The organism is Paenibacillus sp. USDA918EY (assembly GCF_009870825.1).
GTDB lineage: Bacteria > Bacillota > Bacilli > Paenibacillales > Paenibacillaceae > Paenibacillus_AQ > Paenibacillus_AQ albilobatus.
Window position 1 is genome coordinate 5430 of sequence record NZ_WTWY01000013.1, and the last position, 57671, is coordinate 63100.

A 57671-nucleotide genomic window follows, 5' to 3' on the forward strand; every position below is an offset into this window, starting at 1 on the left:
GGCTTCGCCAAAGCTAAGTAAATGCTTTCGAAGTAACTTTGGCTTCGCCAAAGTTAAGCCAATGCTTACGAAGTTAGCTTTGGCTTCGCCAAAGCTAAGTAAATGCTTTCGAAGTAACTTTGGCTTCGCCAAAGTTTAGCCTATGCTTACGAAGTTAGCTTTGGCTTCGCCAAAGCTTGAAGGTGGTGAAAACATGGCAAGAGGATTGCGTGAAATTAAACGCCAGATCAAAAGTATTCAAGGTACGAAGCAAATCACGAAAGCGATGGAAATGGTCGCCGCCTCCAAGCTGAGAAGAGCGCAGGAGATGGCGCAGCATGCCCGTCCTTACTCGGAGAAGCTGAAAGAAGTGGTATCCAGCATCGCTACCGGCACCAAAGGCATCAAGCATCCGATGTTTGAAAAGCGCCCGGTGAAAAAGACCGGATACCTGGTCATCACCTCGGATCGCGGTCTTTGCGGAGGATACAACTCCAATATCCTAAAAGCAGTGATGTCCACGATAAAAGAGAAGCATAAGTCCAAGGACGAATACGTCATTTTCGTCATCGGACGCAAAGGCCGTGACTATTTCCGCCGCCGCGAAATGCCGGTCGTGCAGGAGGTTACGGATCTGTCCGATACGCCTTCTTTTTCGGATATCAAGTCTATCGCTTATGCAGCGGTACGTCAGTTTGAAGAATCCCAAATCGACGAACTGTTTATCTGTTACAACCGTTTCGTGAACGCACTTACTCAAATCCCTGAAGTGAATCAGCTTCTGCCTATGGAAAACATGGGGACGCAGACAACCGGCGTAACGGCTAGCTACGAATACGAGCCGTCTCCGGAGGCTGTTCTGGAAGCTCTTCTGCCAAGATACGCGGAAACCCTGATCTTCAGCGCATTGCTTGACGGCAAGGCGAGTGAGCTGGGTTCGAAAATGACGGCGATGGGCGCTGCAACGAAAAACGCGACCAAGCTGATCAACGAATTGACGCTTACGTACAACCGTGCACGTCAGGCTGCCATTACGCAGGAGATTACCGAGATCGTGGCCGGAGCGAACGCTCAGGCGTAAAATGACGTTTTTATACCAAAATGACAAACCATGAACGGATTTTGGCGTAAAGCTACTTGCAGCTTACGATGAAGGTTTGCATATAAGCAGACTTGTAGGAGGGAACAAAAAAGATGAACAAAGGACGCGTAGTCAGCATTATGGGTGCGGTTGTCGACATCGAGTTCGAAAGAGGTCAACTTCCGGAAATCTACAATGCGATCAAAATTGAGGGCACTGTCGCTGGCGGACGCCAAGTCGAATTGACCCTGGAAGCTTCAAACCATCTTGGCGACAACATGGTACGATGCATCGCCATGTCCTCCACGGATGGTCTCGTTCGCGGCATGGAAGCCGTCGACCTTGGCGCTCCAATCACCGTACCGGTAGGGAGCGCAACGCTCGGCCGCGTATTTAACGTGCTTGGTCAGCCGATCGACGAAGCTGGAGACGTTTCTTCGGAAGTTACCAGCCCGATTCACCGTGAAGCTCCTAAATATGATGAATTGTCCACGCAAGCGGAAATGCTTGAAACGGGGATTAAAGTTATCGACCTTCTTGCTCCTTACCAAAAAGGCGGTAAGATCGGTCTCTTCGGAGGCGCGGGCGTAGGTAAAACCGTTGCCATCCAGGAATTGATTAACAACATCGCACAAGAACATGGCGGTATTTCCGTATTCGCGGGCGTTGGCGAACGTACCCGTGAAGGTAATGACTTGTACCATGAAATGAGCGATTCCGGCGTTATTTCGAAAACGGCAATGGTCTTCGGACAAATGAACGAACCTCCAGGCGCACGTCTGCGCGTTGCGTTGACAGGTCTGACGATGGCGGAATATTTCCGTGACCAAGAAGGCAAAGACGTGTTGCTCTTTATCGACAACATTTTCCGCTTTACTCAAGCCGGTTCCGAAGTATCCGCTTTGCTCGGCCGCATGCCTTCGGCCGTAGGTTACCAGCCTACGCTCGCAACGGAAATGGGCCAACTGCAAGAGCGTATCACTTCCACGAAAAAGGGTTCCGTCACGTCCATCCAGGCGATTTACGTCCCTGCGGATGACTATACCGACCCGGCTCCTGCAACGACATTTGCTCACTTGGACGCCACGACCAACTTGGAACGTAAAATTTCCGAGATGGGTATTTACCCGGCGGTGGATCCGCTCGCTTCGAGCTCCCGGATTCTGACGCCTGAAATCGTAGGCGAAGAGCATTACAACGTAGCTCAAGGCGTTAAGCAGCTTCTTGCCCGCTATAACGAGCTTCAAGATATTATCGCGATCCTCGGTATGGATGAATTGAGCGAAGAAGACAAACTGATCGTTGCCCGTGCGCGTAAAGTACAACGCTTCTTGTCTCAACCGTTCCACGTTGCGGAAGCATTTAACGGCATGCCGGGAACGTACGTGCCTGTAAAAGAAACGATCCGCAGTTTCAAAGAAATCCTCGATGGTAAACACGATGATCTTCCTGAAGCAGCTTTCCTCTTTGTAGGAACGATTGAAGAAGCCGTAGAAAAAGCAAAAACACTGGAATAAGTCCTGTGCGGGGGGCCCAGGCTTCCCATAGGAGCTGTTCAGGAGGGATGAAAGTGAGTACCTTTTTATTGGAAATTGTGACGCCGGATCACTTGGCATATTCCGGAGAGGTAGAACGCCTGACGGTTCGGGGTGTGGAAGGCGATCTCGGCATTTTGCCGGGGCATATTCCGATGGTAACCCCACTTCAGGTCGCTCCGCTTGTCATCAAAACTGGCAATAAGACCAGTAAGATTGCGGTCAACGGCGGCTTTGTGGAAGTTCGCAAAGACAAAGTGGTCGTGCTTGCGGAGAGCGCCGAAGCGGCCGAGGAAATCGACTTGCAGCGCGCACAGGCCGCAAAGGAGCGTGCGGAACGCCGTTTGGCCAACGCCGACAAGCAGGATGAAATTGATTACCGCCGCGCGGAAATGGCTTTGCAAAAGGCTATCAACCGGATCAATGTGTACAGCAGCAACAAATAAATAAGTTGTTCAGCCCGTCTCATCCTTAGTTGAGGCGGGTTTTTTCATAATATCAGAAAAGTACACACTACTAAGCTATTTCTTCCTGATATAGCAAGGAAAATTACCTTTAAACGCGGTCTGCCTCCTTAGGAATACATCGATAGACGGTTTACTTTTTAAAACGATAAATAAATTTCGGTCTATGAACTACTCTAAAAATAGTACCTACCCCCGTTTAAAGTGTATGCGGATTTCATGCTCATCGTGATCGGACTGGAGCGCTCAATATCATGTATCAACCTGTGGCAGATGGTAACGGTCTGTCAGCCTAAGATGCTTGATGCACTGTCTTAGGATGGCTGATGGGACAGCCTTGAACTTGAGGAACGACGGTTAGCTGAAATGAACTCCTGACTGCCGCCCAAGAATCCCATGGATTTAGCCGTAGAGGAGTCTCAATTATAGAAGAAATCAACGATGCGGCTCAAATGATTATATAAACCCGTGAATATCGTGATTTCCGCAATATATGGATAATATATTGGATATTGTTCCAATATTTATAATGATTTGATCGCTATAAATATCGTATAAAGTGTTCTGAAATGAACTTTTTGAATGACTCGCCATGTTCTTTTGTAGAAAAAAGGGGATAATCATCGTTTTTTTATCTATTTCCAAATATATTTCCGAGGAAATGACGAAATATAGAGTAGAAGAAAAAAATAGCTCCAGGATAAAAATAGAGCGGCGGCGTTTGAGCTACGGGAGAGCATCCTTTGTCCATCTTCTTTAATGGGACTCGTCATATAATATTTTACGGATTGAATATTTGAGACTCAGAGATCATTGACTCAAAGAATCTGGCAGTAAACGGAATAGGCTTATGATGACATAGACGTATTGGATCGGATTTTCGCTGAAAAAATCATCGTATTCCTTATTTTGGATTGAAAGTTTTTGAAAAATTACGAATTTGAAGCTGGATTCTTGATCCAAAGCCAAGTATTATATAATAGTTCGATTGAACCTTTGCTTAAGAGCAAATCCTGATGAAGGGTGGAGTGGCCATGTCGGATTCCAATTTTGCAAACAACCTGGTTGGAAGCCTTGGCGTTACGGGATTGATCTCGATGATCGTTTCGCTGGTCTGCATTGGACTGTCTTGGTGGGCTCTGCAACATGTAAAGCTGGATTTGTTTATCCGGTTTCCGAAGAGTCCTCAGGGTAAACTGCTGCATTTGCTGCTGGCCATCGTCTTGGGTCATTTCGTCGCCAAATTCCTGCTGGACTATCTAAACTGGAGCCAAATGATTAAATACATGTTTTAACGTCAAGGTATGTGGTTATAACTCGATTAGGTTATCTTGCCGGCGACAATGTCGAATGGACAATAACCTTGTCGAATAATAACATTTTTTTATGTCAACAATGAATATAACGGAATGTATTGCTTGTTTTACCCCCCTTTCGTATCGGCTGCCCGGGTCTGAAACTGCAGATGTTCGCGCGCATCGATATCCCTCCGAATTCATAAAATGTACCGGCCAAGTTGAAAGTAGGTCTTAAGGCACAAATAAAGCTGTGTTCAGGGCCTCATTCGTCAAAAAACGCTTGTATCCATGAAATGGTCGGTGTTAAGATGGAGGTTAGGGAATTCACATTGTAATTTCTAAAAAGACAGAATTTGCGGAAAAAAATGGACGCGGAGGGAATCATGATGAGCAAATTTATCGTCCGCGGTGGCAATAAACTGACCGGAAGCGTGAAAGTCAGCGGGGCAAAAAATTCAGTTCTTCCGATCATCGCTGCCTCTCTTCTTGGGGAAGAAGGAGTAAGCGTCATTCATGACGCACCTCCTCTTGACGATGTAATTACAATCAGCAAAGTGTTGGAATCCATAGGTGCAGGCATTACATACGACAACAATGTAATGAGGGTCGATGCCCAAGCTATTTCCTCTTGCGAAGCACCTTACGAATGGGTGCGAAAAATGCGTGCGTCTTTCCTGGTTATGGGTCCTTTGCTTGCTAGAATGGGGCATACGCGGATTTCACTGCCGGGCGGCTGCGCCATTGGAACGAGACCGATCGATCAGCACTTGAAGGGCTTTGAAGCTTTGGGCGCCGAAATCAGTCTCGGACAAGGTTACATTGAAGCGAAAATAGATGGCAAACTGCGTGGGGCGAAAATCTATTTGGATGTGGCCAGCGTAGGCGCTACTGAAAATATTATGATGGCTGCCACTTTGGCTGAAGGGGTCACCGTTATCGAAAATGCGGCGAAAGAGCCGGAAATTGTCGATCTGGCGAACTTCCTGAACGGCATGGGGGCGAAAGTTCGCGGTGCGGGCACCGGCGTCATCCGGATCGAAGGCGTGGAGAAGCTGCACGGAACGGAACATACGGTCATTCCCGACCGGATCGAAGCAGGCACGTTTATGGTGGCGGCTGCGATTACCGGCGGCGACGTATACGTGGAAGGGGCCATTGCAGACCATCTGGGCCCGGTGATTGCCAAGTTGGAAGAAATGGGCGTTACGATTGAAACCGACGAGAACGGCGTACGGGTAAAAGCCGACAAACCGCTGAAAGCGGTGGACATCAAAACGCTGCCTTATCCGGGATTTCCTACCGATATGCAGTCGCAAATGATGGCGCTCCTGCTAAAATCGGAAGGAACAAGTGTCGTTACCGAAACAGTGTTCGAAAACCGTTTTATGCATGTGGATGAATTCCAGCTTATGAATGCAGAGATTAAGGTCGAAGGCCGTACGGCCATTGTGACAGGCGGAGCCAAGCTGAAAGGCGCTAAAGTATGCGCAACCGATTTGCGTGCCGGTGCCGCGCTGATCTTGGCGGGCCTCGTTTCCGAAGGCACAACCGAAGTGAGCGGAACGCATCACATTGACCGCGGTTACGTGGATTTGGCCGAGAAGCTGTCTACACTCGGCGCCGACATTTGGCGGATTTCCGTTGACGAGCCTGCGCTCGAGCCGGCGAAGAAAAAAGTGGAGCTGGAAGAAGAGGTTTCTCTGTTCAAAATCCAGCCGACATGGGTATAACCGTTTTTATTTCGCATTTATTGAAGCAAACGAACATTGTACTGGAATGAGCAACAACCTGGACTGGAACAGTGAACAAAAGACCGGACCCGCAAGGGTTCGGTTTTTTTGTGTTGCCGGACGGTTGGTTGAATCCGCTTACAAACCCTTTATCATTTTTACGGCGTATGGAGAGGAGATATGATAGGCTACGGTTTTGCAAGCCTGAAATCCGCGATCTGCCGCATATGAATCTTTCTATTCTCTTAAAAAAGGGTTCTATCACCTGTTATTGGTTCATAACTATAGGTATAGGGAAAAATGAGAGGAACAAAGATTGGAATACGCCTTTGTTTCCTAAATAAAGCCGGAAGCCGACTTCATTCTACCAATAGCGGTTGATCCGAACCAATGGAGGTTGAAAGTATATGAAAGATCCGCGCACGCAGATTAAAGTGGCCGTCGCTCCGATACGCGAAGCGGCGGAAGCCGACATTCCGATAAATCAAACGGATGTAAACGCCGAAAGCGGCCGGGAGCACCGCCCGGCCGCCGGTGCCCGGGCGGGCGCAGAGGCGAAGCCCGCCCCCGGCCGTCAGCACCTGCGGGTGCTGACGGCACCCCCGGCGCAGCCGCCGCAGGCCGCTGCGCCCACGGCGCCGGAGCCGCGCGAAGCGCTCCGGCAAGAGCCGGGCGCGCCCGCAGGCGCCCGGCAGGCCCCCGGGCGGCGGCCATGGGCCCCGCCGCCCGCAGGCGGCCGCGGCAGCGCCTGGCGGCCGCCTGGCCCGGGCAGCGCCCGCAGGCTCCGCCCCGCCGCCATGTGGGCGGGCGGGCTGCTGACGCTGGCGCTGCTCATCCCTGCGCTTGTGGTGACGACGCACCACAAGCCGGAACCCGCGCCGTCGCCGATCCCCGCGCCGGTCGCCCCGGCTGTGCCGCAGCAAACGGCACAGCCCCAGGTGTCCGTCTATCTGTCGAAGACGGGCCAGGTGGAAAAGCTGCCGCTCGAAGAATACGTCGTCGGCGTCGTCGCCGCAGAAATGCCCGCCAAGTTTGACCTGGAGGCATTAAAAGCGCAGGCGGTCGCCGCGCGCACCTTCATCGTCCGCAGGCTGGCGGACGGGGATAAAAGCGGCGTACCAGGTTCCCAAGCCAACGTCACCGATACGGTCAACCATCAGGCCTATATCTCCAAGGCGGAGCTTGAGGCCAAATGGAAGGAGAAACCGGAGGAGTTGGCGAAGCTGAGAAGAGCGGTCGAAGAAAGCCGCAACACGATCATGACCTATAACGGAAAGCCGATCACTGCTTCCTTTTTCTCTACGGGCAACGGATACACCGAAAACTCCGAGGATTATTGGAATCAGAGCATACCGTATCTGCGCAGCGTCTCCAGCCCATGGGACGAGCAGGCCCCGGGTTATAAAGAGACGGTTACGATGAGCATTAAAGATTTTTTGACGAAACTCGGCTTGGTCGGCAAAGCGATCCCCGCTATGGCAACAGAAGAACAGCAGCCTTTTATCCAAATTCTTGCGACGACGGCCGGCCACCGGATCAAGGAGATTTCGATCGGCGGTGAAACGTTCACCGGGCGCGAAGTAAGGGAAAAGCTCGGACTTCGCTCCAGCGAATTCAGCTGGAAAACGTCCGGCAGTGACGTCCTGATTACGACATACGGTTACGGACACGGCGTAGGCATGAGCCAATGGGGAGCGGAAGGCATGGCCAAAGAAGGCTACACCGCTACCCAAATTTTGAAGCACTACTATACCGGCATCCAATTTTCAAAAGCTTCCGACTTCGTGAAGTAGTTTTTGAAGTTAGCTGACAGAAAGGCCGGTCGGTACGATAGGTTCGCAGAAAATTCATCTATAAATAGATGCGCCTAATGGATGAACGCCGAATGCTTGATTTTTATACCAGAAACAATCCTCGAATGAAGCTAAATCTTTGGGTCGGAATTTTCAGGAAAAATCTCGACTGGGGCGAATTCATTTAAAAGTGAATTTCAAAAACAAAAGAACATTTCACCCGGCTGCCTTTATCCGTGCAAAACATGGGTTCTTCATCTTAATATAGATTTAGAATATTTCTTTTATTATAGACGGATGAAAGCGGGAAAAAGTTTTTCATAGACATCAAATGGCGCGTATATAAAACCCGAAACCTGCGCCGCCGCGGTTTTTAAGCAACTTTTATTGCCGTGCCGCTAGAATATTTTTCGAAAAAATAATATAAGAGATACGTATAAAAGGTTTGACCCCGGTAACAATGATTACTGAGGTGATAACCATATGAATGAACAAAACAAAAGTAATCAAAACCATGGAGAAACTCCTAAAAAATCACAGGGAGAGCTGGTAAATCAGCCGTCTTCATGGAAAAAGCTGTTGTCCAAACGGTGGGTATACCCGGCAGCTTACGTGGCCGCAGCAGCAATTATACTAACCTTAGTTTGGGTCTACCAGGATGCCAGCATGAAGAAACTTCCACAAGACCCTGCTAAAGTGTCGGAGACTGCGAAAACGCCAACCGCTAGCGAAGCCGGCAAGGAAACCAAAAACGATAAGGCTGTTGAAGTGACCGCTACCGTGGAAGACATGGCATGGCCGGTGGCCGATGCCAAGGATATCAAAGTCGTGAAGCCGTTTTTTGACGAAAATGGAACGCCTGAAAGCAATCAGGCAGCCATGGTGCAGTACAATGACACGTTTATGCCGAACGTCGGCGTAGATCTGGCCCGCGATGACGACAAAACGTTCGAAGTCAAAGCGGCGCTTGGCGGCAAAGTGACCCGGGTGGAAGTAAATCCGCCGCTGACGGGCACGGTCATCGAAATTACGCATGACAATGACGTCAAAACGGTATACCAAGCTTTGTCCGACGCCAAAGTCAAAGAAGGCGACGTTGTGAAGCAGGGCGATCCGATCGGTACCGCCGGCCGCAGCGAAATCGAAAAAGATCTGGGCAACCATCTGCATTTCGAAGTCCATGAAAAAGGAACGCCGGTTAATCCGGAAGAGCTGCTTCCAAAAAAATAATGAATAGCGGTAAAAGGCGGGGGTTATCCCTGCCTTTTGTCGTTCAAGCCCCCGCAAAGCGATGGAGACAAGCAAACGTAAAAGCCCCGAAGGCCCGTACGGCACCCGAATCGGCTTCGAGACAAGGCCCCGCTTTAGGGGTCTTTTTTGCATCCCGCGAAAAATAAATAGGCCTAATGGAGCTTGTCAGCTCTCTAAAGCGCGAATATATAGGCACGCCCCTCATATAATGTACCAAACTATCCACAGTAGGGAGGCGGGAACGTGCACGATTACATCAAGGAACGGACTATTAAGATTGGACGTTGCATCGTCGAAACGAAGCACACGGTCCGGACTATAGCCAAGGAATTTGGCGTGTCGAAAAGCACTGTGCATAAGGACTTGACCGAGCGTTTGCCGGAAATCAATCCCGATCTGGCTGACCAGGTCAAACACATACTCGAGTACCATAAGTCGATCCGTCATCTGCGGGGAGGGGAAGCGACAAAAATCAAATACAAAAAGACGAAAAAACGCGAAGCCGTGGCATCGGCCAAATCGTAATTTTTGCGGAGCCAGCGGCGCGTTAAACCATTGAATCCGTCCCCTGAAGTATGATATGTTAAAAGATGGTATGAGGTCGAAAAATGTGATCCCTGCTTCCCTATATACATAATTCTTGCTGCATCTTGTCGAAAAGGGACTTCGAAAGGCTCAGGGACTCTTTTACCATAAAATATGACTTTGGGGGCTCTTTTCATGATGTTTAGCAAGGATATTGGAATTGATCTCGGCACGGCTAACGTTCTGATCCATGTAAAAGGGAAGGGGGTTATCCTGGACGAACCTTCCGTCGTGACGATTGAAAGCGACTCGAAAAAGGTGCTTGCCGTCGGCGAAGAAGCGCGGAGAATGGTAGGGCGTACGCCGGGCAACATCGTGGCCATCCGTCCGCTGCGCGACGGGGTCATCGCCGATTTTGCCATCACCGAGGCCATGCTCAAATATTTTATCGGACGTGTGGGTGCGCGCGGCTGGAGCAGCCGCCCCCGCATTCTGATCTGTGCGCCTACGAATATTACGTCGGTTGAACAGAAGGCGATCCGCGAGGCCGCCGAGCGAAGCGGAGCGAAAGACGTATTTTTGGAAGAGGAGCCGAAAGCCGCGGCGATCGGCGCCGGCATGGACATTTTCGAACCTAGCGGAAATATGGTCGTCGACATTGGCGGCGGAACGACGGATGTGGCCGTGCTTTCCATGGGCGACATCGTGACCGCATCTTCTATTAAAATGGCGGGGGACAAGTTTGACGAGTCCATCGTGAAATATATTAAAAACAAATACAAGCTGTTGATCGGGGAACGCACCTCCGAGGACATCAAAATCAAAATCGGCACAGTGCGCCCGGGAGGACGCAAGGATGAGATGGACATTCGCGGACGCGACATGGTTTCGGGGCTTCCGCTTACGGTCACCATCTCGTCGGACGAGGTCCAGGAAGCGCTGTGGGAGCCCGTTTCCTCCATCGTCGCTGCAGCCAAGTCGGTTTTGGAACGGACACCGCCGGAGTTGTCGGCGGACATTATCGACCGCGGCGTCATTTTGACAGGCGGGGGAGCGCTCTTGAACGGACTGGACGAGCTTCTTTCGGAAGAGCTTCGCGTGCCGGTGCTGATTGCCGAAGACCCGATGCATTGCGTCGTCAAAGGAACGGGCATCATGCTGGACAATTTGGACAAGGTGGTTAAGAAATCCTTCTGAGCCGCCGATAAAATAAAGTAGGACAACGGGCTGCTTTCGGCCCGCTAACGGATATGGCACGACCACGAAAAGGGGGTTCCCGCTCAAATGATAAGAGGACTTTACACGGCGGCCGCCGGCATGCTGACCCAGGAAAGCCGGCATGATACGGCGGTGCAAAATTTGGCTAATATCAATACGCCCGGCTACAAACAGGTGAACAGCGTAGCCCGCTCGTTTCCGGAGATGCTTCTGACGATGCTTGGCGGTACGAGCGACGTTCCGGTTCCGACGATCGGCAAGCTCAACACGGGCGTGTTCGCCGAGGAAGCGTTATCGATCTATCAGCAGGGTGTGATTCGGGAAAGCGGCAAAACGACGGATTTCGCGCTTGTGTCCGACATGGAATTGAAGGATCCGGCTACCGGGGAGAACATCCGGTTCGACGGCTCCGGCAAATACGTCAACGCCGACGGCGAGGTGTTTTACAAGCCGGAAGCTTTTTTTACGGTGCAGGATCCGAATGGAGACATCCGGTATACGAAAGACGGCAGCTTTAAGGTTGCCCTTGACGGCAGACTACTAACTTCTACCGGTTACCAAGTATTGGACAGCAATAATCGGCCGATTGTGTTGACAGGTCCGGCGGACCGTTTTAAAGTGGACGAGCAGGGGTATGTCCTGAACCCGGCTACCGGAGCTCGGGGAGCGCGTTTGGGCGTCTCGGTCGTAGGACAGCCTTTTCAGATGGTGCGCGAAGGAGACGGCGTGTTCCGGATCGACGATCCGCAGGGTGCCGGCGTTCGGCCTGTGGGCGGAACCGATCGTGTCGAAGTGCGCCAAAATTATATCGAAAGCTCGAACGTCGACGCGTCCGAGGCTATGGTCGATATGAATACGGCGCTGCGTGCATACGAAGCGAATCAGAAAGTCATTCAATTTTACGATAAAAGTTTGGACAAAGCCGTCAATGAGGTCGGCCGGGTATAGAGCCGAAATGAAGGTTAAGGGAGGTTAATGATGAACAACTCCATGATCAGCGCGTTGGTGTCGATGAACGGCATTCAGCGTAAATTGGATATCATCGCCGACAATATCGCGAACCTGGATACGGTGGGATATAAGCAAAAGGATACCACGTTTGAGGATACGCTCACTTCCGTGATGCAGCAGCCGGGCGACTTCAAGCAGCAGGGAAGATTTTCGCCGCTTGGATACACGACAGGGTACGGCGTCCGTACGGGCGACGTGTTCCGCGACATCTCGCAAGGCCCGCTGGAGCAGACGGATAAGCCGCTGGATCTTGCGATCGAAGGGGACGGCATGTTTGCGGTCGAAGGAAACGGCAGACGGGCGTATACGCGGGAAGGCGCCTTTCATTTCGCTCCGGACCCGGGCGCTCCCGGGAGCATGGTGCTCGTCAATAATCAAGGATATTTCGTATTAAACGACAAAAACCAGCATATCCGGGTGCCGAATAAGGCAAAAGTGGCTATTGACCCTCAAGGCAACGTTCTGGTGGACAGCGGAAGCGCGATTACAACCGTGGGCACGCTCAAAGTGCTGAAGCCGCTCCGCGAGAACGAGCTGCAGCAGATGGACGGCAACCTGTTCGTCGTTCCGACAAGCTTGACGGAAAACCAGGTGTTCCAGGTTCCGACGGGCGGGGGGATGCCGCAGGATACGAAAATCCGTTCCGGTTATCTCGAACAATCGAACGTGGACTACATGGGCCAAATTACCGATATGATGCAGGTGCAGCGGGCTTATCAGTTGGCGGCCCGGGCCATTGCTTCAAGCGATACGATGATGAGCCTGGCCAACAATATGCGGGGTTAGGTGGAAACGGCCATGAGTGATACGAATAAGCCGGCCGATCGTCTGACGAGAACCCGGCATCAAAGCGATGCGCAGGGCAAACCGGAAGAGGATCGGGACGATTGGATGAAGCCTGCCAGAAGAAAGACGGCGCGCTGGAGAATAGTCATTCGCTGGATGATTCCGCTGTTTCTGCTGCTCGCGTTGATCGGCGGCTTGATCTTCGGATATGTGGTCATCGGTAAGCAGAGCTTGTCCGACGTTTTTGAGTGGAAGACATGGCAGCATGTCATCGATTTGGTTTTTGCCCCGTGAGGGGTCGAAACGCTGCAACAGAGTGACAGAAAACTCCTTCGTTCGTCCGTGGGAGTTTTCTTTTTTTACTCGGAAAATGTATAATGATGGGGGACTTCAGAACACCCAAAAGGGCCCTCTCCAAGCCACGGCCGATTAAACTGCGGCTGATGGAGAAAGCCCCTTATCTGAACCTTCGCCTTCTGCAGTTGGTGAAGGATAACTATAGTTTTTTCCGTATATTTATGGTTTTATGCAATATAGAGGATAGAAAACGCCAATCGGTGTTTTGCTTAAGCAGGAGCGCCACCGGCGAATGACCATTTTGGAAGGAGAAATGAATCGTGCTTAACGTGAAAGAAATTCAGGAAATTATCCCGCATCGTCCCCCGTTTTTGCTGGTGGACCGGATCGTGGAAATGGAGGTCGGCAAACGTGCGGTCGGCATTAAAAACGTGACGATCAACGAGCCGTTTTTTATTGGCCATTTTCCGGAATATCCGGTTATGCCCGGCGTACTTATTACCGAAGCGCTCGCCCAGGTAGGCGCCGCGGCTATTTTGCAGGTGGAGAGCAATAAAGGCAAAATCGGCTTTTTGGCGGGTCTGGACGGATTCCGGTTCAGGGGCCAGGTCGTTCCGGGGGATACGCTTCGTTTGGAAGTGGAAATTACCCGTTTGAAGGGAAGCATCGGCAAAGGCCATGCGGTCGCCAAGGTTGACGACAAGGTTGTGGCCGAAGGCGAGATTATGTTCGCTTTGTCCGATCCGAATCAAGGCTAAAAGAGCTAACGCGATCAAAAGACGGTGAAAGGGGAAAACATATGTCAAAACTCAGCTTGACGGCAGAAGAAAACGTGCGGCGCTGGCTGTCCGATCCTTCGGTTGACGAAGAGACTAAACAGGAGCTGCAGCAATTGCGAGAGCAGCCCATGGAGCTGGAAGACCGCTTTTATAAAGATCTCGAGTTCGGTACGGGAGGCCTTCGCGGCGTGATCGGCGCAGGGAGCAACCGGATGAACCGTTATACTGTGGGCAGAGCGACGCAAGGATTTGCACGCTACATTTTGGAGCAGCATGGTCAAGCCGAAGGCGCGCCGTCGGTCGTGATCGCTCATGATTCCCGCCATTTTTCTCCGGAATTCGCCCTTGAGGCCGCGCTCGTGCTGGCAGGCAACGGCATTACGGCCAAGTTGTTTCCGTCGCTTCGTCCGACGCCTCAGCTTTCCTTCAGCGTGCGCCATTTGAACGCAACGGGAGGCATCGTGGTGACCGCGAGCCATAACCCGCCGGAATATAACGGATACAAAGTTTACAATGCCGAGGGCGGCCAGCTTGTTCCGGATCAGGCGGAGAAAGTCATCGCATACATTCAGGAAGTGGATTCCTTTGCGGCCGTGAAACGCCTTGACCGTTCCGAAGCGGAAGCGAAGGGACTGCTCGTATGGCTAGGGGAAGCCGAAGACGAGGCCTTCGAAGATACGGTAGCGGCGACAAGCGTCAATCGGGACCTGATCGCCTCGAAGCTGGGAAAGGACTTCAACATCGTCTTTACCCCGCTGCACGGTACGGGCAATGTTCCGGTGCGGAACGTCCTTAAAAAGGTCGGATTTACCAACGTTCATATCGTAACCGAGCAAGAGCAGCCGGATGCCGAATTTTCCACCGTCAAATCGCCGAACCCGGAAGAACGCGAAGCATTTACCCTTGCGATGAAGCTCGGCAAGGAAGTGCAGGCCGATATCCTGATCGGCACGGATCCGGATTGCGACCGCATGGGAGCGGTCGTGCTGAATGATGAAGGCGAATATGAGGTGCTTTCGGGCAACCAGTCCGGGGCCATCATGATCCATTATCTGCTGAGCCAGTTGCAGGACAAGGGCAAGCTGCCCCATAACGGGGCGGTCATCAAAACGATCGTCACAAGCGAAATGGGCGCGGCGATCGCCCGCCATTACGGGGCCGAAATCTTCAACACCCTGACGGGCTTCAAATATATCGGCGAGAAAATGACGGAGTTTGAGCAATCCGGAAAATATACGTATTTATTCGGATATGAGGAAAGCTATGGTTATCTTGCCGGCAACTATGCCCGGGACAAGGACGCGGTGCTGGCATCGCTCCTGATCTGCGAAGCGGGGGCATATTATAAAGCCCAGGGCAAAACGCTGTACGCCGTGCTGCAGGAGCTGTACGAGCAGTTCGGCTACTTCCGCGAAAAGCTTGAATCGCGCACACTGAAGGGCAAGGACGGATTGGCCCAAATCCAGGCGAAAATGACGGACTGGCGCGAGAATCCGCCGCAGGCGGTCGCCGGCGCCCGCGTTACGGAAGTGCTGGATTATTCCAAAGGGCTGAACGGCCTCCCTCGGGAAAACGTGCTGAAATATATGCTGGAGGACGGTTCGTGGTTCTGTCTTCGCCCGTCCGGTACGGAGCCGAAAATTAAAGTGTATTTCGCCGTCCGCGGCCAATCGTTGCAGGATGCCGAAGAGCGGATCGCCAAGCTCGCGGCTGAAGTGATGGCGAGAGTCGACGCCTAGACACACAAGACAAGGATAGTCCGCAAAGCCGCCGCGACTGCTGCAGCGGCTTTGCGGAGTTATTAATGAGGAGGTACTTTTGGTGCATCAAAAATGGCAGCGCTGGAGCACGGCATCGCGCAAATGGCTGTGGATCCTGGTCGTAATTGGCATCATCGCCGCAATGCCGGTGGCGTACGACCGATACCAAACGGAATCATCAGCGAGCAACGTGGAGTTGGTATTCAATTACCGCGGCTTGGCGGAAGTGGCTTCATACCAGGCGCATCCGGAGCAATTTATACAGGAGCAGTTGGATAAATTAAAAGCGGCCGGGATTACGAGCATGGCCATGTTCGAAAGCACGCTGGACGATTTCAAAAAATCCCGGCGTCTCATGGTCTATAACGCCCAAGACATTGCCCAAATGACGCAAAGCGTCGTTCCGACGGATGAAAATTTCACGTATATTCTGTTTACCAATGAAGAAAACGCAGGCCGGTTAACGCCGCTCATTGAGGACACGTTTAAAAGTTTGGATATTAACGTAAAACCTTGGGAGTTCCATAACCAAAAAGGCCTGATTATCGAAACTTCGCCGGAGGATGCCGCCCTGAAACCGATGCAGCCGGACCCGATTGCGTTCGAAATGCTGCGGAGCAAAGGGTTCCACATCGTGCCGCGGATGTCCGACAGCCTTCCTTACGATCAGGAGGCGATGGACAAGCTGCTTGCTTATTATGAAGCGAATGACGTCAAGCGGATTTTGTTCGAAGGGGACACTGTTAAAGGATTCAACGATAATAAGGATAAACACAGCCTGCAAAGCTTCGCGAACCTGCTGAATCAGCATGGCATCGGCATTGCGGCGATCGAAAACACGAAAAAACCGCAGGCAGGCATGAACCAGCTCGCGTATTACATTCATTATAATGTGGTCCGTTTGTATTCTTTGAGCGATAAGGATGCCCAGCTGGATGAAGACACGATTGCCGACCGTTTTGCCTTGGCGACCAAAGACCGGAACATCCGGATGCTGTACATCAATACGGCAGCCAGCAAAAACGCGGCCAAAGCGACGGTCACCAATTCGATCGACAACATCATTAAAAGTTTGGACGAGCCTGGCCATGCCATCAAGCAGATGGAGAAAAACGGATTTACTATGGGACGCGCGGAAGCATTCCATATTACCGATTCCTCCCTGCAGCATTATTTCAAAATGGTTGTTGTGCTTGGCGGAGTCGCCTTTATTGCGCTGATGGTTTCGTATTTCCTGCCGCTGCTTACTTTGCCGGCTTTCGTGCTCGGGCTCATCGGCAGCGCGGGGTTGTATGTCCTGAAACCGACGTTGTTTGAACAGGCGCTTGCCCTGTTCGTGGCCATCAGCGGCCCGACGGTAGCGATGATCCTTGCGGTCCGCAAGCTCAATGCGCTGAATAACGCCGATTCGCAGCTGTCTACAGGACGCCGTATCGCGCATGCGATCGTCCTGTTCATCAAAACATCCATTATTTCAATGGCGGCGATTCCGTTTGTCATTGCGCTGCTTAACAATATCACGTACAGCTTGGTGCTGAACCAGTTCCGCGGCGTAAGCCTGCTGCATGCGGCGCCGATTCTGCTGATCGCGGTGTTCGTCATTTTGTACCGGGGCGGAAAGCCGTTCCAGCAGATCGGCAAGCTCTTCAGAACGCCGATTACGCTGCTGTGGGTGGTCGCGGGCGTTCTGATCGCCGGCGTCGGCATGTATTATTTGAGCAGAACGGGCAACGGAGGCAAGGTCAGCTCCATCGAGATGGTGATCCGTCCGTTCCTGGAAAATACGTTCCATGTGCGTCCGCGGAATAAGGAAATCTTCGCGGGACATCCGCTGTTCCTGCTTGGAATATTCCTGTCCATCAGATACCGGAATGCCGTTTATCTTATGATCGTCGCCGTCATGGGACAGTTGTCCATGGTCGATACGTTTGCCCATATTCATTCGCCGATGAAAATTTCGCTTGCCCGTGACCTGTTGGGTATGGGAATCGGATTGATCCTCGGACTGATCGCTATCTTGGTATGGCAAATCGCGGAAGGATGTTGGAAAAAATGGTCACCTCGCCTCAGAAAACAATAGTCATCTCGGGTTATTACGGCTTTAAAAACAGCGGCGACGAGGCCGTGCTGCAATCCATCCTGACGGCGCTGGAAGAGCAGGGAAAGCAGGCGGGGGTCAAAATCAACCCCGTCGTGCTTTCGATCGATCCGGAGTGGACGTCGTCGACGTATGGCGTGCAGGCGGTGCACCGGATGAAGCTGGGCGAAGTGAGAAACGCCCTAAAGAACAGCAGCGGCTTGATCAGCGGGGGCGGCAGCCTGCTGCAGGACGCCACCGGAACCAAAACCATTCCGTATTACCTGGGAGTCATCAAACTGGCGCAATGGCTGAACAAGCCGGTGTTCATTTACTCCCAGGGGGTCGGTCCGGTGAACCGGAAACTGTTTTATCCTCTCATCAAAGGTACGTTTAAAAAATGCGAATACATTTCCGTGCGCGACGATCAATCCGCAGAGCTGCTGCAAAGCATGGGCCTTGAAAGGGGGCGTATTCAGGTCGTTCCCGATCCCGTGATGGGATTAACGCCCGAAGCGGAAGGTCCGGGGCCTGTCGGTTCAACTGAAGATCCACAGCTGCCGGTCATCGGCATTTCGGTCCGCTACTGGGATGAGCAGCGCCGGGAACTGCGCGGGATCGCCGAAGGGCTTCGGATGCTTTGCGGGAAACAGCCTGTCCATCTGCGGTTCCTTCCGTTCCATTTTCCGGGCGACGAGAAGGCTTCGCAGGAAATTATCCAGCAGCTGGGGGACATCGCTTCCGGCGGCAGCAAAATTTCGGTATGCCGGGAGGCGGTTCATCCGCGGCAAATGTTGGCTGAAGTGGGGCGCTGCGATCTTGTGATCGGCATGCGTCTTCACAGTTTGATTTATGCCGCGAACCGGCTTGTGCCTCTGATCGGCATTTCGTACGATCCGAAAATCGACCATTTTTTGAAAAGGCTCGATATTTCGCCGATCGGAACAAGCCGTTCGCTCAATCCGGCCAAGCTTGCGTCGGAAATGTCCCGCCTGCTGTCCGACCCGCAAGGTTGGAAGGATCAGGCCAAACCGCGCGTCGACGGATTGAAGCGGGAAGCGCAGGAGCCTGCGCGGCATATCATCGATTTTTTGAGCAGTAAAGGATAAGGGGATTAGACCGTGAACCAATTCGAACAGATACCTACGGTGTCCATCTACGGTTTGCAGATTTGCAGATGGGGGATGGAGGATACCGTCAAGTATTTAACCCATATGTTGCAATCGGAAGAACGCAGGCCTGTCCAGATCATTACCGCCAATCCGATTATGGTGATGAAGGCGCTGGAAGAACCGGACTACATGCAGGTGATGAAGAACGCCGAGCTGTTGGTTCCGGACGGGACCGGCGTCGTCTGGGCGGCCGCCAAAACGGGGATGCCTGTTCAGGAGCGCGTGCCCGGTTTCGACCTGTTACATGAATTGCTGAGGGTCGGAGAAGACTACCATTGGAAGGTATATTTGCTTGGCTCGACGCCGGACGTGATTCAGGCTACCGCGGAGAGGTTACATTTGCAATATCCCGGCGTCGAAATCGCCGGATACCGCGACGGATTTTTCAAGGCGGATCAGGATGCGGAAGTGATCGCCGAAATCCGCAAAGCGGCTCCGGATCTGCTTTTCGTGGCACGGGGGGCGGATACGCAGGAACCTTGGATTGCCCGGTATAAGGAGCAGCTTGGCGTGCCGCTGATGATGGGCGTCGGCGGAAGTTTCGACGTCATTTCAGGCAAGTCCAAACGGGCGCCGAAGCTGTTCCAAAAACTGCGCCTCGAATGGTTCTACCGGCTGCTGCGGGAGCCGACGCGGGCTGCGAGAATGCTTGCGCTGCCGAAATTCGCCTTAAAAGTGATGCGGGATAAAGAAAACGTGACAAAACCCAGATAAAAGATTGAAATGAGCTGCAAAAACCCGATTTTTTGCTAAAAAACAGGATTGGTTTTATTTTTTTGATGAGAGTATAATTCAATCCGGTAATGAAAATGGGGGTTGAACGTACACATGTTAATGATAGCCATCATCGGATGTATCGTGTCATTGGCTTTGGCACTGCTGTTAACGCCGCTGGTGAAAAAATTTGCGATTAAGATCGGCGCCGTCGATGTTCCGAACGCCCGAAAAGTGCATACGAAAATCATGCCCCGGCTTGGCGGATTGGCGATATTTTTGGCATTTATGCTGTCCATGTTTGCCGTCCTTCCATTTGTCGCAGATCACTTTTCCACTCGGGATGCGAATTTTATTAAAGCCTTCTTGACGGGGGGCTCGCTGATTGTCCTGATCGGTGCTTTGGATGACCGGTTTGAGCTGTCGGCGAAGGTAAAGCTGCTTGGACAAATCGTCGCCGCGTGTATCGTCGTTTTCGGATTCGGCATCACCGTCGATTTTGTGAATATACCATTTAACAATTCCTATTCGTCGCTCGAAAGCTGGATTGCCATCCCGCTTACGATTTTCTGGATCGTCGGCGTCACGAACGCCATCAACCTGATCGACGGTCTGGACGGGTTGGCTGCAGGGGTTTCGGGCATTGCGATCGGGACGATCCTGGTCATGTCCCTGCTGATGGGCAACCTGACGGTTGCGCTGCTGTGCCTGCTGCTGCTTGGAGCTGTGGTCGGATTCCTGTTCTTTAACTTCCACCCGGCACAGATCTTTATGGGGGATACGGGCTCGTTGTTCCTTGGCTTCTGCCTGGCGATGTTGTCCATGCTCGGATTTAAGCAAATCGCGATCGTTTCGTTTATTACACCGCTTATCATCATCGGCGTGCCGTTGTCGGATACGTTTTTCGCCATCGTGCGTCGCTGGATCCAGAAGAAACCGATTTTCGCTCCGGACAAGGGTCACCTGCATCATTGCTTGCGGGAAATTGGCTTCAGCCACCGCCAGTCTGTCCTCATCGTATACGGCATCGCCGCCTTTTTCGGCGTCCTGGCTGTCATTCAGTCCTCCGCCGCGATGTATGAAGCGAATTGGGTCACCTTCGTCGTTATCTGCGTGATGATGTTTTTTATGCAAATCGGCGCCGAGGTCATCGGCCTTGTCGGCAAGACGAAACGTCCAATTCTGGATTTGGTTGCAAGGCTTAGGATGAAGGCAAGCGCGGAACGAGGTTCGAAGTGAAGTTTTAAGGACATGGATTCATGCCATTATATTTAATTTATATGGAGAACGCTGCACTGAGGTGAGGCGTTTTTTTATTGCTTTTTGACGGACGGGTGCGGCCATGAATAAAGCGATCAAGTTGGATGCTCTTGAGGAAAGGTTTTTTTATTGTTAGCTTTTTCTAAATTATCGATAGATTGGTGCCGATAAATTAGATAAATGCATAAACAGGAGGGAAATGATTTTGAAGAGGATCCTATCTGTATTTTTGACGGTAGCCCTGGTCATAGGTTTGTTGCCGGCTTCCTTTGCGAGTAAGGCAAGCGCAGCGCAAGCGGGCACCTTTTTTATTTTTCCGAACGAACAGTATGACGCCAACTCGGCGCGCCTTGTTAATGAAGACCGCGTCAGCTTGACGGGTACGCTGAACGGAGTCAATGACAAGCAAATCTCCTACAGCGTATACCAATTGACGAAGAAGGCGGACGGAACGACTTCCATCGTCAACTCAAACGAAGGACAGACCGGCAACATCATCGTCAACAACGGCAAAATCACGGTGTCCAACATTAAGCTGTTTTCCGGATTGAACCGGATTACGTTTAAAGGATTGCAGGGGACGACGCAGGTCGAAGATTCGATCTATGTCGAGTACCGCAACGGCCCGACGATTTATGACCTGAAAGCCAATTTGGTGGACGGCAGCCAAGCCGTGGAATTGAAAGAAGACAGCCCGGCCGTATTGACGGCTTCCGCGGGAAGCCCCGCGTATGGCAAGACCAAAACGGACATCAGCATCTCCGGTTATGCGCCAAGCGCAGAAAAGGTAACGGTCGAGGTCAACGGACGCAGCTGGACGTATTCGGTTTCGAGCTACAACAACTATAAGTTTTTTGCTTCGCCGATCAATGTTAACAGCGGAAGCAACATCGTCAAAATCAAAGTGTTGAACCAAAACCAAACGCTGGAAACCAGCCGTGAAATTACGTTTTATAACGGGAAGGTTACCTTTTTCGACGTAAAAGCGACGAACGGAACCGATGTATCGCCGGACCTGTCGTCTTTCCCTAACTTCAATGTAAGCAGCACGGCGATTACCGTCAAAGGTAAAGCGATCATCCCGATCAAAAACGGCCAATTGCCGGACGCGACAGCCCTGTCGACCTATCTGGGTTATGCTTTTGCGAACGGGGCATCCGGCAGCGGAACGGCGCCTGTAACCGTGCTGGAAAGCTCCAACGATTACATGTTGGTCGAGTTCTCGGGCGTGGCTCCTGCTTCGGCGCAGTTTGACAGCCTGATCAACATTACGCTGACCGCGGCGGACGGAACTACCGGCACCGGCGTCACCTCGACCGTAGGTCTGACATTGCGGGATAAAAATAAGCCGTTTATTCAAGAAGTCAATTATTTGTCCGGATACAGCAGCGGAATGAGCACGTCGCAATTATTGAACCTTTCGGGCACGCCGCTGAGCGGCGCGAACATCTTCTCCTTGCCGATCGCTATGGAAGTATTGGTCGCCAACGGGGCAAGCGTCAGTAACATTACAATTACAGGGATCACGGACGCCAAAGGCAATGCTCTGTCGCCTTTCACGCAGCCCGTGGTACTGGCTTCCGAAAGAGTCGTTAAAAACGTTAACGGAAATCAAGTTGAACTGCAGCGCATCATCATCAAGGTAGACAAACTTCCGGCAGCCGGCTATCAGAAGATTACCTTCCAAGCCAACAACGTTGCAGGCTCGGAGCTCACCGTTCCGGTGACCTTGCTGTACGGTCCATACGTTCAATTTACTTCGCTGTATGACGACATGAAAATCGAAATGGACACGAATAATCCGAACTTGAAAGACAACGTCATGAAAGACGTGGATTATTTTAAAGGACAACTGATGAATGTCGCAAACGACACCGAGATCAAATACAGCGGCAAGGATCAGACGATCTTTTTGTATATCAACAATACGCTCGTGAGTCTTGAACCCACGGATCCGAACGACCCTTCGAAGTTCAAAATCGCCTCGGCGGACGAAAACAAAGCTTACACAGCATTGTTCCCGGGCAACAATATCATTAAATTCGTGTTCAAGTCTCCGAAAAATTCGTATGAAAAATCGATCAATATCAGCTACGTGCCTTTGAACGTGCCTGTCATTCCGGTGCCAAATTCGGTAGGGGTATTCCCGTACAGCATCGACAACAACGATCCGGTTCCGGATCCGAAAGACAAAAAGTTCGAACAATCGGGCTCCGTGTACACGACATCCGAGAAAAAAATGAACGTGTACGGAACGTTTGATTTTATCGACTTGGGTCAAACCAAAAGCGCGGTAGAAAGCAAACTGTTAACAAATGCAACCAGCAATTCCAAATACATGATTAAAATCTCGACGCCTACGACCGACGGCAAAACCCAGGAATACACATGGTCCATGGATCAAAGATTTTACGCATTAAAGAGCCCTGGCGATGTATTTAACAGCTCAAACGGCAATACCAACCCGAATCTGAACGTTTATTATGACTATGAAACCCAAACATTCAGCTTTAAGCTTTTGAATCAAACTTTGCCGCTAAACGGCAGTCCGATCGTGTATAACATTACGGTTTACAACAGCGGGGAAGGCGGTCCTACGGCAACCTATCGCCTTGAAGTAACCTACAAAACGGCGCCGTTCCAGATCATTCGTCCGCTTGAAGGAAGAAGACTGGTGAATCAGAACTATGTTGAGGTCATCGTATCTTCCGACAATGCCTCGAAAGTGATGATCGGCAAACAGGAAGCGACGAAATTCGCTTTTGACGCCGACTATGATCCATCCAACGGCATCGATTATCCGAACGCTTACAAGGCGATCGTGAAAGATCTCAAACCAAACAAGGACAACAAGATCGACATCACGGTTTTTGTCGGAAAAGACCAGCTGAAAGACTATATTACCGTAAAATACGTGCCTACGAGCATTCCGGGCGCGCAGTATTTGGAAACGATGAAAAACTCCCACAAGGTTTTTGACGGCAACCTGTCGTTGACCTTTCCAAAAGGCACAAGCCTGATCCGGAGAGACTACAACGTGGCCGATCAGTTCAAAAACCAAGTGTTCTCCGGGCATGACGTTTTGTTCGCCATTGCCAACAGCGATGACGGGGTCGTCGACAGACGCGAATTTGAAGTGCCTGTAGCCAACTTTGACAATGAAATCGCGCTTGGCAAGCAGCTTTTCATCGGCAACTTCCAGCAGCGGTTCGTCAAATCAAGCCCGGTATTCTGGATTGACCCGGGCACGGCCGACGATATCAACACGGATAAGGTGTACGACCCGGTTACACACGGTTCCGACCCTTATCAGCTTCCAGGTTCGGATGTGAGAAGCTTCTATAATAGAGAAAGCATGAACGAGCTGATACCGTCCAAACGCGGTACGCTGACGCTGAACTATGACGCCAACATTTCGCAGGATGCAGGCCGACTGGTCACGGTGTTCCGTTTTGATCCGGAGCTGCAAAAATGGGAAAACATCGGCGGCGTCGTCGATGCGAAAAAACATACGATTAAAGTGCCGTTTGACCGTTTCGGATATTATGTCGTAGCCAAATTGGGATATTCCTACAACGACGTGGTTCAGCATCCGTACGGCAGAGATTTCATCGAAACCATCTATGCCAAAGGCGTCATGAATGCATTCGATCCGTCGGAACGCTTCGGTACGGACTTGTACATTTCCCGGGCTGAATTCGTGCGCGCGATCATTAGGGCGCTGGAAATTCCTTTGAACTATCAGGGGCCTAAACACTTCTCCGATATTCCAAGCTCGCTCACCAGCATTAACGTCGATGGACTATGGGATTTCAGATACATCGAGACGGCGGCGCGGGAAGGCATTACGAGAGGGGCCCAGCCGCAGTTCTTCGACGCGGAAAGCGCCATTACCCGCCAGGACGCTTCGGTGATGATCGCCAAGGCGCTGAACCTGAAGCTGGAGACCGACCGCGCCAAAATTACGAAGGACCTGCAGAAATATTTTAAAGACTACGCAAGCATCGACTACTATGCGCAGCCTTCGGTGTTGGCGATCGCCAAAAAAGGCTTCATTCAAGGTTCGCCTGTCGACGCGGCGGATCCGAAACGGGGTTACATGTTCAACCCTACCGCCAATATGCTCCGCGGCGACGCGGCCATCATCATGGGCAAGGTCATGGCTGACCTCAAAAAACTGCCTAAAATGTAAGCATAAACAAGCAACGGGAGCCGGAATTTCCGGCTCCCATATCTTTTTCCAATTACATATCTTTGTAATTTGTCGATGTTTAGGATACAATGACGTAGAAATACAATTTACTATTTAAAGGGTGAAGGCTATCTTATGAAACCGATCTATTCCAAAGCTCAGTTGGACTATATGAAAGCAAAAACCAAATTTGAGAACAAGGCCAGCACATTGGAGAAGAAAATTGAGATGACTCGCAAAACGAGAGAAGTTACTCAAGAAGTTATGGAAGGCCTTGTACTGGAAACGGGCTTTCATGATGCCTATAACGAATTGCTGCAGTCCGAAAATGCTCTGATCGAGTGGTCCCATACCACGATCAAGCACGAAAAAACATACCGTGAAAACAAACAGCCGATTGAGCAAATGTACGAGAACCTCAACTCCGATCCGGAGATGCGTGCTCAGATCATTTCTTTGGCCATGAAAATCCGTTAATATTTTGTAACTATTGCACTCGTTTATGGAACATAATGAACGCCGCCAGGCGTTCTTTTTTTATTTTCACGAATGAATTTCCAATTGCCAAAGTCCCCTTCTTTCCACATTTTTCTTGTACAAGCCATGGATGAAGGCATGATTTCCGCCCCTGGGTAACAAATTTGAAATTTTTTTAAAAAAGGTGCAACTTTTTATAACCGCGTGCGTCTAAGATGTAGAGTCAATTACGATGGGCGTATCCAACAATGTCCTGTAGAAGAAATTTGTCTATAAATTAGAAAAATGTTCTTTACGACATCTTGACCCCATTGTATAATACTTAGGTAGGATTAGGAATCTACTCTTTTTTTGTCGTATTCCAAGTTTACCAGTTTCTGTGATTTCGTCACAGACATCATTTATATGTAATTTTGCTCCGACTCGGGAAAGGGGGTGCACGTGACTATGAGTAACAAGAGCTACCCAATTAAAGAAAACTCTATTGTGATGAAAGTTCAAGGAGGAGAACAAAAGGTTATGAAGAAAATTTTGACAGTCGCTTTGTCTACAGCAATGGCATTCTCCATGTTTGCTTCTGTAGCATTCGGTGATTCCGCAGTATCCGTACAAGACAAATACAACTCCCTGGAAGCTAAAGGAATCTTCAACGGCTATCCAGACAAGCAAGCTCACCTGGAAAGAGACATGACTCGCGCTGAGTTCGCGAAAGTCCTGACTAAACTTCTCGGTCTGAAAGAAGTAACTGGCACTCTGTCTTACAAAGACAAAGGCTACGACGCTAAAAACTGGGCTGTTCCTTACATCGAAGCAGTAACTGCTGCCGGCATCATGGAAGGCCAAGACAAAGTAAAACAAATCTTCAACTACAACGGTAAAGTAACTGTTGAAGAAATGGCTACTGCACTGGTTCGTGCACTGAAACTTGAAGTGCCTGCCAACGCTGAGAACAGCGCGTCCACTTGGGCTAAAGGTTATGTTCAAGTAGCAATCGACAAAGGTCTGATCGCTAAGGACATCAACTTCCAAGCTAACGCTACTCGCGAACAGCTGGTTACCGCTGCTTACCAAGCAGACCAAATCATCAACCTTTCCGTAAAGGAATACAAAATCGCTGAAAACGGCAAAGACATTGAGTTCACTTTGACTTCCGGCGAAGTTGTAAAAGTAACTTTGGAAAAAGCCCTCGAGCCTAACAAAGAAACTGAAGTGAAATTCAAAACATCTGCTGGCCAAGAAATCACTGCAAAAGTGACTTGGGTTGTAACAGCCGCTCAAAAAATCGTTTCTGCTTCCGGTACAAACTACAAAGAAGTAGTAATCAATTTTGATGGCGAGCTTGACCAACAAACAGCTGAAAATGCAGACAACTACAAAGTTGCTGAATTTACAAAACTTGAGTCCGCTACTTTGTCTTCCGACAAGAAGAGCGTAACTCTGTTGCTGCAAGAAGACAGCAAATTGTCTTCGCAAAAAACTTACAACCTGAAAGTTAACGGCGTCAAAAATGCTGGCGGCACTAAGACTTTCAATGAAACAGTTCAATTCTCTGCAGTAGATACTCAGCTTCCTCAAGTTAAAGAAGCTAAAGCTTTGGGAACAAAAGCGTTCAAAGTTGTATTCTCTGAGCCAGTAACGCAAACCACTGCAAGAAACTTGGCTAACTACAAAGTTGACGGCAAAAACATTTCCGGACATGTAGATTATACTTATCCGAACATTGCCTTCATCACTACTGATCTGAGTGTTGGTAAACACACTTTGACAGTGCAAGATGTTCAAGATTATGCAAACTTCAAAGTAGCTCCGGTTGAGACGGATCTGACGGTTGCTGAAGATACGGCTGCACCAGAAGTTGAATCCGTAAAAGCAACGGACCTTACTAAAGTTGAAATTACTTTCAATGAATCCGTAAAATCGATCAGCAAAGTATATCATACTTCCAGCAGCAAAAATGCTGATTACAAAATTAAAGACAACAAGCTCATTTTGACTTTCGACAAAGATAAGCAATTGAGCTTGGGTGAAAACACGATCTATGTTGATGGTGTAACTGACTACAGCGGTAACTCTGCTAACCGTCAAATTAAAGTAACGCCTCAATTGGATACAACTCGTCCGACTGTAGCTGGCGTAACTAGCGAAGTTGATGGCGATGTTACGAAAATCACTGTTGAATTCTCTAAAGATGTAAATGCTACTGACATCGCTAACAGAGAAAACTTCACGCTGAAAAAAGAAAATGGAGACATTTTCACTGGTAAAGGCTTTGATACTAAAGGCCATCCAGTAAATGAACCTAAATTCGCAGTAAGCAAGTACAACAATGAAAAACTGAAAAACAAAGTTGTTCTGACAACAATCGGTAAATTGCCTTCTGGCAAATACACCCTTGAAGTTGCAGGTGTTCGTGATAACACGGCAATTGGAAACACTATTGTTCCTCAAAGCGTAAGCTTTACTGCAACTGAAGCAGGTAACATTGAGCTTAACTCTGCTTGGTATACGGTTGACGAGGACAACAACTACGTTGTAAATGTTCAGTTTAATAAACCTGTCGTAACTACTGGTAGCGGAAGTGCTCTGGATGTAAACAAATACAACTATGTTGTTGGATCAACTTACTATCCATTCCCATCCACATCGACTGAAATTAAACTTTACAGCTCTAACACTGTACAACTGACTGTGCCTAGAAAAGATGTTAAAGTTAATTTCGACGCAGGAAATGTTAGCATCCGTGCAACTAACATTTCTGATGCTGATGGAAACTTTGTATCTGACAAAACAGTTAGTTTGAAAGATCGCAAATCTTCGAATATTGCTGTCGACAAAGATAGTGTTAAAGCAACAGCCAAAAACAAAATCGTTGCTGACTTTAAAGGTGAGTTGACTCGTCTGTTCGCTTCCGATTTTGAATTTACAGTAGGAGGCAAAACGTATAATTCTAGCGACTTCTCTGCCAATATTGTAAATGCATCTGCTGGAAAAACATCGGTTGAATTTAAGTTCTACAACGACGTAATTCCTGCTGAGTCCGGTGTTGTGCTTAAAACTGTCGCACAAAATGATATTAGATCCGTTGATGGTTATGGCCGTTACCTTGAAGAAATTCCAACTACACCTGTAGCCGATAAGATCGCTCCAGTGTTGGATAAAGAAGCAAATGACAAAAATCCTTTGAGCAGTGTTATTAAGACTAACACTGTAAATGGAGTTACTTACTACGAAGCTGAACTTACATTTGTTGAAAATGTAAAAGTATACTTCACAACTTCCGCATTTAAAGTTGCAGTAAATGGTAATCCTACAGATACTGTTAATGCACGTACGGAAGGAAAGAAATTGTATGTTCAGTTTAAGTCTTCTGACATCAAGTCTGTAAACGACATCCTCAACCTTGAAGTTTACCTTGAAGGTAACGCAAATGGTAAGTTTGTAACGGACGAAGCAGGAAATGCTGCAGAAGATTTCCAAACTTCTGTAAGACGTTAATAATATCTTCTTAAGAAAGAGGGGCTAATGAGAATATCTCATTAGTCCCTTTTTTGCATAATAATTCTAAGGAGGTCCAAATGAAAAAAGTCTTTATTATACCGACCGTTGTTGTCACAACGTTGGCTGGCATCGCCCTCGGCTCCATCTTCAACATCACAGCTCAAGGCGCTAGCTCTGTAGGTCAACCTGGCACAGCTGACGACCCTGTTGTCACTAAAAGCTACGTAGATCAACAAATCCAAAAAGCGTTAGGTGGTGGCGGAAACACAACAACTACGCCGCCAACCAATCCAACCACACCAACGACACCACCAACCAATCCTACAACGCCACCTGCCACGGATAAGCCATCCGGTGGCAAGGATGAAACAACGATCGTTGAAAATACGGTGTCGGTTGTTACGCTGAAGCCAGGCGAAAAGCTGATTGCCAAAGCCGGTACTGAATTTATTATTCGCAGCGGCAAGGGCGTGGTATACAGTGAAGATGCCAACGGCGTAGCCGACCTTACGGATGGAAAAGATATTGCTAATGGACAAGCCGTAGGCAATAACCACTTGCTTTCTTTTCCAAGAAATGGGCGAGGCATTATGGTGCAAGATGGTAATAAATACAATTTGATTGTCATGGTGCGCGGTGGATATTCGATTCAATAATTAAAGATGAGTCACTTTTATAACCTTATTTTTGCCATAAGTAACAATGATTTATACGTCTAACGCCATGCATTTTACAGATACTAATCCTGCAGTACATCTATGCAGGAGGTGCATTTTTAATGGCTAGATCAAATAATCGAAATCGTAAAATCGTTCCTGAATCCGGGCATGCATTAAATCAGATGAAATATGAAATTGCTGCCGAATTGGGGTTGAGCTCGGCATACGGATCGTCCGGCGGCTCGGCAGATACGGAATTTGCCGGTGAGCTGGGGGCAGTTGGTGGGTTTGTAGGCGGAGGCACTTACGCCGGCCATTTGACTTCCCGTCAAAATGGATCCGTAGGCGGTGAAATGACCAAGCGGTTGGTTCGCCAAGCTCAGCAAAGCTTGTTGTAATTTCGAACCTTCGTTGTATTTGAATGTATTAAGGCATAGTGTATTCAGTACTCTTATCTACATTTAAAGCAATACAAATCCCATATTAAGGGTCCCTTGGTCCCGAGAAGGAACTTTTTTTGCAAATAGAGGATTGCTTCTCCTTTCGTTGACATAGGTTGACAAATGCGTTAATATGACCATTGAGGATTGTCATGCAGCCTTTTCCTGCTTGGGAAAAGGTTCATTTTTTGTATAGGACATACTTATCGCCGCTTGCTTGGCGGCATCGTTGTAGAGAAAGTACGTCGAAGACGTTTTTCTTTAGATATAAGAAAATGTGGCCTTTGGTACTTCATGATCTTATATTGCAAGAAAAACTCCGATAAAATGCGGTTTGTTTTCCGTGAAAGTACGTCGGTTGACGTTTTTCTTAATATTTTATCCTTAGGAGGTTGAACCTATGTCTGTTAAAGGACGTCATCTGTTTACTTCAGAGTCCGTTACGGAAGGACATCCGGACAAGATTTGCGACCAAATCTCCGATGCGGTGCTTGATGCATTTCTGGAAAATGATCCTAACGCTCGCGTAGCTTGCGAAGTTTCGGTTGCGACGGGCCTCGTGCTTGTTATTGGTGAAATCAGTACCAAATCCGAGTATGTAGATATCCCAGCTATTGTTAGAAATACGGTTAAGGAAATCGGTTATACTCGCGCCAAATACGGCTTTGACTACAATACGATGGCTGTTTTGACGTCGCTGAATGAACAGTCGGCCGATATCGCCCAAGGCGTTAACGCTGCCCTTGAAAACCGCGATCCGGCTCAAGTGGACAAGGAAACGGAAAACATCGGGGCAGGCGACCAAGGTTTGATGTTTGGTTTTGCAACGAACGAAACGCCTGAACTTATGCCGCTTCCGATCGCATTGTCCCACCGTATTGCACGCCGTCTGTCCGAAGTTCGCAAAAACGGAACACTTGAGTACCTCCGTCCGGACGGTAAAACGCAAGTGACGATCGAGTATCTCGACGGCAAACCGGTACGCGTGGACACGATCGTTGTATCGACGCAGCATTCTGAGGATGTAACGCTTGAGCAAATTCAAGCGGATATTAAGGAAAAGGTTATACTTCCAGTTGTACCGGCCGAATTGCTGGATAAACAAACGAAATATTTCATTAACCCAACCGGACGTTTCGTTATTGGCGGCCCTCAAGGGGATGCCGGGCTGACAGGCCGTAAAATCATCGTCGATACTTACGGCGGTTACGCACGCCATGGCGGCGGCGCGTTCTCCGGTAAGGATCCGACGAAGGTAGACCGTTCCGCGGCGTATGCAGCTCGTTATGTGGCGAAAAACATCGTGGCAGCCGGACTCGCCGACAAATGCGAAATCCAGCTTGCTTACGCGATTGGCGTTGCTACTCCGGTGTCCATCAACGTCGATACGTATGGCACAGGCAAAGTAAGCGACGAGAAACTGGTAGAACTGATCCGGGGCAACTTCGATCTTCGTCCTGCGGGCATTATCCGCATGCTGGATCTGCGTCGCCCAATCTATAAGCAAACCGCTGCTTACGGTCATTTTGGCCGGACGGATGTGGATCTTCCTTGGGAACGCGTAGATAAAGTGGAAGAGCTGAAAGCGCAAGCGGGTCTATAAGCTTTATCCCTTATTCGTTTATAATTCTTTGAGGTCCCCGCATGACAATGAATCGTACCGAAGTAAGTTCTCACTTTGCGGGAGATGCTCATCAAATAAAAACCTCAGTTCGGCTTCACGCCGGCTGAGGTTTTTTGTCGTAGAAAAACCTTCCGGCCAAAGTCCTAAACTTCATCTCTTTTTTAACCGAAAAAGAAGTATAGGTGTGTGTTTTGTGACGGGCTCATAAAACATGTCAGGAGAACACGACGCCCGGGAAAGGAAGGATGAGACGAATGAGAAAAAGGCTGTCACTACTGTTGGCCTTCATCTTAACGATCGAGGTGATCTATGGGGGGCTTGGCGCTAACGCTGCCGTTTCTACCCAAGATTTAACCCCGAAGATTTCGGTCGCTCCGAATGCGTGCAGTACGGAAGGAGTTGGCCTGACGCCGATCTTCAATTTGGATTTTAATCAACCCATGAAATTAGTCGTACTCAGCGGTGGGATAACCCGAGTTTATTTACAGGATCTTACCGATCCGAAGGGAAGCATGGATAGTCTCCCTGTTCAAGAAGATCCGGCCCAACAAACGCATTTTGAGGTGAGATTCGACAATCAGAAGCGACTGCAATATGGCCATAATTATGCATTAAAGATGAGTGCGGAGGCTTTTCAGACGGCCGATGGACAAAATACGCCTTCAGAAGAGTTCGCCTATCCATTTAGTACGGTCAAAAAAGCAGTGCAGTCTTACGAGCCGGCATCAAATGCAACCGGAATCAATCCTGTACAACTGAAGCTCAAAATGAAATTCAACGAAGACATGGCCGCCGGTACGGGTTCTATTCAAGTCATCAAACAATCGGATAATGCTATCGTAGAGACGATTCCGGCTGCCGGCAACCAGGTGAGCGTCAACGGCTGCGAGGTTGTCATTTCATTGAATCAAACGCTTGCGAGCGATACGACTTACTGGGTAAAAATAGACCCGAATGCTTTCACAACCAAAACGGGACTTCCGTTTGAAGGCATAAACAGCCCTGGCGAATGGTCTTTCAAGACACAAGCGAAGACGGCCATCGCAAGTACATATCCGCGCAACAATGACGTGAACATTCCGGCAGCAACGAAATTTACGATAAACTATAACTTTCCGGTTATAGCGGGTACCGGTGCCATCGAGCTTCGACGTACGAACGGAGCTTTGATCAAATCCACTTCGGCCAATGATACCTCTATTGTAACGGGAAGCGGCACTTCCCAGATTACGATTGACCTGAGCAGTTACATAACAGGCAACTCGGGGTATTACGTGACGGTCGCCGACGATGCTTTTACCGATCAGCAGGGCAACGCCGTCCAAGGGATTACGTCTTCGAATGGCTGGAAATTCACGACGGCTGTCGACAATTCCTCGGTTCTGACCATCACCAACTTCAGTCCATATCATCAAAGTACGGGCGTTGCCATCGATTCCGATTTGTACTTCACTTTTAACCGGGAAGTGGTACGGGGAACAGGCGAAGTATCGGTGCGCAAGTCCAGCAGCGGCAAGGAAGTGCCGGTCAATGTCAGCGTAAACGGCCGCGAAGTGCGGGTTCGGCTTCAGTCCGGTTATACATTCGATTATGATTCGACGTATTACGTCACGATCGGTAAAAACGCTTTTTACGATGCGCAAAACTACAACAACCAATACGGGGGATTAACATCGAGTTGGACGTTCCAGACGCCGGTAACCGACAAACAGCCTCCGGTGCTTCAAAGCAGCGAAATGTACAACAACACGACGATCCGGCTGACCTATAACAAACAACTGTATTCGGATACATGGCTGCAAACAAGCAGCTTCTCCGTGACGGTCAACGACGAGGTCCGAAAAATCAGCAATGTTTCCACGTCTGGAAATAGCGTCTATATTTCGCTGGAAACCGGCGTGGCCGTCGGCCAAAACGTCAAAGTAAGCTATAGCGGTGGTTCGCGTCCGATTCAGGATCTTTACAAAAATCAGGCGGCAACCTTTTCGGCGCGGGATGTGGTCAACGGCATGGACACGGCCCTGCCCAAACCTTCAAGCGGTAATGTGTCGTACAGCAATGTGACCTTATATTTCAATCAGTCGCTTAAATCAGTTTCTTCGTTTGCTTACGAGCAGTTCACGGTAAAAGCGGATGACACCACGGTAGACATCAAATCGATCAGCCAAAGCGGGCAAACGGTTTATTTGACGCTAAGCAGCCCCGTTTCGGACGGTCAGGTGGTAAAAATAAGCTATAAGCCGGGCAACTATCCTCTGCAGGACAGCCGGGGGCAAAACATTAGCGCCTTTACCGACTTTTTCGTCCGCAACTATCAGGATACCAAACCGCCGGTGTTCCAAAAGGCCGAAGCCTTGGACAAAAAAGTGACCATGACGTACAACGAACCGTTAAGCACGAGCAATATACCGATGAAAAGCCAATTTTCGGTTCTGGTGAATGGGGTTCCGAATTACGTGAGCGCCGTGGAAATTAAAAACAATCAGGTTATTTTGACGCTTGCGACGGCAATAAACAAGCTTTCCAAAGTTACGGTTTCCTACGTTCCGGGTACGAGCCGCCTGACCGACCTTAATGGCAACTCCGCAGGTTACGTCAATCTGGAGCCTGTCAAAATCGTTGAAAGCGGCGCGACGAGCGAAGTCAAATCAGTAACGGTGCAGGGGGATATCCTGCAAATTACGTACAATAGAACCCTTTCCCAGTCCAACGTTTCCTCCGGGCTTTTCCAGGTATACGTGGACGGGTTGATCCGCGGCGTGCTCCAAGCGTTTGTCAGCGGCGATACCGTGTCCCTGAAGTTGAGCAGTCCGGTAAGCAGCGGCCAAAGGGTTGAAGTAACGTATCTGACCGGGGCTAACGGCATTATAGACAGTTCGGGCAACCGATTGTCGCCATTCGACAAATTGGTGGCGGGAGAAAACACAGGGGACAAGTCGGACGTCAATCGTCCGGACTATTTGTCGCTGACCGATTTGAAGGATTTCGGTATTTCGGTATTCGTGTTAAACGATCAGGCCGCGATTCCTTCGGCGAATATCCAATCCCGGAACAATCAAATGATCAAGCATCTCGTCGTGGATTCGGAAAAGCTTAAAACGACGTACGAGTATATCGTAAACAGCAAATCCATCAGGCATTTGACGTTGATCGACGCTCAGTCGGGATCAAACGGCGTTTCCGCAAGCATTCCGTTAAGCGCTCTGGAGAGCATTTATTCGAAGGATAAAAATGCGGCGATCGCCGTAAAAGCGGGCGAAGCGATGATAGTTCTGCAGCTGAGCAAGCTCAACATGAACGAAATTGCACGGAGCTTGAACACTTCATCTTCGAACGTTACTTTAAACATCGCGGCCGAAAAACTCACGGGAGACGCAGCCGCCTTCACGAACGGCAAAATAAGCGCATCCGCCATTACCAAAATGACCGAGCCATTCGACTTTTATATAACGGCGGTCAGCAACAGCGCTTCCGCTTACTCGGTGGAGGTGCAGGTCGACAGTCAATATTGGATCGCGAGCTCCTTGGCCGCCCTCGTCGATAAAATAAGTCTGTTCCAATGGGATGCGGGCGCGGATAAAATGACCTTTGTTCCTTCTCTCATGGAAAACCAAGGATCGAAAAAAGTTTTCAAGGCGAAAGCGAAAGGAAACCATACGGTCGTCGTTGGCGTTTCGTACAAATATTATAACGACGTCGGCAGCCACTGGGCTTCCAAAGCGATTAACGCATTATCCGGAAAATTGATCGTTGAGGGCAGAACGAGCTCCAAATTCGAGCCGAATCAAATGATTACCCGTGCCGAGTTTGCGGAATACGTTGCCAGAGGATTGGGTCTTTCGGGCGATGTGCAAACCTCCCAGCGCTTTTATGACATCACCAATACGAAGGAAAACGCATTTATAGGAGCTGCGGTAAAAGCAGGAATCATCGTCGGGAACAAAGACGGTTCATTTAAACCGAACAACCCGATTACCCGCGAAGAAATGGCGATCATGATGATGCGGGCCATGAATTACGCCGGATACCAGGCGACGCTCGCCTATACTCCGGAAACGTATTTAAAGAAGTTCGCCGACTATAAACAGATTCAAGCGAAAGATGCCATCGCCAAGCTCCTCAAAGAGGGAATCATTCAAGGCGTAAGCGAAAAAGCGTTCCAGCCGAAAGGCAACGCCACTAGAGCTCAGGCCGCCGTGATGCTTCAACGAATGTTAGAGAAAATAGAATATATGTAAGCTCGTAGCCTGGCGCTCTCTTTTGCAGGGGGCCGGGCTTTTTTTCTCCCATTTCTATCGATTTCGCTAAAAAAAGCGGATTTTTCCGTAACTTTTCAGGTTTAAAACAGTCTATTAAATAGGACAGAGGTTACAGATTAGTAATCTCTTAAACTCATGCGAGTTTTAAATCCAGGGCAACGACGATTGGTGATGGAACTTTTTACTAGCGAATGACGTCAGTATATTATTAGGTTCATTCTTGTTTCCGGGGATGGAACGTGTTTGAAAAGATGGGAGAGTAGCGCTTCATGAAAAGAACCAGAGAGAAAAGCAAAAGCAAGCAGGGGATGGCCGCAAGCAAAAAATGGATGGTCGTATCGCTGGCGGGGCTGCTTTTTATCGCGCCAGTCGTCGGGAGCGGAGTGCCGCTGAACGGACATTCCATTTCATCGATCGCAAGCGCGGCTTCGGCATCGGTCGTCAAGCTGGATGAATCACCGGTCACGTCCGGGGCGATGTTGACGAAATACAAATTTACGACGACCCGCTCCGGGAAGCAGGCGACGGCACTTGCGGACGTCATCCGGGTTGATCTGCAAAACCCTTACGTGAAGATCGACGTCATGAACGGCAAAGCCGGCCAGTTTACGACAAAACAAAGCACCGGCGGCATGGCCAAAGAAAACGGCGCGGTTGCGGCGGTAAACGGAGACTATTTCAACACGACGGCGGATGGCGCGCCGATCGGCGGGCAAGTAACAAACGGCGTGCTTTTGTCGACGCCGTCGGACATTAAAGGGATGTATTCCTTTGCGGTAACAACCGATGGCAAACCGATCATCGACGAGTTTGCTTTCAGCGGGACCGTTACGGCGGAGGATGGCTCCGCTTTCCCGCTCGCGGGCATCAACAAAACCTCGTACAATCCCGAAAGTAGCGGCCAGACGTACAGCCATGTCGACGCCATGTACATTTACACCAGCGCATGGAAATCGACGGAACGTCCGAAAAACAGCGCGACGACGCCGGTTGAGGTGCTGGTGCAAAACGGCGTCATTACCCAAATTTCCGATGTTGGCGGCTTCACGGGCATGTCGGTGCCTCAGGACGGATATATTTTGCGGACGCACGGCAAGGCGGCGGAGTTCGTTAAAAATCATCTGGCCGTCGGTCAGACGCTTAAAACGAGCTACATGCTGAATTCGAAGACGATGGGGCAGTCGGTGGATCCGGCTAATCTGCAGATGATGATCGGCGGGCATACCATTTTGGTGAATAACGGCAAAGCGACGTCTTATTCCCGCGACGTTTCCAGCATCGGCGGATACCGGGCGCGGACGGCTCTCGGTTATTCGAAGGACGAACGTTACGCCTACATTGTAACGGTAGAGAAAAACGACAACAGCTCCGGCATGTCGCTTGGAGAACTGCAATCGTTTATGGTGGATATCGGTGTATGGAAAGGCATGAATCTTGACGGAGGAGGTTCGACGACGCTTGTCAGCCGACCGCTCGGAGATAACGATGCCACGCTGACTTTCAATACAGAATACGGTACGGAGCAGCGCAGCGTTGTAAACGGTCTGGGCGTATTTTCCGAGGCGCCAAAGGGCGAGTTGAAGGGATTGAAGGTCAGCGGCTCATCGGCCATTCTCATCGGTCAGCAGGCGTCGTTTAAATTGAAGGGTTACGATACCTACTACAATCCGGTGGATACTTCCGGCCTTACGCCAACATTGAAATCCAGCAACGGCAATATTAAAGTAAGCGGACAAACCGTTACCGGGGTGAAACCGGGAACCTCGACCATTACCGCCGTCAGCGGCAAAGCAAGCGCAAGCATGGAGGTTAAAGTTCTTGGAGCCGATGATTTGACCGAGCTCAATGCAGGATCCCAGACGGGACAGCTGAAAGCAGGCAGTACGGTGTCCGTGCCGGTTACGGCCGTCACGAAGGACGGGCAGAAGATCGATGTGCCTGAAAGCGCGCTGAAGTGGGAATTCATCGGTTTTAAAGGCAGCGTGCAAAATGGCAAGCTGACCGTTGCATCCGTGGATCCGAACGTCAAAGTCGGATATGCGATCGCCCGTTATAACGGATTCAGCACGGCGGTGATCCTGTCGGCTGCCGGCGAGGACATGTGGGAAAACTTCGAAAATGTCTCCTATCCGGTCCAGTTTACGAGCAACAACCCGCAAGTGAGCGGCACGGCTGCCGTAACGCAAGGAACGGGAGACCGCGCCAAATCCAAGGTTCTGCAGCTGACATACGACATGACGGCGGGAACAGGCAAAATGTACGCATACGCGGAACTGAACGGCACAGCCGGCAAAACGATTGCGGCGCCGGCCACACGGATGTCGATCGATATGATGGGAGATCACAGCCTGAACTGGGCTCGAGCCGAGCTGAAAGACAATAACGGTCAAACCGTCTATGTGGATCTGGCCAAGACGATCGATTGGGACGGCTGGAAAACGCTCGACATCGATTTAAGCGATAAAGGTATTGCTTTCCCTGCCCAACTCAAACGCATTTACGTCGTGAACGTGGAAGAGGGTCAGGACGAACGGGCAAAAACAGGCACGGTCGCATTCGACAACATCCAATTTACGATGCCTTCGCTCTCAAGCGATGCCGGCCTGCCTACCGGAAAAGTCATGATGACGATCGGCCAAAAGTCCTTCACATCGAACGGACAGTCGAAAACGATGGAAGCTGCTCCTGTCATGAAAGGCAGCAGCACCTATATTCCTATCAAATACGTGCTTGATACGTTCGGAGGCCAGGCAACATGGGATGCCGCCAATCAAAGAATCACCGTGACCCGTGGTGGAAAGGTCATGGATTTGACGGTAGGAAACACGGATTTTATCCTAAACGGAAAGCGCAAAGGCGCAAGCGTTGCTCCATATATTAATAGTGGTCGTACTTTAGTCCCACTTCGTCTCGTATCCGAGCAATTAGGATTAAATGTAAAATGGGAACAAAACACGAAGACCGTCACCATCGAATCATGATATGGTATGATATGTATAGAAATGAACTAATGAAAACGGATCACAGGAGTCAGTCCCTTGCGATATATAAGTTACTGTGTACGCCCGGACGGACTCGTAGCTCATTCTATATAGAACTGTAATGGTAAGAAATGGAGTAGAAATACGTGGATTTTCAAGCCGATGCGATAGACCGCGTCATTAAGAACGCCATTCAGGTGATGGAAAACAGCAAGTATCAGATGTTTGAGATTCTGGAGGCGGCCCGGGACGAGCTTGCCTCATTGAATCAGGAGCTGCAATATGTGATGAAGGAAACGATCGAAACGCTGCAAAAGGTGGATCAGCTGGAGCTGAACTACAAGCGTTCGCGCATCCGGCTGACGGAAGTCAGCCGGGACTTCGTCCGCTACAAAGAGGATGACATCAGGCAGGCGTACGAGAAAGCTACGCAGCTGCAGCTCGATGTAATGATTTATCGCGAGAAGGAAATGTACCTGAAGGCAAGACGCGATGAATTGCAAAAAAGAGTCCGAAATGTTGAAAACTCTGTTGAACGTGCTGAATCCATCGGATCACAAATGGGTGTGGTACTGGAGTACTTGTCAGGCGAACTGGGACAGGTGACTCGGATTATCGAAACGGCGAAAAACCGTCAGCTGATCGGTCTGAAAATCATACTGGCTCAGGAAGAGGAACGCAAACGAATTGCCCGCGAAATCCATGACGGCCCGGCACAGCTGCTTGCCAATCTGGTTCTTCGCACGGAAATTGTGGAAAGAATGCTGATGAAGCAGGAATTTAAGATGGTGCAGGACGAAATATTAGATTTGAAGGGACAAGTGCGCTCCAGCCTGGAAGAAATGCGGAAGGTGATATTCAACCTCAGGCCGATGGCCCTTGATGACTTGGGTCTGATCCCGACGCTCCGGAAATACGTACACGATTACGAGGAAAAAACGAAAATCCGTACGATCTTCGAAACGCGGGGCAAAGAACACCGTCTGTCTTCCGCCATGGAAGCGGCCATATACCGCTTGGTGCAGGAAGCTCTCAGCAATGCGGCCAAGCATGCCTACCCTACTTATGTTTTAGTCGAAATTACATACCAGGCCCAGATGGTGAAAATCGTTGTCCAGGATAACGGGCTCGGTTTCAAGGTGGAACTTCTGGAACAGAAGTCCAAGGATCATTTCGGGCTGATCGGGATGCGTGAGAGAGTAGAGCTACTTGAAGGAAGAATGGAACTTGAATCCGCAGAGAACCAGGGTACAAAGATCGTAATCCATATCCCAACGAACGTGGAGAAGGGAAAGGAGTAACAGGATGGAAAACAAGGATTCTGGCAAAACAACCATTAAAGTCCTCTTGGCTGACGATCATCAATTGTTTCGCGAGGGTCTGAAGCGCATTTTGAACATGGAGGATGACATTGAAGTCATCGGAGAATGCGGTGACGGCATTCAAGTATTGGAATTTTGCAACGAAGAAAAACCGGATATCGTGCTCATGGATATCAACATGCCGGTCGAAAACGGCGTAGAGGCAACCGAGAAGCTGCGCGAGCTGTTTCCGGACGTGAAGGTAATCATTCTGTCCATTCATGATGACGAAAGTTATGTATTCGAAACGCTTCGCAAAGGTGCCAATGGCTACCTGTTGAAGGACATGGAGGCGGAGTCGCTGATCAACGCGATTCGTTCGGTACAGGAAGGATATGCCTTTATCCATCCGAAGGTCACCGGCAAATTGATTCAGCAGCTGCGCCGCATGACCTTCCTGAACGAAACGGGGGCCATGGCGGAAAGCGGCGTCCGGGAAGCGGGAGTTAAATTCGTCGCTGGAGAAAATAATCCGTTAACCCGCCGCGAAGCCGAGGTTTTACGTTTGATGGCCGAAGGCAAGAGCAACAAAATGATCGGGGAATATCTCTTCATTAGCGAAAAAACGGTCAAAAACCATGTCAGCAGCATTTTGCAGAAGATGGAAGTCGACGACCGTACGCAGGCCGTTATCAACTCGATCAAATACGGCTGGGTTACGCTTTAATAAAACGATGGGGCTTTGGAACATTTCGTTCCAGCTGCCAATGATTGTGAAAATTTCCACGGGATATAGGCGATGGACGTGACCATATAAAAGGGTGCGGGCTTATGATACGCTTTCATTCACCGACCTGATTCGATTAGCATATATTGTTGGTATCAGGGAGGTGAGTCAGCATGTTGACCTCGTTATTGTCCATCCTTCTGGTGTATGCCGCAGCGGTTGCGGCGGTTCATGCCTATCATGCCTGGCAAAAGCGCCGGGACCGGCGCCACATTCATTATCTGTTGATCACGTCCAACCATGAACGCCAGATCGAATGGTATGTCCGAGCTTTGGGATTGTATGCCTGGGTGACGGGCATCAGAATTCAGCTAACGGTGCTGGATCTCGATTCAGACGATGCGACGCTTGGCATCGTGCGGCGACTTGAGGGGCTTGCGGGCATCGATTTGTCCGTGACGACCGATGATTCGGTCTTGAGCCGTGCTGGCGATTCGGATGCAACCATCATTGATTTGCGAAATCCGCATGAAGCGAGGCAGATTCCTTATGTATAGGACCGCGCCTGCGCATGGCGGCATATGGAGTATTTCGATGTGAAGCACACTTCTTTACGGGAAACCGTTCAGGGGTGTGCTTTTTTGTTTGAATGGGATACGGCGTTCCATGATCTAGACGGTCAAGGTTGCTTAAAAGTTGCCGGTTGGTTGGATGTGGCAAGCCTGATTTTAATAGCGCCTAGCAGAAGCGCTTTTATCTTATGCGAGTACTTTATCCGGCGTAGAGCATGGACAAGCATCATGGTGAAAAGTAACCCACGATGGGAATCTACTTGAAGGAGGTTCTTTTGCGTGCAGGTGGCGGTGTATGTTATCGGGTTGGAAGGGGAATGGAGGTTTTATCGTTCTTTGGATTTGCGCGTGGATGTGTTGTGGTGGAGGCAAATGCTTCGTGATAAGTCGAGTATCGGTCGGATGGTACTTCTGTCCGGAGCGATCGCGTTAAGTGTGGCCGTTCGGTTGGAACGTTGTTTCGAGCAGCGGCCGGACATGAACGGGTGGGATTTGCGGAAATGGAATCTTTGGCTTCGCGGACAGTTACAAGATGAAGAAGGAGCGGGAAGGAGAGGGGGAATCCATGAGAGGCAAACCTTACCAAATGGCAGATCAGATCAGTGGATCTGGGATATTCATAAGTCTATGCCCGAGCCGGTTCAGCGGTTGTTAGCGGGACCTGCAGGGCCGGGACGGATCGGCCTGACGATGACTATGGCTGCCGCTGCGGCGGAACTGAGCGAGCAAGCGGATGCGCTGACCAAGCTGGTGCAGGGCAGATCGCTGCTTGCAGCGGAGGTGGACGCGCTGCTGCAGGAGATGGCGCCGGGCCTTGCAGGCGCCTGGCACAGCGCCGCCCAGCTGGCCAGCCTGCAGGGCCGGCTGGCGCTTGTCGCGGGCCTTGCGGATGCCGGCCCGCGGGGAGGCGGCCTGCTGCGCATGGGCCGCCAAAGTCTCCCCCGCTGCCGGCGCTGCGGCAGCGAAGCCGCCGGCCGCACGCCGTGCGCCGCGTGCGGCCGCGCGGACTGCGCCTACTGCGAGGCCTGCCTCGCTCTAGGGCGCAGCCGCGCCTGTTCGCTGCTGCTCCGCTCAGCAGCGAGGGCCCCGGCCGTACGCGCAGCGGCCGGGCAATCCACCGCCGCGGTGCGCGGGCGGTGGGGCTTAAGCGCAGCCCAGGGCGATGCCGCCTGTGCTGCGCTGGGGTTTCTGGCGGAGCCGCCCCGCAGGGGCTCCGCCAAAGCGGGCGGCCGAGCGGAGCGGCCGCCCGCCGGCCATGCCCGGTTCCTCCTATGGGCCGTCACCGGCGCGGGCAAAACGGAGATGATCTTTCCGCTGCTCAGGGCGATTTTGGAAAACGGCGGCCGCGTGCTGGTCGCCACTCCCCGGCGGGACGTCGTGCTGGAGCTTGCGCCCCGGCTGGCCAAAGCCTTTCCGGATACGCGGATCGTCACTTTGTACGGGGGCAGCACGGAACGGTGGCAGGCGGGCGAATTGACGCTGGCGACGACGCATCAGCTGATGCGCTTTTACCAAGCTTTTGATCTGGTCGTCATCGACGAGCTGGACGCCTTCCCTTACCACAACGATCCGATGCTGGCTTACGCGGCCCAAAATGCCTGCAAACCGGACGGGAAGTTCATTTATCTTTCCGCAACGCCGCCGCGCCCGCTCCAAAAAGAAGCGGCGAGGGGCCGTTTGCCGCATGCTAAGGTGCCTGTCCGGTTTCACGGCCATCCGCTGCCGGTTCCGAAGCGGATCGCGCTTAAAAGCATCGAGCAATGCTTGCGCCAGCCGCTGCTGCTGAAGCGTTTGTCGCATGAGCTTAAATTATCGTTGGAACGGGGGGCGCAAGTGTTCCTGTTCGTTTCCCGCATCCGGCACATTGATCCGCTGGTGGATATTCTTCGCCGCATCATCGGCGGGGTTTGCGTCGAAGGCACATCCTCGGAGGACCCCTTTCGCGCGGAGAAAGTCACCAAGTTTCGCGGGCGCGAGATTCGATTGCTGGTGACGACGACGATTTTGGAACGCGGGGTGACGGTGCCTCGCAGCGATGTTTTTATCGCGGACGCGGACAGCAGTCTTTTTGACGAAGCTTCGCTTGTGCAGATGGCCGGTCGGGCAGGTCGCTCCGCCGAAGACCCGGCGGGAAAAGTCGTTTTTGCTTCGCCGCAGTGGACGGTTTCGCAGAAACGTGCCGTTCAACAAATTAAAAGCATGAACCGGATTGCGCGAAAACACGGGTATCTGTGATGAAACGCCACGGTTCATCTTTTCTATGGCTCTCGAATCATTAGGACAAGTTGTACAGTTGGGCGTTTTTAGAGATATAAAGGTGCTCTTTCGAAAGAATTGCCACCGCTATTTTTTTGTTGCCGGAGTAGGCGGCTGGAGAGACGTATTTGTGCTGGTTATAGGCTAATTGATATAAGCTGGGAGGTTTTTTTGTTATGAGCTCTTTCAGTTCCTCTTTTTCACGATTCGTTCGCGAGTTGTTGGCTCCCCCGGGCGAGGTATGCCTGACATGCGGCAGCAAAACCAAACTCGTTCGGGAATGGCCGGGAATATGTCGCCGCTGCGCCGAGGCGATTCCCTGGATCATGCGCCCACGTTGTCTATATTGCGGGAGGGGGATCGGCTGCCCGGATTGCTTGCGGCCGGATGCGCGGCAGCGGTCGTTTATTATGAACCGCAGCGCCGTCAGGTACGACGAAGTCATGAGAGAATGGCTTGCCCAATATAAATACCGGGGACATGAAAGGTACGCGTCGTTAATCGTCCAAATGCTCGGCCAAGCTTTTGTACGCATGCAGCAGGAGATAACTTACTTGCAGCAGCATCCGGGTACGCGAAGAGGCGAGTTATGGCGGCCTGATCTGATTACATACGTACCTGTAAGTGAAGCCCGTTTGGCAGAGCGCGGGTTCAACCAGGCGCAAGTTTTCGCGGAAGGACTGGGTCGGCTTCATCGGCTGCCGGTTGCCGAATTGCTGATGCGGAGCATGCATACCGAAAAACAAAGCTTCAAAACCAGGCTTGAGCGAATCCAATCGATGAGAAATGCTTTTGAATGCATACCCGAGAATTTTCGTATTTACGAAATGGGAGGGAGTGGAATTGACCACGCAGCGCCGGGAAGGGCTCGGATTCTTATCATCGATGATATTTATACAACGGGAGGGACGATCAACGCTTGTGCGGAGGCGATCCGGCAATACGCCAGGCAGAAGGTTGGCGCCGATCCCGAAATCTACAGTTTGACTTGGGCTCGTTCGTAACGGGCCTTTTTCTATGGGAGCATGAATGAAGACAGCGGCGGGTGAACGACGCGTTCGTTTTATGGGAATTTTTTTAGAAGAGAGCTCCCTGATCCTGAAAATACTTTTGCCATATGTGACGGAAATCGCTCGGATGATTTGAGGGATGGACGAAACGAGGGAGAATAAGGTAATCTAGTGGTATATTATATTTTGTTGTACTTTAAGGATCCCGAAATTCGAACGATGTGGTATCGAAGCGGGTGATCCTTTTGAGGAACACGGGAGGTCATAATCATGAATCTGGCGAATTGTCCCCGCTGCGGTAAATTGTTTGCGGCTAATTTCAGAGACATATGCCCAAGCTGCATCAAGGATATTGAACATGAGTACGAGATTTGCGTTCAATATTTGCGTGAAGAGAGAGGGGCAACGATTCAGGAGCTTTCCGAGGCTACTGGAGTCTCGGTCAAGCAGATCACCCGGTTTATCCGCGAGGGCCGTATTTCGGTCATGAACGCGCCGAATTTGATGTATCCATGCGAAGTCTGCGGAACCCTGATTCGTGAGGGGCATATGTGCGACTCTTGTCGCACTCGGTTGACGAAAGAGCTGACCCGGGCCGCGAACGGAGAGTCGAATAAGACGTTAGGCACGGGAGAAGCAGGCGAAGGAGCCTATCGCGTCGTCGATAAATTCCATAAATGACGGTACCATTAGCCTAAAAACAATATAAGCTATTAACAATGTTTCTGCGACGACCGATAAACTTAGTAAAGCTTATCGGTTGTCTTTTTAGATATGAAATCTTTTGCTGTTTGCGAAACCAAAGGATTTTATATCCGTAAAAAAACAACATGCAAAAAGCGGTCTTCCGAGAGAATACAAACGGGATCGTATCCTTTTGAAATGTGCCGCGGGTTCGATGAAGCCGAGCAAGCCGCCATTTCACGGGGGAAACTTCTGCTAAAAGCGTTCTGTCTACAGTTAAGACGCATTGATAGACGTCTTTTATTTAAAGTGAGGTGAACAAACATGAAAGTGAACGACACAGGACGGTTAGGCGGTATTAATCCATACCAGCGAAATGTGGAATCACGCGAATATCATGTTGAGAAAAAGAAACGCCAAACAGATAAGGTATCTTTTTCGCCGGAAGCTCTCGAAATGCTGGATGACGCGAAGCGGGCCCAAGACCCGGAACGCGCCAAACGGATCCAGCTGTTGAAAGAATCGGTCGCAACGGGAACCTATCATGTGGAAGCGGGCAAGCTTGCCGAAAAGCTGCTGCCGTATTTCAAATCCTACAGTAAATCAGGTGACAAAGAGTGAGCGTACAACAAGTCATCGTTACAATGGATCAGTTAAACGGGGCGTACAGCGAAATGATTCAGGCTGGCGAGGAGAAACAGCAGGTCATTATTAAAAATGACATCCAAGCCCTCACCCAGATCATGACGCGGGAAACCCGGCTTCTGAAGCAAATCGCCGAATACGATGCGGAACGCGAAGAGGCCATGCAAGCATTTTTGCGCGAGAAAGGGATCCGCTCCAAACTTCAACTGACGATCACGGAGATGACGCGTCTCGTGTTCGAGCCCGGAGAAAAGCAAAGTTTGATTGATGCCCAGAAACGACTGACGGAAACGCTTGTAGCCTTGAAAAATATAAATCAAATTAACAAAGAGCTCATAGATCAATCCTTGGCATTTATCGATTATTCGTTGAATCTGGTTGTCAGTCGCCCTGAGGATGACATGCTGTATAAGAATCCGGCGCAGCAAAAAACGTCGGGCGGCAACAATCGCGGATTTTTTGATGCCAGAGCGTAAGAAGCGGGGGAAAAAAGGATGACGTCAACGTTTCATTCCATTGAAGTTGGTAAAAGGGGGATTTTGGCGCAGCAGACGGCTCTAAACACGACAGGGCAAAACGTGACAAACGCCAACACTCCAGGATATTCGAGGCAAACGGTTCACTTGGAAGCTTCCCGCCCGCTGTATTATCCGGGTCTCCTGATGTCCACGGCGCCGGCGCAGCTGGGCATGGGTGTGGAAGCGACAAGCATTACGCGTGTCAGAGACTTGCTGCTGGATGTCCAGTACCGCAATCAAAGCACGGATCAAGCCACGTGGGCGGTCAAGCAGGAAACGTTGTCCAACATCGAGGGGATCATTAACGAACCTTCGGAGGACAGCATCGCGACGAGCATCTCCGAATTTTGGAATGCTTGGCAGCAGCTCAGCAAAAACCCGAGCGCTACCGACTTGTCGGCGCGCACCGTGGTGCAGCAAAAAGCTATCGCTTTAACCGAAACCTTCAACCATATCGCATCCCAACTGAGCATGTTAAAGGATAATATTACGGAAAAAATCAACGTGAAGGTTAACGAAGCGAACAACTATATCAATCAAATCTCCGATTTAAGCCTGATGATCAGCCGGATCGAAGGGCTCGGGGATAACGCCAACGATCTTCGCGACAAGCGGGATTTGCTTGTGGACCAGCTGTCCAAGCTCGGCAACGTTCAAGTGACCGAAACCGACGACAACTATCAGTTGATGTTCGGGACGACGGTCGTGGTCGATGGGCAAACATCCACCCAAATCACGGTAGCCGATGCGGCCAACCTTACCAAAGGAGAAATCGCGGGTTACTTCCAGTCCAGGGACGTCCATGTAGCCGAATATGCCAAACAGCTTGATATTATGGCCAATACGCTCGCGACCGGAAAGATTGAGGTAACCCTTCCTGCAGGGTCGATTATCCCTCCCGGCGTCACCATTCCGAACGCGCAATACGACCCCGCCGTACCCGGCAAGCTTGCTGCCGATGTGAAATATACGGTTGACGGGCTGAACGGTCTGCATAAACTCGGGTACACGCTCGCGGATCCGGCAACGCCGGGCAAAGATTTTTTCGTGACTTCGGATAACTCGAATACCTTCACTGCGGCAAACATTCGGGTCAACTCGGAAATCCTTGCCGATTTGAAAAATATCGCCGCATCGATGCGGACGGAATCGGTCACCGCGAACGGTGTTACGCAAAACAAAGTTCTTCAAGGAAACGGGGATTTGGCGCTTCTCATTGCCGGACTAGCCGAGAAGAAATTTAATTTTAATCCGAACAACAATAACGGAGCCATCACGGCGGAGGGAACGTTTGGCGGTTATTTGCAATCCGTGATCGCCCAGCTTGGAACCGACACGGATCATGCCGCAAAGATGACGGAGAACGGCAATCTGCTTGTCCAGCACGCGGACAGCCTCCGCCAATCGATCAGCAGCGTTTCCCTGGACGAAGAAATGTCCGACCTCATTAAATTCCAGCACGCTTACAGCGCGTCTTCCCGGATTATCACGACCATGGATGAAATGCTGGATAAATTGATCAACGGAACCGGCGTCGTAGGAAGATAAAATCGCCGTAGATAGGAGATGAACATTGATGCGGATCACACAATCGATGATGAGCAGCTCGATGATGAACAATTTGCAGTCCAACTACCGCAGATTGGATAAGACGCAGGAGCAGCTGATGACCCAGCGCCGCCTGAACCGTCCTTCCGACGATCCGGTGGGGGTGTCCAGCGCCCTGAAATACAGAGCTGAAATCAGCTCGACTACGCAGTTTAACGAAAACGTCCAGGACGCGGATTCCTGGATGAAGTTCAGCGACACGGTCATGACGGAAGCGACCCAAATCGTGCAGAGACTGTCCGAACTTGCCGTGGAGGGCGGAACGGATACAGTACCTGCGGATGCACGGAAGAACATTGCCCAAGAAGTGGACGAATTGTATAAGCAGCTCGTTTCGCTCGGGAATTCGCAGTTTAAGGGGAAATTCATTTTTAACGGCGAACGGGTAAACGAGCAGCCTTACCCCGACGACCCTGCGAACCAAACCTACAGCCTGGACCAGGGCGAGGTCGAATATCAGATCGGTGCCGGCATTTATGTAGGAGTCAATACGAACGGCGATAAAATTTTCGGCGCTTCTGGCGATCCGAGTGGTCTATTTAAAGTTGTAGATAACTTAAAGCAGGCATTGTTAGGCGATAGCACCACAGGAATTCAAGCGGCAATTCCCGCTTTGCAAAAGTCTCTCGAAAATATTATTACGACCCAAGCGGAAGTTGGCGGAAAACAAAACCGTCTTGAATTTACACTGAACCGTCTTGATGACTTGAACTTGAACTATACCAGTCTTCAATCGAAAGTAGAGGACGTCGATATGCCGTCCGTCATTTCTGATCTGAAGACGGCGGAGAGCATTTATCAAGCTTCATTGGATACTATGGCACGTATCATTAGACCGAGCCTGATGGATTTTCTTAGATAGGAGTCAGGTAGCCAATGAACATCCCCCGTATTCAAATTCAGCAGGGTTACAGTAAAATTGGCCTAGAAACGACACGGGGTCAATACAGCATCGAGCAGCCGAGGCCGGAAGTAACCATAAGGCAGGAACCCGGACGGTTGGAGTTAAGCACGGAGAAGTCCTCGCTTGAAATTGATTCGCGCAAGGCATGGTCTGCACTCGGTATGGCTCGTTTTGCTGAAGTAACCGACCGGATAGCTCAAAACGCATTGCGGATTTCATATCAAAATATCGGCAACATTGCAAGCGACGGAGATCGAATGATGCAAATTCAACAAAAGGAAAGAGCCTTCGGGGAAATTGCCCGGGACAAAGTTTTTCAGGAATTCCCCATCGAAATTTGCGGCGATCCGGGATATGATAACGTGGATATTACCTATACTCCGTCTAGATTAAGCACGAATTATACTCCGGGTCCCGTTACTTTCAACGTCAAAACAAGCAAACCTGTCGTAGACTATTATCCGGGCAAGGTCAATCCTTACCTGATCCAGAAAAATTATATATTTATGAGCAGCACTGGCCAATCTTTGGATGCAGTGGTGTAAATGATGATAAGATAGTTGTAATTTGGCAGCCGCTCAAGTACGACTATCTTTTTATATGGAGGTATTAACCATGATCGTAGCTTCAACCCGGTTTGGTAAACTGGATATCCCGCAAGAGGAAATATATCGATTCGTCGAACCTTTATTCGGTTTTCCGGAGCTTCTGGAATATGCCGTGATTCATCAAGAATCGGAGGATATTTTCGAATATTTGCAGGCGGTCGGCGAACCCGACCTTACGTTCATTGTTGTCGACCCCTTCACCTTATTCCCGGAATATGAATTTGATTTGAATGACGTGTGGAAGAAACGCCTCTCCATTGACTCGGCCGAGGACATTGAAGTGAAAGTGATTCTGACAGTAAGATCCCAAAGCGACATTACCGCGAACCTGAAGGCGCCGATTATTTTCAACACCCGGAACAAAAATGCAGTGCAGATCGTATTGGACAACTCCCCGTATTCCATTCAGCATTCCTTGCTAGGAGGGGAGAAGTAAATGCTAGTACTATCCAGGAATAAAGGTGAAAAAATCGTCATTAACAATGATATCGTATTGACGATTTTGGAAGTGTCTGGCGACCATGTGCGAATTGGAATTGATGCTCCGTCACATGTCACGGTATATCGCGAAGAAATCTATAAAGCACTGCAGGAGCAAAATCGAAGCGCCGCAGCCATTCAGGACAATGCTCAGCAATTATTAAGTCAAGTTTTAAAAAATAAGAAAAATGAAAAATAATATACGTTTAGCTATAAAAGAAAATATTGGTTCGTCCGATATATAAATTAAGAGATGATAGCAAGGTTTTAACGGCCGTAAACCTGGTTCTATCAATCTAATAGAGGATGGCGCATGGAAGCGCCGTCGACATTCCAAGGAGGAATTTTAATATGCGTATTAACCACAATATCAGCTCTTACAACACTCAGCGTCAATTGACTGCTAACAACAATGCTTCTTCCAAATCCCTGGAGAAATTGTCTTCCGGTTTCAGAATCAACCGCGCGGCTGACGATGCTGCTGGCCTGGCAATCTCCGAAAAAATGCGCAACCAAATCCGTGGTTTGGAACAAGCTTCCAAGAACTCTCTTGACGGCATCTCCCTGATCCAAACTGCTGAAGGTGCGCTCAACGAAACTCATGCCATGTTGCAACGTATGGCAGAACTGTACGTACAAGGTGCGAACGAAGTGTTGACAACTACTGACGCAGCTAAGATCGACGCCGAAGTTAGCCAATTGTCCGCTCAAATTAATGACATTGCAACACAAACCCAATTCAACACGAAAAAACTGTTGGATGGATCTGTAAGTAGCGTAATCTTCCAAGTGGGCGCGAACGCTGGCGAAACGATTACTTTAGATCTTAACGCTGCGCTTGCAACGTCTTTGAGCGTTGATTTTGGCGGCGCAACAGGCCTTCAATCCTTGTCGGCTGCAGCTAGCTTGAACGTTACAGCTGCTTCCAACTTGACAACCGTTCAATCGGCTATCAACAAGGTTTCCGACATTCGCTCCAATTTGGGTGCTGTTCAAAATCGTCTGGAACATACGATCAACAACTTGGGAACGACCTCTGAAAACCTGCAAGCAGCAGAATCCCGTATCCGTGACACCGATATGGCGAAGGAAATGTCCGAATTCACTAAAAACAACATCCTTCAACAGGCTGCAACTGCAATGTTGGCTCAGGCTAACCAGCAACCTCAAGGCATTCTGCAACTGCTTCGCTAATATGATTAGCTGCCGGCCGGTTTCCCGGCCGGCTTTTTTCATATGAACAAATAATTAGAGGTGGCGGGAGAGGATAAGGATGAGAATTGACTCGAATTCGGGCTATGCTCCTCGATCCTTGGTTCCGTGGTTCGTAGATCTTGCAGACGAAGCTTCATTGGACGTTAAATCAGATAGGATTCACTACAAGCAGAAGAAGTCAGCAGTTGAACTGGCTGAACAAGTAAACAAAAAGCTTGAACAGTTGGGAACTCATATCCAAGTGAAGATTCATGACAAGACCAATACAATCATGGTTCTTGTGATGAGAGATGAAACGAATGAGGTCATTCGAGAAATTCCGAGCGAGAAGATGCTGGATATCATGTATAATCTCAGCAGTAAGGTTGGGGTTTTTTTAGATGAGAAAATGTAAGGGGAGGGAGAAAGCATGGCCGGAATCTCAAGCCCTACCCGATTAACGGGTTTTAGCGGGACGTTGGATACGGAAAGCCTGATCCAAAAATTAATGAAGGCAGAGCGGTTGCCGTTAGATAATGTCCAGAAAAAAAAGCAGTTCACGTTATGGAAACGTGAAGATTATCAGACGATGAATACGACGCTGCTTTCATTCCGCAATACGGTAAACAATTTGCGTTTCGAGAAAAATTTTGAAAAGGTCACGGCAACCTCTTCGAACACTTCTGTTATTAGCATTACATCCAACGGGACAAACGTTGGAACAAGCAATGTTACAGTTACGCAACTGGCAGAGTCTGCTACATTGATCGGCGGAGCAGTATCCGCAAAATCTTCAGACACTGTTAATGTGTCGGGGACAGTAACAATTGAAGGGGCTTTGGGAAGTACGGATGTTACCTTTACCTCCGGTCAATCGACCATTGATTCCATTGTGAAAGATATTAACAGCAAATCTGCTTTGACAGGTGTTACAGCCAGCTTTGATCAGAGCAGTGGACGATTGTTTTTAACTTCAGCGAGTACCGGGGCGAAATCCAAGGTCAATGTTACTGGTGCAGAATTTTCCTCCCTTTTTAACCTAACTGGCACAAGCGCTAGCGGGAAAGACGCAGAGTATACGGTAAACGGCACCAAAATCACCGCTAGTTCCAACAATGTAACGATTGGTGGAGCTCAAGTGATGCTAAGCGGTATTGGGACTGCGTCAATTGGAAGCAAGGCTGACAGAAGTAGCATTATTGACGATATTAAAAAATTCGTAGAGCAATACAATTCTCTGATCGATACGTTTTACAAAGCTTATACTACCAAACAAAACCGTAATTACGAGCCGTTAACGGATGAACAACGGGATGCGATGTCTGAATCCCAGATTGAAAAGTGGGAGAAAACAGCAAGGGAAGGCACGCTTTATAATGATTCAATTTTGAAAGATTCTCTTTCAAATATGCGACAGGCCTTAAATATGCCGTTAAACGCGCCAAAGGGTCAAATTTCCATACTTTCGGAAATCGGCATCACCGTAAAATCGGACTGGCGTGAGAACGGCAAGCTTGAAATTGACGAAGCCAAATTGGAAGCAGCCATCAATACGAATTTCGATCAGGTGAAACAGTTGTTTGTTATGTCTTCCTCCGGACCGGAAGTAGCGGGTAAAAGCAACCTTGGGATTGCAGACCGTTTGTACAATATCGTAAATGATCAAATGGATGCGATTAAAAAGAAAATCGGCCTGGGTTCGATCGACGCTTTGGACGATAGTGTCATGGGGAAACAGCTTAAAGAGCTTTCCGAGCAGGAAGCAAAGTGGAAATCCAAGCTCCAAGATATTGAAGACCGATATTATAAACAGTTTTCAGCAATGGAGCAGGCCATCCAAAAGCTGAATTCACAGCAATCTTCTTTTGCATCCTTGCTTGGCGGTTAAGTGCACTGACTCAACATTTACTGACAATAAAATGACTGATGGAGAGGGTAACAATGCAAAACGCGGTACAACAGCAATATTTGAAGGTTCAGGTTGAGACGGCGAGTCCTGGAGAATTGACGTTAATGTTATATCAGGAAATGAACAAATCCTTGCTGATAGCCAAACGTTTGTATGCTCAAAATCAATTCGAGGAAATGAATGAATCACTTCATAAGGTTCGGACAATTTTAAACGAATTGATTATAACACTGAACATGAAATACGAAATTGCACAGAACTTGCACCAATTATATGATTTTTACATTCGACATATCGCAGACTTTATGATTCAAAGAGACGAAAAAATGCTGGACGATGTCATTGAGTTTGCACAAGGGATGGTCGAAACCTGGAAAAAAGCGCTTCTTTCATTAAAAAAGGGTGGAAATTAAACGATGGTTGATAAGAATGTTAGCCTGGGTAACTCTATTGATGAAATTCTTTTAATTTATCAAAACATTCTTCAGAACCCCTCTTTTAAAATGTATGAAGAAAACGCTAATAGGTTGGATCAACTTTATGAAGATGTTAAAAATCAACCCATCACTTCCGAGGATAAAGTTAAAATCGCACAAATCCTCGAATTGAATGAACAGGTCATTCAGGTCATTTTAAACGAAAAAGTAATGTTGAGTCAGGAAATCATCATGTTTGAGAAAAAAAAGCAGGCTACAAACTACTATGGAAAGTTGTCGAATACTTATGATGTCGGCGCTTTTTTTGTGGATTTTAAAAGTAAATAGTCTAATAGGAGGCTCTCCATGAAGGGAATATCTAAATATATTTATTTTCTCCTTATTTTTGTACTCGTTGCAGCACCATTCCCTTGGACGTCCAACGTAGCCGCAGCTTCGGATACCAGCGTGCAAGTTGCCAAAACCATAGATCCTGCCAAAATTTTTGAAGGTGAAGAGGCAAAGGTGACATTGAACATCCAAGGTTCACCGGATGTAAACATTATTAAACCCAATGATATCATTTTGATCATCGACCGTTCAGGAAGTATGGCCCCAACCTATGGTCCAAACAAAGGCGAAGATAAAATGAAAAATGCGAAAGATGCAGCCAAAGGGTTTATCGATTTGGTTGACTTTTCCAAACATCGGGTTGGCGTTGTGGATTTTGCAAGCAATATCAGCTATAAGGATTTATCGACAAATCCTTCCGACTTGAAATCCTATATCGACAAAATTACAGCAAACGGTGGTACTGGTACAAAAGCCGCTATTGCTAAAGCCCAGGATTTGCTTAAAAATCATAGACCAGATGCTCAGCCGGTCATCATTCTGATGACGGACGGTGAGGCTACGGAGCCAGCTCCAAACGATTATGCCCGGCAAGTAGCTTTGGAACAAGCTAATAATGCCAAAAATGAAGGAGTTATTTTCTATACGATTGCGCTTTTGCAGCCCAATGAGGACCCTGAAAAGAGTGCGCCTAACCTACTGATGAAGGAAATGGCTACGACCGCCCAGCATCATCATTTTGTACTCGGTTCCGTTGGTTTGGCTGAAATATACGCAGCGATTGTTCAAGAGATCGGTTTATCAAGTGCTTATAATGTCACTGTTACAGATACGGTTGCTCCGGAATTTGAAATCGTTCCCGATTCATACAAAGACAACATTCCTCAGCCTGTCGTGTCTGGAAATACTTTGACTTGGAAATTCAATGAACTGAAAAAAGACATGCTTACGTTTAATTACAAAATTAAACACAAAACAGGTGCCAAGGTAGGTGTTCTTTCCGTTGGGGAAAAGGACGTTCATGTAAAATATGACGATTATCTTGGGAAGCCTCACGAAACTGATATTGTAAACCCAACAATAACGGTATCTTATCATGCGCCGGAAATCACTTCCGTCGTTGAGGATCATGGGAAAATTGCCGGCGGCGAATCAGTCGTGATTAACGGCAAATACTTTCTCCCTGATTCGGTCGTGCTATTTGGCACAACCCCAGCCGGCTCAGTTCAATATGTCGACTCCACAAAACTGATCGTGACTGCACCAAGCGGAACGCAGGGCTCCGTTGATCTTAAGGTTACGAACAAGGATGGGCAGTTCGCGACGGCAAAATACAGATATTATGCGGATCCAGTCATTACCTCCGTTACGCCAAATCAAGGGCCATTGAAAGGTGAAAATACGGTCACGATTGAAGGAAATTACTTCATGGCAGGAGCAACCGTATGGTTCGGAGACCAGCAAGCAGTCGTTTCTTCGATAACGCCAACAAAAATTGTCGTAAAGGCTCCTGCGTCTGCAACTGAAAAATCGGTGGATGTTAGAGTTGTAAATGAAGATCGAACAGAGGCTGTATCTTTCAAGGCGTATTCGTATGTCTCCGGACCGCAAATTACGTCTTTGACGCCGAATCAAGGATTGACCACGGGAGGGCAGGAAGTCACCGTTACAGGTGAAAAGTTCATTGATGGAGCAAAAGTATATTTTGACAGCACCGAAGTGCCGGCTGTCTTTGTTTCGCCTGCAATGCTTAAAATAGTAACTCCACAGTGGCCAAAAGCGGGGTCAGTCAAAGTTAAAGTCGTTAATCCGGATGGACAGCAAACCGAGCTTGCCAACGGATACACTTATACTTATCCGAAGCCGGAAATTACTTCGGTCGATCCAAACAGCGGATCGGTGTTTGGCGGAACCTTGATGCATATTTACGGTAAAGGTTTTCTAAGTGGGGCCAAAGTTTATTTTGATAATACGCTACTGACACAAACCACTTTTACAAACAGTAATGAGATTCTAGTTAGAACCCCTGCATGGAACAAGGGCGAGGCTGTTGATGTGAGGGTCGTGAATCCAGATGGTCAAGATGCAGTATTGGCTGACGGATTCACTTACCAACTGCCTGCACCGCCAAAGCTAGATTCGATTTCTCCTGCTGAAGGTCCTCAGGCTGGGGGAACTGTAGTAACCCTGACCGGTGCCGGATTCCGTGCAGGATTGAAGGTTTATTTTGATAGTACATTAGTCAGCACAAGTTCCTTAACGGATACCAAAGTCACGCTGACAACACCGAAATGGACAACTGCAGAAAAAGTGGATATTAAAGTAGTTGATAACTATGGTCAGGAATCAATTCTAACGGATGCTTTTGAATACTTGGCACCACCTCCTCCACCAGCACCTAAGATTTTGAGCGTAACTCCTAATTCGGGACCTCAAGCTGGAGGAACTTTAGTAAGCATTAACGGTTCCGATTTTGTTAGTGGGGCAAAGGTTTATCTCAATGATAAGGATGTAACATCTGGCTCAACATTTAGCAGCAAAACTTTGATATATCTCAAAACGCCTGCCTGGGCCAAGGCAGAATCTGTATCTGTTAAAGTCGTAAACCCTGACAATCTGTTTGCTGTACTGGATCAGGCATTTACCTATGACCCGTTGCCTGCACCTGAAATAACAACGGTCACCCCGAATAAAGGGCCTGTTGCAGGAGGAACAGTTTTAGCGCTTCAAGGTAAAAATTTTGTGAACGGGGCTACATTGAAATTAGGAGCCAAGGACGTTACAGTAACTTTTGTATCTGCAGCCCAACTTCAATTCAAAACCCCGGCGTGGAGTACAGGAGAATCGGTTGACATTATAGTTACAAACCCGGATGGGCAAAAAGCTGTGCTGGAGAAAGGTTATACGTTTGAAACTCCACCACCGCCTCCGGCGCCGGTGATCTCAAACATTACGCCGGATAACGGCGAAATGGCTGGTGGAACTCTTGTATATATTAATGGTTCCAATTTTGTCAGCGGGGCGAAAGTCTACTTTGATAGTATTTCTGTAGCAACCACTCTAAATAGTTCTTCGCAGTTGATTGTACGTAGTCCGGCGTGGACAACGGCTGAGTCCGTTGATATCAGAGTCGTGAATCCGGATCAACAGGAAGTTATGCTAAAAGATGCCTTTACTTATAATGCACCGCCAAAGAAACCTGAGCCAATCATTACTGAGGTCAAACCTTCCGAAGGTGAAACAACGGGTGGTCAGATCATTGATGTAACGGGGCAAAATTTTGAATCAGGTACAAAGGTATATTTTAATGATACCTTAGCTGCCACGACATTCTATAATTCAACAACGCTAAAAGTGAAAACGCCTGTTTGGGCAAAAGCAGAGTCTGTCAACATTAAGGTCGTAAACCCCGATAATCAAGAGGCCATTTTAACGGGCGGATTTACTTTCATCCTGCCACCCCCGCCTCCAGCACCGGTTGTACAATCTGTTTCGCCTTCAGAAGTGGCCATTACGGGTGGAACGATTGTTACCATTACAGGTAAAAATTTTGTCAATGGTGCAAAGGTAAAGTTAGGCAATACCAATGTGGCAGTTACTTTTATGAGTTCAACTCAACTGGCTATTA

Annotated in this window: 46 protein-coding genes (1 of these 46 only partly in view); 45 read left to right on the forward strand and 1 reads right to left on the reverse strand. The window is 49.3% G+C overall.

What is annotated here, in order from left to right; translation table 11 throughout:
* Positions 1 to 193 precede the first annotated feature (193 nt).
* The 30 genes from atpG (at position 194) to GQY55_RS22085 (ending at position 43695) form a co-directional block, all read left to right on the forward strand.
* Entirely contained in the window at positions 194 to 1060 is an 867-nt protein-coding gene (atpG, locus tag GQY55_RS21940; RefSeq protein WP_160044057.1) for an ATP synthase F1 subunit gamma, read from the forward strand.
* Positions 1061 to 1173: 113 nt separating this feature from the next.
* A complete protein-coding gene (gene atpD, locus GQY55_RS21945) occupies positions 1174 to 2577 on the forward strand; it encodes a F0F1 ATP synthase subunit beta (protein ID WP_160044058.1) in 1404 nt (467 codons plus the stop codon).
* A 53-nt stretch (positions 2578 to 2630) separates the two neighbouring features.
* Positions 2631 to 3041: a F0F1 ATP synthase subunit epsilon gene (locus tag GQY55_RS21950; RefSeq protein ID WP_160044059.1), complete on the forward strand. Its 411-nt coding sequence runs from the start codon at positions 2631 to 2633 to the stop codon at positions 3039 to 3041.
* A 1052-nt stretch (positions 3042 to 4093) separates the two neighbouring features.
* Complete coding sequence (locus tag GQY55_RS21955; RefSeq protein WP_160044060.1) at positions 4094 to 4354, forward strand: DUF1146 family protein; 261 nt, start codon at positions 4094 to 4096, stop codon at positions 4352 to 4354.
* Between the two features lie 389 nt (positions 4355 to 4743).
* Positions 4744 to 6087 (forward strand): UDP-N-acetylglucosamine 1-carboxyvinyltransferase, encoded by a 1344-nt coding sequence (gene murA / locus GQY55_RS21960; RefSeq protein ID WP_201452214.1) that lies wholly within the window; start codon positions 4744 to 4746, stop codon positions 6085 to 6087.
* Between the two features lie 407 nt (positions 6088 to 6494).
* On the forward strand, positions 6495 to 7880 hold the full coding sequence (spoIID, locus tag GQY55_RS21965; RefSeq protein ID WP_160044062.1) for a stage II sporulation protein D: 1386 nt from the start codon (positions 6495 to 6497) through the stop codon (positions 7878 to 7880).
* A 483-nt stretch (positions 7881 to 8363) separates the two neighbouring features.
* On the forward strand, positions 8364 to 9110 hold the full coding sequence (locus tag GQY55_RS21970; RefSeq protein WP_160044063.1) for a M23 family metallopeptidase: 747 nt from the start codon (positions 8364 to 8366) through the stop codon (positions 9108 to 9110).
* 264 nt (positions 9111 to 9374) lie between these two features.
* Complete coding sequence (gene spoIIID, locus GQY55_RS21975; protein WP_036715046.1) at positions 9375 to 9656, forward strand: sporulation transcriptional regulator SpoIIID; 282 nt, start codon at positions 9375 to 9377, stop codon at positions 9654 to 9656.
* A 198-nt stretch (positions 9657 to 9854) separates the two neighbouring features.
* Positions 9855 to 10853 (forward strand): rod shape-determining protein, encoded by a 999-nt coding sequence (locus GQY55_RS21980; protein WP_160044169.1) that lies wholly within the window; start codon positions 9855 to 9857, stop codon positions 10851 to 10853.
* Positions 10854 to 10940: 87 nt separating this feature from the next.
* Positions 10941 to 11822 (forward strand): flagellar hook-basal body protein, encoded by an 882-nt coding sequence (locus GQY55_RS21985; RefSeq protein ID WP_160044064.1) that lies wholly within the window; start codon positions 10941 to 10943, stop codon positions 11820 to 11822.
* A 30-nt stretch (positions 11823 to 11852) separates the two neighbouring features.
* Positions 11853 to 12671, forward strand: coding sequence for a flagellar hook-basal body protein (locus tag GQY55_RS21990; RefSeq protein WP_160044065.1), 819 nt, complete (start codon positions 11853 to 11855; stop codon positions 12669 to 12671).
* A gap of 12 nt (positions 12672 to 12683) precedes the next feature.
* Complete coding sequence (locus GQY55_RS21995) at positions 12684 to 12965, forward strand: DNA-directed RNA polymerase subunit beta (protein WP_373309257.1); 282 nt, start codon at positions 12684 to 12686, stop codon at positions 12963 to 12965.
* Between the two features lie 323 nt (positions 12966 to 13288).
* Positions 13289 to 13726 (forward strand): 3-hydroxyacyl-ACP dehydratase FabZ, encoded by a 438-nt coding sequence (gene fabZ / locus GQY55_RS22000; protein WP_160044066.1) that lies wholly within the window; start codon positions 13289 to 13291, stop codon positions 13724 to 13726.
* A gap of 41 nt (positions 13727 to 13767) precedes the next feature.
* On the forward strand, positions 13768 to 15486 hold the full coding sequence (locus GQY55_RS22005) for a phospho-sugar mutase (RefSeq protein ID WP_160044067.1): 1719 nt from the start codon (positions 13768 to 13770) through the stop codon (positions 15484 to 15486).
* An 82-nt stretch (positions 15487 to 15568) separates the two neighbouring features.
* On the forward strand, positions 15569 to 17587 hold the full coding sequence (locus GQY55_RS22010) for a DUF5693 family protein (protein WP_160044068.1): 2019 nt from the start codon (positions 15569 to 15571) through the stop codon (positions 17585 to 17587).
* Entirely contained in the window at positions 17560 to 18693 is a 1134-nt protein-coding gene (csaB, locus tag GQY55_RS22015) for a polysaccharide pyruvyl transferase CsaB (RefSeq protein ID WP_160044069.1), read from the forward strand. The genes GQY55_RS22010 and csaB overlap by 28 nt, the downstream gene beginning before the upstream one ends.
* A gap of 12 nt (positions 18694 to 18705) precedes the next feature.
* Positions 18706 to 19470, forward strand: a complete 765-nt coding sequence (locus GQY55_RS22020; protein ID WP_236575786.1) for a WecB/TagA/CpsF family glycosyltransferase — start codon at positions 18706 to 18708, stop codon at positions 19468 to 19470.
* A gap of 114 nt (positions 19471 to 19584) precedes the next feature.
* A complete protein-coding gene (locus GQY55_RS22025; protein ID WP_160044070.1) occupies positions 19585 to 20709 on the forward strand; it encodes a glycosyltransferase family 4 protein in 1125 nt (374 codons plus the stop codon).
* A 226-nt stretch (positions 20710 to 20935) separates the two neighbouring features.
* Positions 20936 to 24922, forward strand: coding sequence for an S-layer homology domain-containing protein (locus GQY55_RS22030; protein WP_160044071.1), 3987 nt, complete (start codon positions 20936 to 20938; stop codon positions 24920 to 24922).
* Between the two features lie 135 nt (positions 24923 to 25057).
* Complete coding sequence (locus tag GQY55_RS22035) at positions 25058 to 25399, forward strand: hypothetical protein (protein WP_160044072.1); 342 nt, start codon at positions 25058 to 25060, stop codon at positions 25397 to 25399.
* A gap of 447 nt (positions 25400 to 25846) precedes the next feature.
* The gene (locus GQY55_RS22040) at positions 25847 to 28894 is read left to right on the forward strand and encodes an S-layer homology domain-containing protein (protein ID WP_160044073.1); all 3048 of its coding nucleotides are present in this window, start codon (positions 25847 to 25849) and stop codon (positions 28892 to 28894) included.
* Positions 28895 to 28974: 80 nt separating this feature from the next.
* Positions 28975 to 29553 (forward strand): hypothetical protein, encoded by a 579-nt coding sequence (locus GQY55_RS22045; protein ID WP_160044074.1) that lies wholly within the window; start codon positions 28975 to 28977, stop codon positions 29551 to 29553.
* A 122-nt stretch (positions 29554 to 29675) separates the two neighbouring features.
* Entirely contained in the window at positions 29676 to 29954 is a 279-nt protein-coding gene (locus GQY55_RS22050) for an alpha/beta-type small acid-soluble spore protein (RefSeq protein WP_160044075.1), read from the forward strand.
* Positions 29955 to 30396: 442 nt separating this feature from the next.
* Complete coding sequence (gene metK, locus GQY55_RS22055) at positions 30397 to 31599, forward strand: methionine adenosyltransferase (RefSeq protein WP_160044076.1); 1203 nt, start codon at positions 30397 to 30399, stop codon at positions 31597 to 31599.
* 275 nt (positions 31600 to 31874) lie between these two features.
* Positions 31875 to 35858, forward strand: coding sequence for a SwmB domain-containing protein (locus GQY55_RS22060; protein WP_160044077.1), 3984 nt, complete (start codon positions 31875 to 31877; stop codon positions 35856 to 35858).
* 290 nt (positions 35859 to 36148) lie between these two features.
* A complete protein-coding gene (locus tag GQY55_RS22065; RefSeq protein WP_160044078.1) occupies positions 36149 to 38860 on the forward strand; it encodes a stalk domain-containing protein in 2712 nt (903 codons plus the stop codon).
* A 146-nt stretch (positions 38861 to 39006) separates the two neighbouring features.
* Complete coding sequence (locus GQY55_RS22070) at positions 39007 to 40161, forward strand: sensor histidine kinase (RefSeq protein ID WP_160044079.1); 1155 nt, start codon at positions 39007 to 39009, stop codon at positions 40159 to 40161.
* Between the two features lie 4 nt (positions 40162 to 40165).
* Positions 40166 to 40888 carry a response regulator transcription factor gene (locus GQY55_RS22075; RefSeq protein WP_160044080.1) on the forward strand — a complete coding sequence of 241 codons (723 nt, stop codon included), beginning with the start codon at positions 40166 to 40168 and terminating at the stop codon, positions 40886 to 40888.
* A gap of 173 nt (positions 40889 to 41061) precedes the next feature.
* On the forward strand, positions 41062 to 41445 hold the full coding sequence (locus GQY55_RS22080) for a hypothetical protein (RefSeq protein ID WP_160044081.1): 384 nt from the start codon (positions 41062 to 41064) through the stop codon (positions 41443 to 41445).
* Positions 41446 to 41862: 417 nt separating this feature from the next.
* A complete protein-coding gene (locus GQY55_RS22085; protein ID WP_442953641.1) occupies positions 41863 to 43695 on the forward strand; it encodes a DEAD/DEAH box helicase in 1833 nt (610 codons plus the stop codon).
* Between the two features lie 40 nt (positions 43696 to 43735).
* Here GQY55_RS22085 and GQY55_RS31565 read toward each other — a convergent pair whose 3' ends face one another.
* Entirely contained in the window at positions 43736 to 44044 is a 309-nt protein-coding gene (locus GQY55_RS31565) for a hypothetical protein (RefSeq protein WP_236575788.1), read from the reverse strand.
* Between GQY55_RS31565 and GQY55_RS22090 the strand changes: the two genes are divergently transcribed.
* The 15 genes from GQY55_RS22090 to GQY55_RS22160 form a co-directional block, all read left to right on the forward strand.
* A complete protein-coding gene (locus GQY55_RS22090) occupies positions 44043 to 44720 on the forward strand; it encodes a ComF family protein (RefSeq protein WP_236575789.1) in 678 nt (225 codons plus the stop codon). The genes GQY55_RS31565 and GQY55_RS22090 overlap by 2 nt on opposite strands.
* A gap of 276 nt (positions 44721 to 44996) precedes the next feature.
* Entirely contained in the window at positions 44997 to 45407 is a 411-nt protein-coding gene (locus GQY55_RS22095; RefSeq protein ID WP_160044084.1) for a TIGR03826 family flagellar region protein, read from the forward strand.
* A 327-nt stretch (positions 45408 to 45734) separates the two neighbouring features.
* A complete protein-coding gene (locus tag GQY55_RS22100) occupies positions 45735 to 46031 on the forward strand; it encodes a flagellar biosynthesis anti-sigma factor FlgM (RefSeq protein WP_160044085.1) in 297 nt (98 codons plus the stop codon).
* Complete coding sequence (locus tag GQY55_RS22105) at positions 46028 to 46531, forward strand: flagellar protein FlgN (protein ID WP_160044086.1); 504 nt, start codon at positions 46028 to 46030, stop codon at positions 46529 to 46531. The genes GQY55_RS22100 and GQY55_RS22105 overlap by 4 nt, the downstream gene beginning before the upstream one ends.
* 18 nt (positions 46532 to 46549) lie before the next feature.
* Positions 46550 to 48121, forward strand: a complete 1572-nt coding sequence (gene flgK / locus GQY55_RS22110; RefSeq protein WP_160044087.1) for a flagellar hook-associated protein FlgK — start codon at positions 46550 to 46552, stop codon at positions 48119 to 48121.
* Positions 48122 to 48149: 28 nt separating this feature from the next.
* On the forward strand, positions 48150 to 49043 hold the full coding sequence (gene flgL, locus GQY55_RS22115) for a flagellar hook-associated protein FlgL (RefSeq protein ID WP_160044088.1): 894 nt from the start codon (positions 48150 to 48152) through the stop codon (positions 49041 to 49043).
* A 14-nt stretch (positions 49044 to 49057) separates the two neighbouring features.
* Positions 49058 to 49630 (forward strand): DUF6470 family protein, encoded by a 573-nt coding sequence (locus GQY55_RS22120; protein WP_160044089.1) that lies wholly within the window; start codon positions 49058 to 49060, stop codon positions 49628 to 49630.
* Positions 49631 to 49700: 70 nt separating this feature from the next.
* Positions 49701 to 50129, forward strand: a complete 429-nt coding sequence (gene fliW / locus GQY55_RS22125) for a flagellar assembly protein FliW (protein WP_160044090.1) — start codon at positions 49701 to 49703, stop codon at positions 50127 to 50129.
* Positions 50130 to 50372 (forward strand): carbon storage regulator CsrA, encoded by a 243-nt coding sequence (gene csrA / locus GQY55_RS22130; RefSeq protein WP_160044091.1) that lies wholly within the window; start codon positions 50130 to 50132, stop codon positions 50370 to 50372. It abuts the gene before it with no gap.
* A 152-nt stretch (positions 50373 to 50524) separates the two neighbouring features.
* Positions 50525 to 51367 (forward strand): flagellin N-terminal helical domain-containing protein, encoded by an 843-nt coding sequence (locus tag GQY55_RS22135; RefSeq protein ID WP_160044092.1) that lies wholly within the window; start codon positions 50525 to 50527, stop codon positions 51365 to 51367.
* A gap of 79 nt (positions 51368 to 51446) precedes the next feature.
* The gene (locus GQY55_RS22140) at positions 51447 to 51782 is read left to right on the forward strand and encodes a flagellar protein FlaG (RefSeq protein ID WP_160044093.1); all 336 of its coding nucleotides are present in this window, start codon (positions 51447 to 51449) and stop codon (positions 51780 to 51782) included.
* A gap of 15 nt (positions 51783 to 51797) precedes the next feature.
* Entirely contained in the window at positions 51798 to 53255 is a 1458-nt protein-coding gene (fliD, locus tag GQY55_RS22145) for a flagellar filament capping protein FliD (protein ID WP_160044094.1), read from the forward strand.
* Positions 53256 to 53308: 53 nt separating this feature from the next.
* Positions 53309 to 53689 (forward strand): flagellar export chaperone FliS, encoded by a 381-nt coding sequence (fliS, locus tag GQY55_RS22150; RefSeq protein ID WP_160044095.1) that lies wholly within the window; start codon positions 53309 to 53311, stop codon positions 53687 to 53689.
* Between the two features lie 3 nt (positions 53690 to 53692).
* Positions 53693 to 54040, forward strand: a complete 348-nt coding sequence (locus GQY55_RS22155) for a hypothetical protein (protein WP_160044096.1) — start codon at positions 53693 to 53695, stop codon at positions 54038 to 54040.
* Between the two features lie 18 nt (positions 54041 to 54058).
* Positions 54059 to 57671, forward strand: the 5' portion of a protein-coding gene (locus GQY55_RS22160) for an IPT/TIG domain-containing protein (protein WP_160044097.1). It continues 632 nt past the right edge of the window; 3613 of the gene's 4245 nt are visible here — the first part of the coding sequence; it begins with the start codon at positions 54059 to 54061; its stop codon lies off the right edge, out of view.

Coding starts and splice junctions, on each gene's coding strand:
- GQY55_RS22120 (WP_160044089.1), top strand. CDS start 49,058: ATGAACATCCCCCGTATTCAAATTCAGCAGGGTTACAGTAAAATTGGC.
- murA (WP_201452214.1), top strand. CDS start 4,744: ATGAGCAAATTTATCGTCCGCGGTGGCAATAAACTGACCGGAAGCGTG.
- GQY55_RS22135 (WP_160044092.1), top strand. CDS start 50,525: ATGCGTATTAACCACAATATCAGCTCTTACAACACTCAGCGTCAATTG.
- GQY55_RS21990 (WP_160044065.1), top strand. CDS start 11,853: ATGAACAACTCCATGATCAGCGCGTTGGTGTCGATGAACGGCATTCAG.
- GQY55_RS21970 (WP_160044063.1), top strand. CDS start 8,364: ATGAATGAACAAAACAAAAGTAATCAAAACCATGGAGAAACTCCTAAA.
- GQY55_RS21955 (WP_160044060.1), top strand. CDS start 4,094: ATGTCGGATTCCAATTTTGCAAACAACCTGGTTGGAAGCCTTGGCGTT.
- GQY55_RS22060 (WP_160044077.1), top strand. CDS start 31,875: ATGAGAAAAAGGCTGTCACTACTGTTGGCCTTCATCTTAACGATCGAG.
- GQY55_RS22040 (WP_160044073.1), top strand. CDS start 25,847: ATGAGTAACAAGAGCTACCCAATTAAAGAAAACTCTATTGTGATGAAA.
- flgK (WP_160044087.1), top strand. CDS start 46,550: ATGACGTCAACGTTTCATTCCATTGAAGTTGGTAAAAGGGGGATTTTG.
- csaB (WP_160044069.1), top strand. CDS start 17,560: ATGGTCACCTCGCCTCAGAAAACAATAGTCATCTCGGGTTATTACGGC.
- GQY55_RS22045 (WP_160044074.1), top strand. CDS start 28,975: ATGAAAAAAGTCTTTATTATACCGACCGTTGTTGTCACAACGTTGGCT.
- fliD (WP_160044094.1), top strand. CDS start 51,798: ATGGCCGGAATCTCAAGCCCTACCCGATTAACGGGTTTTAGCGGGACG.
- GQY55_RS22090 (WP_236575789.1), top strand. CDS start 44,043: ATGCGCCCACGTTGTCTATATTGCGGGAGGGGGATCGGCTGCCCGGAT.
- GQY55_RS22025 (WP_160044070.1), top strand. CDS start 19,585: ATGTTAATGATAGCCATCATCGGATGTATCGTGTCATTGGCTTTGGCA.
- GQY55_RS22035 (WP_160044072.1), top strand. CDS start 25,058: ATGAAACCGATCTATTCCAAAGCTCAGTTGGACTATATGAAAGCAAAA.
- fliW (WP_160044090.1), top strand. CDS start 49,701: ATGATCGTAGCTTCAACCCGGTTTGGTAAACTGGATATCCCGCAAGAG.
- GQY55_RS22005 (WP_160044067.1), top strand. CDS start 13,768: ATGTCAAAACTCAGCTTGACGGCAGAAGAAAACGTGCGGCGCTGGCTG.
- GQY55_RS22100 (WP_160044085.1), top strand. CDS start 45,735: ATGAAAGTGAACGACACAGGACGGTTAGGCGGTATTAATCCATACCAG.
- atpG (WP_160044057.1), top strand. CDS start 194: ATGGCAAGAGGATTGCGTGAAATTAAACGCCAGATCAAAAGTATTCAA.
- GQY55_RS22050 (WP_160044075.1), top strand. CDS start 29,676: ATGGCTAGATCAAATAATCGAAATCGTAAAATCGTTCCTGAATCCGGG.
- GQY55_RS22065 (WP_160044078.1), top strand. CDS start 36,149: ATGAAAAGAACCAGAGAGAAAAGCAAAAGCAAGCAGGGGATGGCCGCA.
- GQY55_RS22095 (WP_160044084.1), top strand. CDS start 44,997: ATGAATCTGGCGAATTGTCCCCGCTGCGGTAAATTGTTTGCGGCTAAT.
- atpD (WP_160044058.1), top strand. CDS start 1,174: ATGAACAAAGGACGCGTAGTCAGCATTATGGGTGCGGTTGTCGACATC.
- csrA (WP_160044091.1), top strand. CDS start 50,130: ATGCTAGTACTATCCAGGAATAAAGGTGAAAAAATCGTCATTAACAAT.
- GQY55_RS31565 (WP_236575788.1), bottom strand. CDS start 44,044: ATGATCCAGGGAATCGCCTCGGCGCAGCGGCGACATATTCCCGGCCAT.
- GQY55_RS22085 (WP_442953641.1), top strand. CDS start 41,863: ATGGTACTTCTGTCCGGAGCGATCGCGTTAAGTGTGGCCGTTCGGTTG.
- spoIID (WP_160044062.1), top strand. CDS start 6,495: ATGAAAGATCCGCGCACGCAGATTAAAGTGGCCGTCGCTCCGATACGC.
- GQY55_RS22155 (WP_160044096.1), top strand. CDS start 53,693: ATGGTTGATAAGAATGTTAGCCTGGGTAACTCTATTGATGAAATTCTT.
- GQY55_RS22075 (WP_160044080.1), top strand. CDS start 40,166: ATGGAAAACAAGGATTCTGGCAAAACAACCATTAAAGTCCTCTTGGCT.
- GQY55_RS21985 (WP_160044064.1), top strand. CDS start 10,941: ATGATAAGAGGACTTTACACGGCGGCCGCCGGCATGCTGACCCAGGAA.
- GQY55_RS21995 (WP_373309257.1), top strand. CDS start 12,684: ATGAGTGATACGAATAAGCCGGCCGATCGTCTGACGAGAACCCGGCAT.
- fliS (WP_160044095.1), top strand. CDS start 53,309: ATGCAAAACGCGGTACAACAGCAATATTTGAAGGTTCAGGTTGAGACG.
- metK (WP_160044076.1), top strand. CDS start 30,397: ATGTCTGTTAAAGGACGTCATCTGTTTACTTCAGAGTCCGTTACGGAA.
- flgL (WP_160044088.1), top strand. CDS start 48,150: ATGCGGATCACACAATCGATGATGAGCAGCTCGATGATGAACAATTTG.
- GQY55_RS22140 (WP_160044093.1), top strand. CDS start 51,447: ATGAGAATTGACTCGAATTCGGGCTATGCTCCTCGATCCTTGGTTCCG.
- GQY55_RS22080 (WP_160044081.1), top strand. CDS start 41,062: ATGTTGACCTCGTTATTGTCCATCCTTCTGGTGTATGCCGCAGCGGTT.
- GQY55_RS21980 (WP_160044169.1), top strand. CDS start 9,855: ATGTTTAGCAAGGATATTGGAATTGATCTCGGCACGGCTAACGTTCTG.